The sequence below is a fragment of the Vibrio sp. 10N.239.312.D08 genome (genome assembly GCF_041466145.1).
In the GTDB taxonomy this organism is placed as follows: domain Bacteria; phylum Pseudomonadota; class Gammaproteobacteria; order Enterobacterales; family Vibrionaceae; genus Vibrio; species Vibrio crassostreae_C.
Map to the genome: position 1 here is coordinate 1 of NZ_JBFSSD010000035.1, position 55,335 is coordinate 55,335.

Consider the following 55,335-nt stretch of genomic DNA (forward strand, 5'->3'; position numbering starts at 1 on the left):
GAACCGCAATAACGCTTACCTTTCGCAAGTCCTTGCAGGGCAAGGGGCTTCGTAAGCTTGCCCTGACTCAAAAGGTCATTGAGTTCATCAACCGTCACACCTAGCTTCTCTGGATTCTGCTCCAAACGAATAATTGGCAGACCCAAAACCTGTGCGCCCTTAATCAACTTTCCACAGTTAGAAATAAGTGTCTCACTCTCATCAACAAGGCGTGCAAGCTTACCTTGCACGTCCACAACCACCAAACATGTATTTTATTTCATTAGCATGTGTATTCCTTGTTTTTGGCAGCCTAACTCACTAAGCAACCGGATGAGCATTTTATCTACTATGTAACGATTTAGCTTACAAAGCCATACAGTAATACGTATAAGACTACGGAATAATGCTCACCAACGGTCGAAAGGTCGCAAAACAAAAATAATTGATACTGGCATGACATTTAAGAGTGAGTAACAAAAATGAACAAGATAACAAAATCAGCATTAGCACTGGGTTTAATCAGCGCAGTTTCTCTTCCAGCTTTAGCTGCAGGTACTGACGGCGGTGCGTACATCGGTGGCGGCCTTGGTGTGTACCAAGATTCTGATACAGACGGTCAAGGCAACCTAGACTCAGACGGCATGGGTTACAACCTATATGGTGGCTACCAGTTCAACCGTATCGTTGGTGTTGAACTTGGCTACAACGATTACGCAGACTACAAAAAAGGTGCTGCAAAACTGTCGCCAACTTCTATTTCGTTATCAGCAAACCTAGGTTATACGTTCGACAACACGATTCGTCCATTCGTGCTTGCAGGTTTAAGCTCTGTTGACCTAAACGCAAATAACGCAGCTCTATATGATGACGATAGCGGTACCGGTTTCCACTTTGGTGTTGGTGTTGAATACACGCCAATCGAACATCTAACACTACGCCTAATCTCACAAGCAGACGCAGTGAGTGTTGAGAACGACTACGGCTTTAAGAAAGAAGACAAAACACTTGCCTTCAACAGCATTAGCTTCGGTGGTTCTTACAACTTCTAATGTGATTGAACCACATAGAATAAGCTGAACATACTAATTCACTTTGCTGTTCCACCTTGTCATGAAGGTCACTCAGTAAAGTAAATTTTTTGTATCTACACACCTTAGCGTCATTTCACTTTAGCCAGTTTATCGCTCAGCGCCTTCTATTTGAGCTTTATGCATTGATATTAGAGCTTTCTTGGTAGCGAGACTAAAATAAAGGGATAAGTGACACAGGAAGACAAGACCTATGAATCTACCACGCTTAAACATGTCGATAAACAAACTCCCTTTCGTTTTGGCAGTGTATTACCTGCTTGTCATTAACTTGCCTATCTCACGCGAACTGTTCAATATTCTTAGTGCCTCACAAGCCGAAAGCATTGGGTTTATCATCTCGATCCCATTTTTCTTTCTCGCCGCATTCAACTTTATCTTTCAAGTATTCAACTGGCCGATATTCGCCAAAGCTTTTTTTATCTTGTTACTACTTACTTCCTCTTTAGTCAGCTACAGCATGTTCAACTACGGCATTTTTGTAGACTATGGAATGATAGAAAACGTCTTCGAAACCAACAGCGGAGAGGCTGCTAGCTACCTAAGCAGCTATTCTATTTTATGGTTTGTTCTGATGGGAGGAGTCCCGTCACTGCTGCTTTTATTTACGGATCTTGAAAGAGAATCTTGGAAAGATTTTGCTATTGGGAAGGCGATTGGATTGCTCTCTTCGTTGATCGTCATTGCCATCATTGCCGGGTTGTTTTACAAAGATTATGTGTCGATTGGTCGTAATAACTCTCATCTTAAAAAGATGATCATTCCGACCGAATACGTCGCTTCAACCGCAAAATACATCAACAATACTTACATCAAAGAACCGATTCCTTACCAAGAAATCGGCTTAGATGCGCAGCTAAAACCAGAAGCTAAACAAGCTGAAAAACCAACCTTATTGGTGTTTGTTCTTGGTGAAACAGCACGTGTATATAACTACCAATATTATGGCTATGAGAAAGAAACCAATGCTCATACCAAACCCTATAATCCGATTTTTTTCTCTGATGTTCAGTCATGCGGAACAGCCACTGCGGTTTCTGTGCCGTGTATGTTTTCTAACATGAACCGAAGCAACTACGATCGCGACAAAGCCTACAACCAAGATAACGTGGTCGACATTATGAACCGCGCGGGCATTCACTCTATCTGGCGAGAGCACGATGGTGGAGACAAGGCGGTCGCACATCGAATCAAAGAGATGACTCTCGTCGCCAAAGACAGCGACCCGCTGTGTAATAAAGATGTGTGCTATGACACAGCCATGCTAGAGAACTTCGAACAAGATACTCAAGATCTTAAACAAGATAGCATCATTTTCTACCATATCTCAGGATCTCACGGCCCAACTTACTTTGAGCGATACCCAGAAGATCATAAGAAGTTTGTGCCAGACTGCCCACGTTCTGATATCGAAAACTGCACCAAAGAGCAAGTGGTCAACACCTACGACAACACCATCTTGTACACAGATTTCTTTCTATCACAGGCTATTCAGAAGCTAGAGAAACTGACCGATAAGTACAATGTTGCGCTGATGTACATTTCCGATCACGGAGAATCATTGGGAGAAAATGGCGTCTACTTACACGGCATGCCTTATTCATTGGCACCGAAAGAGCAAACCCATGTGCCTATGATAATGTGGATGTCTGATGGTTTCGCCGAGCAGAAAGGGATAAACCAGACCTGCTTAAGAAAGGCAGGCAAAGAACAGAGCTTCTCCCAAGATAATCTGTTCGACTCTTTACTCGGCCTAATGGATGTACAAACCAAAGAATATCGAGAGAACCAAGACATTTTTTCTGCGTGTCGGTAGTGCTTTTGCTTATGTAAACCATCGGAAAACTCGAGTTGCCTGAACAAGCTCTCCTCAACTTCTCCTAAAAAGAAAAGACCTCGGTCTTTTCTTTTTTTTCGTCGCTAACATGGAGCCAGAGTGCTAATTTATAACGATGAAACAATGAGCTACATTTAATAGAGACAATAATGGAAGAGTACGTCGTGCTCCAAAGACCAACCTGTCTTATTAGACTTTATCTCACTCACATCGATCATTGAACTTACCAAGATTAAGCTCAGTTCAATACCGCGCCTGAATGGCGCATAATATCAATGTTTACGTCATATCATTAAGGACAAATGAATGGACGCTTTCATAATTTCAAGCTGGCAATTTTCTGAGGGGGTGGCACATGAACACACCACCAGCCCAGCCTCATTCGAGCAATCAACTTGGTATCACTGCCAAAGAGATGCTGACGGTTTGAGAGAATGGCTCCACAGTAATACGGTTCCAAATGCCATCATCGATTCATTACTCACCGATGACACCCGCCCTCGGTTCGAACAATTTGGCCACGACTGTTTTTTGATGATTCTGCGAGGCATTAATCTAAACGAAGGTGCTAACCCTGACGACATGCTTAGCCTACGCATCTTATGGTACAAAGGCACTTTAATATCAACACGTAAAGTTCCTTCAAAAGCGGTCAGTAATCTGATATCTGATCTCAAACAAAACCAAGGCCCTACATCATTACCTGATGTGTTGTTGGGCATGATCCGTGGAATCAACCACAGTATTTCAACCTTCCTAGCACCCGTCGAACTATTAATTGACGAGTTAGAATCTACATCCAATATCGACATAAGATCCATTAACGCTCTACATTCAAGGCTACTCAGACTAAGGCGTTATTTGAAGCCACAGAAATACGTTTTTGAAGATTTAATGAGTGACCTACCTGCGCCATTGAGTAAGCACAACAGTCATATAAAGAACAGCCTTGATACCATCCTGAGAATTAACGAGTCTGTTGAGTTTTACATCGAACAAATTAATGTATTTTTAGCGAGCCTAAGTCAGCAACAAGCTGAAAAAATGAATAGAAATACGTACCTATTTTCTATCATTGCAGGTATTTTCCTCCCTGCTGGGTTTTTCACCGGTTTACTGGGTGTCAATATCGCTGGGATACCCGGAACAGATAACCCGATAGCATTTCCACTATTTTGCGTTGGGCTGCTCGTGGTCATAGCGGCAGAGGTCGTTATTTTGAAAAAATTGAGGTTTATTTAATGGTTGAGTTTTTGCAATCCAATATGTGGCTTAGACAAGTAGTTTTAGGTTTACTTCTTATCACTGTGTATTGGGTGATCAAACGCTTAGGTAAGAACTGGATAGAAACATTAGCGGAAAATAAACGTGTCGAATTGAAGCGAAAGCAGTTCGTGATTAAGTGTTTCAATATTGTTCTGTTTCTACTCTTCATCGCTGTGTTTACGATTGTTCTTAACTTGGGTTTTGGTGATATTTCTCTGTTCTTGTCTTCGATATTTGCGGTGCTGGGTGTCGCTTTATTCGCGCAATGGTCGATTCTAAGTAACCTCACAGCCAGCGTACTAATATTTTTCGTCTTCCCTTATCGCATTGGCGACAGAGTAAGAGTCGCGGAGAAAGACGAAGACATCAGCGGTGTGATCATCGATATCACCATGTTCCATGTTATTCTTCGACACAGTTCGGGCAACATCATCACCTACCCTAATAACCTGATCCTACAAAAAGGCGTGATCAAAGTTTTGGTTGAACCGGAAGCAAAAAGTGAAGCAGGTGATACTGAGCTAACCAAAACTGAAAATTCAGAATCATAAGATCTACTGGTGCCTTAGATATCGGCAAGTCAAACAGATAGACACAGCGAACTGATTCGTAAGATATTAAAAGAGCTTAGTTCGACATGGATTGCAAAACTTGGCGATAAAGGACATTAGAGAGAAGCTTCAATAAGGTAAAAAGTCTAACACCCAATACTTACGCCAAACAAGGCGGATTAACCATAGATGTGTATGGTGGAGTGAGATCTGACTAACCCACCTTTTCTCTATGACGAACGCACTGTTTATAACTTACACCTCTGCCTTTTGTGTCTCATTCGTAGCAAGTTTTATTGAGTTTAGAATTGCGACTAAATATACTGGGGACATCATCAGACGGAGGACAAAAATGAATAATAAAAACAAACATATAGTTTTAATTCATGGTCTATATATGCCTGCGTTGATCATGCAGTATCTGGATAGAAACTTCAAAAAACGCGGCTTTACAACGCACAAGTTTGCCTACAACTCGCTGCGTTTCCCTTCTGCAGCCAAACGCCTCAATCGCTTCGTGAATGCTCGCTTTAATGAATACGATGAGGTCTATTTCTTTGGTCACTCACTCGGTGGCTTACTCATTCGTCACTACTTTAAGTTTTATCAGCCCAATTTTGCCGACACCTGCATTATTACCGCAGGGACGCCGCACAATGGGGCAACTATCGCCAAAACACTGTCGAATCATGGGCTTGGTTTTATATTTGGTTCGAGCAAAATGATCTTAAGCGATGGCCTGGGTGATTATGATATTGATGTGCCGATTGGCGTGATTACAGGTACCTACGACGCCGGAGTCGGACGTATTGTTCTGGGAAGAAACCCGGGCGATGGCACAGTCACACTCGAAGACGCCAACCTGAGAGGAGCAACGGATACTTACGCCCTCAAACTCAACCACACGGCGCTCGTCTACTCCAAAGAAGTCGTAACACTGTCGGCTCAGTTCATCGAACACAGAGCTTTTAAGGATGCTTCATAGCTTATTTCCATTAGCTTTTGCGCGTTGACTCCTGTATCGAGCTCTGTTCTCTTATATGTGAAAGACAAAAACAAAAATACCACTCTGCGATAAGAGTGGTATTCAAAGATTCATTACTGAAAGTGAGTGCTTGTTATACTTTCTATACTTGTTACAAGCGATTAACTCGTGTTGGTAGGAACACCTCACCCAACATGCATCGCACCGAACCACCACCAATGTCTTCAATCGTTTTCACGTTAAATGGTAGCAGCTTGCCGTGTGTCGAAAGCTGAGCTAGTTGGGCTGGAGAAAACGCATCGTAAGCCGATTGAGACATCGCGATCACCTTGTCGCCATTCACGGTTTCCAATTGCAGAATATTACCGCAGAATCGGTTCATCTGATCAATTGAGATAGAGATAACCTGCTTATCTTTAGCAAGCGACTTCACCACAAAGCGGCGTTCAAACTCAGGAATCACTTCATCACAGATCACGCAGAAGTTATCGCCAATCGCCATCATCACATTGGTATGGTAAATCGGTTGGCCAGACGGTAATGCCGTTTGGAACGAGACCACGCGAGAATAACCAATGCGCTTCGCATAATCTTCTAACACTTCGCGGTCACAACGCTGAGAAAGCGCAGCGTAGATGGTCTTGTTGATATGGTCGATAACCATAACGCCCGTGCTCTCTAGATAAGAACCTTGCGCGATGTAAGACTCTAGAGACTCGATATGGTTAACAATGCGACCCGACGCTTCTAACGCTTCAATAAGAGCATTTGGCTTAACTTCATTCTGACGGTTTTCACAGGCCATAGGGAAAGTGAATAAACTTCCATCACTACAAGTACTGAACCAGTTGTTTGGGAAAACAGCATCCGGCGTTTCAACGCCCAATTCTGGGTAATCAAACTCTACAACTTGCACACCTTCTTTACGCAACGAAGCGACCATAGCCTTAAATTCGGCCATCGTTTCTACCTTCACCTCAGCTTCGGTCAGATTCACTCTGTGCTGAAATTCGTTATCACGTGCTGTTTCTTCGTTAAATTTAAACTCTTTTGGCGGCACCATAACAACGCAATTGGCGTTTTGAACATTAGTAATATGAAGTGATTTTTTGTGTAGGTTTAACATTTCAACCGTCCCTATCTTTTATTTACTTCAGAATTGTAAACAACTTGTTACGATAAGATTCACTGAAAAGAATATTGATTTGAATATTTATCCCAAACAATTACTGCAGATCTTAGATTAATCGGTAATTTTTACTGCAAGATAACAGCACATCAGAAAGAACCAACTGTATGCATATTCGTTAAGTCACTTTATGGATAAATATTCCGATTCCATTTTCTCGCCCATCACGAGTTTTGATTACAATTTAATCCATTTAGCGTTAGGATTATCACCGTTGCATAACAATCAATTACGTTTGAAATCAGCTTAACTTTTCCTGTCTAATTCAATCTAAAATAAGCGTCATGAAAGACACTCTTTGGACCTTTCCTGCATCGCTTAGACAAAGTTTTAGTGTTTTAAAGCCAAGTGCCTAAATAGGCGCTAGAACAAAATCCATCGAATGATTTAATACTGATAAGAACCCATGGGCGCTTATATAATTTCAAACTAAGACAGTTAAATTTCAAATCAAGACTATAAAAACAAAGCTGCACCAACGATGCAGTCGCTTATAGATGCACTAGCTTATAAAGGGAAATCTATGTACAAGAAATTTGAAGGCTTTACTGAAGCCTTTCCAAAGGGAGAGCCGATACAACCTCCTACTGGCATACTGGCATTCTGCCGCCATTACACTCGAGGTTTCGAAAAACCATTGATTTTGCTCGGGTTGATGAGCATGACCATCGCGATCATCGAAGTCGCGCTGTTCGGTTACATGGGGCAATTGGTCGACTGGCTATCAACAAGCAACCCAGACACTTTCTTAGCAGACAACGAATCGACATTGATGGGGCTCGGTATTCTGCTGTTGGTTGTGATGCCAATCTTGATCAGTGTTTACTCGCTATTGCTTCACCAAACTTTGCTGGGCAACTACCCAATGTCGATTCGTTGGTTAGCACACCGCTACCTTTTGAAGCAAAGCCTGTCCTTCTATCAAGATGACTTCGCCGGACGTGTCGCGACCAAAGTGATGCAAACCTCGCTTGCAGTGCGCGAAACTGTGACCAAGATGGTCGATGTGTTTGTCTACGTGACGGTTTACTTCACGGCGATGCTGTTCATGCTTGCTGAATCAGATTGGCGCTTGATGGCTCCGATGCTGATTTGGCTATTCGTTTACATCGGTATTCAACTGCACTTCGTGCCAAAGCTAAAAGACGTGTCTTCAGAGCAAGCGGATGCGCGATCGTTAATGACAGGTCGTATTGTCGATAGTTACACCAACATCGCGACGGTGAAATTGTTCTCACACAGTAAAAGAGAAACCGAATACGCCGAAGAAGGCATGGAAGGCTTCCTAGATACTGTGCACCGCCAAATGCGCTTGGTTACTGGCTTCAACATCTGCGTTGAATTCGCTAACTATCTATTGGTATTCAGCATTGCGGGTATCTCTATCTACCTATGGTTAGACAACGCGATCACCGTGGGTGCGATTGCGATAGCGGTCAGCTTGGCTCTGCGTATTAACGGCATGTCGAAATGGATCATGTGGGAAATCGGTGGTCTGTTTGAAAACCTAGGTACCGTGATTGACGGCATTAAAACTCTGTCTAAGCCTATCGCTATCGAAGACAAGAAAGACGCAAAGCCTTTGGACGTTCCACAAGGCGGTATCCACTTCGACAACGTGAGCTTTAACTACGGTGAGAATAAGGGGGTGATTAACAACCTAAACCTCAACATCAAACCGGGTGAAAAAGTGGGCTTGGTTGGCCGTTCAGGTGCAGGTAAATCGACCCTAGTTAACTTACTGCTGCGTTTCCACGATGTAGAAAGTGGCCGCATCCTGATTGATGACCAAGAGATCTCGAGCGTTACTCAAGATTCCCTGCGTAGCAACATTGGTATGGTGACCCAAGATACTTCACTGCTGCACCGTTCGATCAAAGACAACATTCTTTACGGTCGACCAGAGGCATCAGACGAAGAGGTATACGCGGCGACTAAACAAGCGCACGCTCATGAGTTTATCGAAACGCTAACCGACCCGTTTGGCAACGTTGGTTACGATGCTCAAGTGGGTGAACGTGGCGTTAAGCTTTCTGGTGGTCAGCGTCAACGTGTCGCTATCTCACGTGTTCTTCTGAAGAATGCTCCGCTATTGGTTCTGGATGAAGCAACTTCTGCACTCGATTCTGAGGTAGAGGCAGCGATTCAAGAGAGCTTGATTGAGCTAATGGAAGGCAAAACGGTGATCGCGATTGCACACCGCCTGTCGACCATCGCAGCGATGGATCGCCTAATCGTACTTGATGCCGGCAATATCGTAGAAGAAGGTACGCACCAAGAGCTGATTAACCAGAATGGTATTTATGCGCAGCTATGGAATCACCAGACCGGTGGCTTCATTGCTGATGATCTTGAGCAAGCCACGAGCGCTTAATTTTTGTTCTATTTTAAAAGTGCGGCGTGATTCACACCAATTTGTTTATTAGCGGTAAATTACACGTGGCAGAATGTTATGTCGTAATTATATAATGACATAAACACCAAAGACGCCTCGCTTGCGCGTTCTGGAATAAGGCTAGACTTCGGGGGGAGGCTAGCCTTTTTTATGCCTGCTATTTGGTGCTCTTTGTTACCTGTCCAATAAACTTCATCGATCCTTTTGTTTTTTTCTTGGCGTTTTTTTCTTAAAATGCGCGCAATATTCTTTCTAGAGATCAACCATGAACAAAAGTGTCTTAACTAACGTTATTGCGTTAGCACTGCTTGCTGGCGGCTATGCGACAGCAAACCAATACTTGCTTTATGCAGGCCTATTCGCCTTTTCTGGTGCCATCACCAACTGGCTTGCGATTCACATGTTGTTCGAGAAAGTACCCGGCCTATACGGTTCTGGCGTTATTCCAGCGCGCTTTGAAGAGTTCAAGGCAGCCATCAAGCAACTGATGATGGAGCAATTCTTTACAGAAAGTAACATCGATCGCTTCCTAAGCAGCGAGATGACAGGAAAGTCGCTCAATCTAGAGCCTGTGATTCAGAAGATCGACTTTAACCCTGCATTCGACTCACTGGTGCATGTTATCGAGAACTCTCAGTTTGGCGGTATGTTGGCAATGTTTGGTGGCACAGAAGCACTAGAGCCAATGAAAGCGCCGTTTGTTGAGAAGATGCAAGAATCAGTGATTGAAATCAGCAAGAGTGACTCTGTAAAAAATGCCATCAAAGACGAGCTAGAATCGCCTGCGATGATGGATGAAATTAAAGAGAACATTGAGGCGATCATCGATCAGCGCTTGAATGAACTAACACCTAAGCTGGTTAAAGAGATGGTTCAGACCATGATCAAGAAACACCTTGGCTGGCTTGTGGTTTGGGGCGGTGTCTTCGGTGGTGTGATTGGCTTAATCTCTGCGGCCATTACGCTGTAAGCCGAACACGTTTATCGGATTGCTCTTTATCTGACGCTCAACAAAAAATGGAAGCTTATTGCTTCCATTTTTTATATCTAAATCACGTTGGTAAGCGAAATTAGGCCACTATTTTAGAGTTGCCAACAACTCAGGGTTCACGCCGAAGCCCTTTTTATGCTCTTCAATCACCACTTCACTACGTGTCTGAATCACACCAGGCAAGGTGCCCAGCTTGGTGGCCATAAACGCTTGGTACGCCTTCATGTCTTTCACTCGAACCTTGATCATGGTGTCAAAGTCACCCGACAGTGAGTAGCACTCTTCCACCTCAGGCATCATTTCCACGGCTTGGGCAAATTTGTCGAAGATCGAAAAGCTAGTCTGATCGAGACGGATATGGATAAAGACTTGAACATCGAGTCCCAGCTTTTCTGAACAAAGCTCAGCATGATAGCCCGTGATGTAGCCCTCTTTCTCCAATCGCTTGAGTCTATCAGAGCAAGGTGACGTCGTAAGGTTGACCTGTTTTGCCAGTTCAACAACAGGTAAACGCCCTTTCATATGCAGAATTCTTAGTATCTCTTTATCGATACGATCGAGCTGATGCTGAGACATAACATTCCTTAAACATTCTAAATTCCGCTCAGTATATTCCATACCAAGTGCAATCGAAGAAAACCTCGCTCACACATTTAAAAACTAAATGCACGGATGACATTCACGCAAGATATAAACACATACAAATAGATAAGAACCCTTATAAATCAAACTCTGGTTATTAACAAATTATTATAGAAATGACCCGATTAACAAATAAGTTGAGCCGGAAACGAAAGAAAGGATATAGGCCAAAGTGAATAATATAATTATCAAAGAGAAAGGATGACTCTATTATGAAAACGCAAGAACTCGCATATAAACCTTACGGTATTGGTTCATGGACACACGTAACGGTATCAACAGATGTTGCTCAGGCACTAGCAAATGAATACTCAAACTATGGATGGGAAGTGAAGATTGATGGCAATGCCATTGAAGCTGAGCTTGCACTCAAGGCTGCTTAGAAACACAAAAACCTCCTAGCACGGAGGTTTTTTGAATCAAGTTAGTAAGCACTTACTATGAGTTAGGCTAGGCCAACTTGGGGAACAGCACTTCCAGTTTCGCAACGACAATTGCACGTGCGGCAGAAGTGCTGAGTTTCCATATCGTAGTACAGGTTTCCACTAAATAGTTTTGACGTCCATTGCATCATACGGCCAGAGGTTGTCTCAGGCTCTGATTCACAACGTTTCATTATAGACTTATGTAGTGTTGTTTTTTTACATCCTTTGCAATAGAGATCTGGCATACCTTTGTCCTATAGGTCTTTAGTGGTTACTGACAATTGACACATCATGTCCAATTCGGTTCCACAATTCACCGAGCTAATGACAAAAGTGAGCGCCAAGTTCAAAAAATAGCCATTTTTCTGTTTTATTTTTTGACATCACACGCCATTGAGTAAGTTGATCTTTCCCTTCTCACGCAAGATCCTACCGCTTCGATTTACATTGTAAACCCCCATTTCAATATCAGAAAACCTCGAATAAACTTAATTTGAAATAAGACAAAGGTCGTACTCACATAAAAAAATAGAGCCACCGAAGTGACTCTATTGTTCATGTCTTTTGCTAATTCATTGGTATTTTTACAATGTAAATTAGTCTAGCTCAACGAGGTTCTTCTCGAACTCAGCGTGTTGCTTCTTAACTTCGTCTTCAGGCTCGCCCGTAATTAGACTCACGATAACGATAGAAAGAGTCGATAGGATGATTCCCGGTACGATTTCGTACACATCGAACCAACCGCCCGTGAACTGTTTCCAAAGTACAATCGTCACACCACCAACCACGATACCCGCTAGAGCGCCGTTACGGTTCATACGAGACCAGTACAGGCTCAATACAATAGCTGGGCCGAATGCAGCACCAAAACCAGCCCATGCGTAAGACACAAGGCCAAGTACTGAACTGTCTGGCGTCATCGCTAGCACAAGTGCAATCAAAGAGATTAGGATAACCGCGAAGCGGCCTACACGAACAATCTCTTCAGACGTCGCATCTTTCTTAAGTACTTGCTTATACAGATCTTCTGCTAGTGCAGATGAAGATACAAGTAGCTGTGAATCCGCAGTACTCATGATTGCCGCTAGGATTGCAGCAAGTAAGATACCTGCGATTACTGGGTGGAACATCGCGTTCACAAGAAGCATGAAGATCTTCTCGCCATCGTCTAGCTTAGGCGCGCCAGAGTTAGTCACGTAGATTAGACCAACCAGACCTACTAGCATTGCACCAACCATAGACAGAGCAGACCATACCACCGCGATACGACGCGCTGTTGTTAGGTCTTTGTTGCTACGTGTTGCTTTGAAACGAGCAAGGATGTGTGGCTGACCGAAGTAACCTAGACCCCATGCCGCTAGCGAGATGATCGCGATAGCAGAAAGTGGCTCACCTTTCACATCATTCCATAGCGTGAGAAGCTCTGGGTTGATGTTGTGAAGATCAGTCGATAGCTGACCAAGACCACCGTTCATCGCTGCGATTGGTACAATCAATAGCGCAGCAGACATCAGCAGACCTTGAACCAAATCCGTCCAAGATACCGCAAGGAAACCACCAAATAGCGTGTAAGAAACCACACATACTGTACCGATGATTACCGCTGTTGTGTAATCTAGGCCGAATACTGTTTCAAACAATTTACCACCTGCTACCAAGCCAGAACTTGTGTAGAAAAGGAAGAATAAAAGGATAAAGAAAGCAGAAATTGTTTGGATCAGCTTAGAATTATCATTGAAACGACGAGATAGGAACTCAGGTAGCGTCAGTGACTCTGTTGTAATGCTGTAAGTACGCAGACGCTTAGCACTGATTAACCAGTTCGCCCAAGTACCAACTAGCAGGCCACCAGCAAGCCAGAATGCTTCAAAACCAGCAGCATAAGCGTAACCCGGTAGACCAAGTAGCAGCCAACCACTCATGTCTGATGCACCAGCAGAAAGTGCAGCAGGCCATGGGCCTAGCGAACGACCACCTAGGAAGTAGTCTGTCGAGCTAGAAGTACGTTTGTAAGCAATAACACCGATTGCCAGCATCATAATTAGATACGCAATGAACGTCGTCGTTATTGCAAAACTGTTTTCTATCATTTGATAGTCCTCATTTGTAAAAAGCCTTCCATACCTAATTCAATGCAAGACACTCACCGTAAAGGCAAGCGAGTGCATTGAGTTAGGTATTGAGGCTCCAAGGCACTATGAGTTAAATCCAAAGATGGTGAAACCAACAATGGAGAAAACAAAAGTGCTTAGAGCCAATGTTACTGAAGGTTAGTGAGCTTCGCTTCCAAGTTCGAGCAAGGTCGCGTTACCGCCCACGGCTGTTATATTTATAGTTCGCGTACGCTCGGTAATGAAACGCAGCGATAAGTGTGGATCGTGAGCAACATGCATTGCTGTCAGATCCGTTTCAGCTACTAAACTGACGATGGCACCGTCACGCTTAGCAAGTTGTAAATTGATAGCTTGAGCCGTTTGTGAGTTACCTACGTAACCTGCGCTACGTACATCGCAAGACAGCAGCTGTTGAGCCGCGTCGTACGAAGCAACCTGCACCAAGTTCGTCGGTAAATTCGCTTGTTTCGCTGCATCAGCGATCAAGGTGTTGAATTGCACGTCATCACTGCACAATTGCACGCTGTTACCCGCTAATAGTGCTGCGGTAATCATCGCGGTTGCTGTTTGCAGTGCTGGCTCTTTGTCTTGGCAATCATCAACAATCACCAAAGCCACACCACGTCCTGCAGCATACAGCTCATTGGTTTCGCCCGTAGGCCCCGCCATGAGGTGATGCTCAGAAAGCAGTGCAGACGCTTGCTCTAGATGATAAGTCGCCACCGCTGCCAGAGGCGCAGATTGGCTTTCGATCTCTGATTTAAATGAAAGTACCTGAGCACTCTTATGATCAAAGTCGGTAAGATTCCATTGTTCCCACGCTAACAAAGCATCAGAAAAACCTGTCACTTGATGAACCATGATACTGCTCCTTATGCCTTGTCTTGTGATTGAGAGAAATGAACATCAGTAAAGCGGTATAGGTAGTGAGGACCACCCGCTTTAGGGCCAGTACCAGACAAGCCTTGACCACCAAATGGTTGTACACCAACAACAGCGCCGACTTGGTCACGGTTGATGTAACAGTTACCCACACGAACGTGTTTTTCGATCCAACGGTAAGTTGTCTCGTTACGGCTGTGGATGCCCATGGTTAAGCCAAAACCGGTTTGGTTAATTTGGTCTACCACTTGCGCCAGTTCACTCGCTTTGAAGCGAACGATATGCAGCACAGGACCAAACTGCTCTTCTTTCAAACAGCTGATGTCATCGATTTCAAATGCACTTGGCGGAACGAAGTCACCATGCTCACAATCCGCTCCTAGAGAGAGTTGAGCCACTTTCTTCTGGGTCTTGGTCATGTTTTCTAAGTGCGTCATCAACTTCTGTTTCGCGTTTTGGTCGATAACTGGGCCCACATCCGTTTTATGAAGATGTGGAATACCAACGCTTAGCTCATCCATCGCACCGTGAATTAGTCCAATCACGCGATCTGCAATGTCTTCTTGAATGTAAAGCACACGCAGTGCAGAACAACGTTGACCTGCTGAAGCGAATGCAGAACGAATAACATCACGAACTACCTGTTCAGGCAGTGCGGTACTGTCGACGATCATCGCATTCTGACCACCGGTTTCCGCGATAAACGGAACAGGCTTAGCGTTACGACTTGCCAATGACACGTTGATACGTTGTGCTGTTGGTGTTGAACCCGTGAAGGCAACGCCAGCAATTGCATCATGACTGGTTAGCGCACTGCCGATCTCAGCGCCACGACCCGGTAGTAACTGAATCGTGCCAGCAGGGAAACCCGCTTCATTCATCAATTCCACTGCGCGAGCTGCTATTAAGCTTGTTTGCTCGGCAGGCTTAGCCACAACCGTGTTACCCGCAACCAAAGCTGCTGTAATTTGGCCAAGGAAGATCGCTAGAGGGAAGTTCCAAGGGCTAATACAAACGAACACACCACGACCTTGTCGAGAAGCGATTCGTGTTTGGCCATCAAAACCTTTTAGTTCGAAACCTTGTAGGTTATCCGCTTGTTTTGCGTAGTAACGACAGAAGTCGACCGCTTCACGTACTTCATCAACACTATCGTGAATAGTCTTACCCGCTTCTTGATGACAAATCGCCACCAGCTCAGCCAGGTTGTCTTCCATCAAGTCAGCTAACTTATCAAGTGCTGCCGCTTTGGTTTCAACCGAAGTCGCGTTCCAATCAGCGAATGCTGCGTCTGCACCAGTGATCGCTGCGGAAACATGATCAAGGTTAGCAAAAGCCACCTGACCCACATGAATACGACGATCATAAGGTGCAGTCACTTGTTCAACGTTCTGATCAGCCTTGATCATGCTTTCGGCAAGAGATTCACCGTTGATCACAGGGCCTGCTGTCCATTGATTGTTTAAGAAGCCTTTTACTTGCTCTTCAAACTGATGCGCTTCGCTTTCAATATCAATGTTCACACCGTATGAGTTTTTACGCTCAGGGAATACCGCTGGAGGCAGAGGAATCTTAGTGTTGTTCAATGTATCGAATGCCAGAAGCATATCGACAGGGTGTTGAGTCAGCTCTGCCACTGGGCAACGAGCGTCAACCAAACGGTGTACAAACGAGCTGTTTGCGCCGTTTTCTAGCAAGCGACGTACTAGGTATGGCAGTAAGTCTTTGTGGCTGCCAACTGGTGCGTAAATACGTACTGACTGTTGGTAAGCTTCCATCGCATGGTTGTAAAGAGAATCACCCATGCCGTGTAAGCGTTGGAATTCAAAGTCTTTATGGTCGGTCATGACGGCAATAGCGGAAACCGTGTGAGCATTGTGGCTCGCAAACTGCGGGAAGATATTGCCACGAACGCTTGGGCTCAGTAAGTAACGTGCACACGCAAGGTAAGCTACGTCTGTCGCTTCTTTACGCGTGTAAACTGGGTAATCAGTAAAGCCCGCTTGTTGCGACCATTTGATTTCGCTATCCCAGTACGCACCTTTCACCAAGCGAAGTGGGATCAAATCACCCTGCTCTTTCGCTAAGCGGTTTAGCCATACTAGAACCGGTAGTGCACGCTTTGAGTAAGCTTGAATAACCAGACCAAATTTCCCCCAACCTTTTACTAGGTCAGTGCGGTACAGTTTTTCGAATAATTTAAGAGAAAGCTCTAGGCGATCCGCTTCTTCCGCATCGATCGTAATTGCAACGTCTAGCTCTACTGCACGGCGCAATAACTGCTCTAACGTGTCGCAAAGTTCTGTCAATACGCGGTCTTCGTTCGCCACTTCATAACGTGGGTGAAGAGCAGAAAGCTTGATAGAAACAGACGGTGCTGGGCTAGATTTTGAAGAGACGTATGTGTCTCGACCTACGGCTTCAATCGCCATTAGGTAATCTTTGAAGTATTTGTTTGCGTCAGCAGTGGTCAATGCCGCTTCACCTAGCATGTCGTATGAGTAGGTAAAACCTTTATCACGCATAGACTTACCGTTCTTTTGCGCTTCAGCAATGCTGCGGCCAAGAACGAATTGGTGACCCATCACCTTCATTGCTTGGTGCATCGCTTTACGAATTACCGGCTCAGAAAGCTTGTTCACTAAACGGTTAACCGCTTGTCCTGCACTCTGCTCTTTAGATGAAAGCCCAACTACCTTACCCGTTAGCATTAATCCCCAAGTGGATGCGTTAACAAACACTGAGTCAGAATTCTTTAGGTGAGATTTCCAATCCGCAACGCTGAGTTTGTCGCGAATCAATGCATCAGCCGTTGCTGAATCAGGAATACGCATCAAGGCTTCCGCCAGACACATCAGCAAGATGCCCTCTTGAGTATCTAAGCTGTATTCAAGCAACAGTGCATCGATCATCTGGATAGAAGTCTTATCCGCACGGATAGCTTCGATCAATGAGGTCGTTTTCTCTGAAATTTGCTGCTTTTCTGACTCAGAAGGGGTAGCTAGCGGCAGAAGTTGCTCTAGCCATTGGGTTTCATCCACCATATATAATGGTGAGATAAGCGACCATAGATCAGTAAGCGACTGCTCATTGAATTCTGGCTTTAACACATCAGTAGCTGTAAACATGCGTTTTCCTTAATCTCACACCCGGAATTAGCCCGGGATCTCTACAATGGCTGCAGTGTATTTAGAGTATATAAGGATTACTTGTCAAAAACTCCGAGTTTTTTGCTAAAAACTCGCTTTATTAACAAAACAAACACAACGTCACATATGAAACTTTAAAATAATATGCCGTTTTGTTTCACTATTTAACAGAAATTTTCTTTTTGTATTGGGATGGAGACATGCCTTGAAGGCGTGAAAAGGTGTGAGTAAAGGAGGATTGACCGGAGAAACCAGCCAGTTCTGCGACCTGACCAAGGCTAAGGTTACCCTGTTCAATTAAACGGCGAGAACGGTCGATGCGCTTACCAAGAACATACTGGTGAGGGGTAATGCCCATTTGCTCTTTGAACAGCATATGGAACTGGCTTTCGCCCAAGAACACACTGCCTGCAAGTTGCGCGACTGAGATCTTATTAGCCAAGTGTTGCTCGATGTAGCGATCCAGTGCTTCAAGATCAAAACGCGAGTCTTTAATTGAGGTTTCAAATGCTGAGATGTGCCTTTGCATCAGAGCGATCACCGTGTCATTACAGGCACGGCTTAACAATAGATCATCCGGGCTCGCCTGCATTTCTTGCACCAACATATGGATAAGCTTTTGAATTTGCGCATCTAATTGGAAATAGACGTTCGAAGATTCAAGCTGGTTAATCTTCTCTAGCATCAGCGGGTCGTCGTCACTAGGCACGGGCATGTTAAGCACCAAAATATCGGACTGACCGACCACACCACCGAAAGCATGATCAGAGCTCGCCGTCACCACACAACCTTGTCCAGGGCCAACAAGATTCCCCTTACCGCTGACTTCAAATTCAGCCTGACCTTTTAAACCAATCACCACCTGAGAATAACTATGATCGTGACAATCCATATGCGATGGCAAAGTGATGATCTCAGCAGGTCTAGGGCCAGTAAGGCCTAGCGGAGAAAGGTCTAGGTTAGGAAAGGGTAAAGGTTTAGACATGACAGACAAATACTCGGGTCAACATACTAAGAATAATACTCTTAAATGCGCATAAGATGAATTTGTAAATGTTCTTGAGAGTTATTTGCTCGCGTGAACGAAAAGATCATTATCGCGATCATCATGATCATGCCTCCGGAAAGATGATCAAGAGTGTACAAACTACGGGCTATGTAAAACCAATCGTTCCGGCGAGTTTAGGGGCTTCACAAGCAATGACACGAACACGAAAAACATTTTACAGGCTTCTACGACATGGTGGGTAATGTATGGGAATGGACAACCGTTCAGAAAGGCCTAGCGAAAGGTGGCGCGTGGAGCTTCTCTCCTGAAGAAGCAAAAGTGTTTAACGAACTGTACGTACCGCCTTCAACGGCAGCGAACTATCTAGGATTCCGAGTAGTACGAGAGCTGTAGGCTCCCAGTCATAGGCTCAGAACCCCAAATATTTACTCTAGGTTCTCAATTATCACATTGAGCAACATTTATAGGGGAATTCCCCCCTTATGCATAAGCACTCCTAGGAGTAGATTCGTCGATAGAGTAGTAAGTCACTCTGGGTATCAAATTGATGCCTCAGTTTAATTTACCTGACCCTCGTAAATTAGACTGAAAATCTTCTACATGTCGACAAGGCATATCTTGTCTTTAGCCAGCCCCTCTTCAGGCTGGCCTTTTTTTGCCTGATTATCACCCTTTATGTCCATCGATTCTCCGTGATTGACACAGTTAGTCAGCAGTCCGTTTAACTGTCAGTCCCCCCTTATTTTTCGTACTCTAATTGCCATTGCAGCGCTATAAGAAACTGATATTATTGCAACATCGCAACACACGAGATAAAACCTTGCCAGATCCACTCAACTCCATACATCGTTCTTTATTCGAACAACTTCCAGGCTGCTGGGGCTGCAAAGATACTGACTCGGTCTTCGTGTACGCCAACCTTGCTTACAACCAATTGATTGGCTTAAAACCCAATGAGACTTGTACTGGCTTGACCGACTTCGACATGCCCAGTCAAACCACGGAGTGCGCACAAGATTTCAGGGCTCAAGATAAACATGTGATGGATACACGCAGTACCCTTAAGATTCTCGATATTCACCCCTATCCAGACGGACGCTGGCACGCCCATATCTTTACCAAAACCCCTTGGCTTGATGATGACGACAACGTCCAAGGCACCATCTTCTATGGCCAAGAGCTTACCGATACCGCGATCTTAGAGGTTGGTCATTGGGTTTGTCAGGCCACAGGGACAAAAGGCGATCAGGCATCGCTTGCGGGGTCAGAGCCGCGCGTGTCTAAGCTGCAAAAGCGGCTGACTTCGAGAGAATCAGAGGTACTGTTCTTACTGCTTTTCGGCAAGAAACCACAGTACATCGCGTCGACGTTAAACATTTCAATCAAAACGGTCGAAGGTCATGTCGCCAGATTGAAACAGAAGTTTGATGCACGCAGTAAAAGCCAATTGATTGAGTATGCGTTGGATTCAGGATTGGGCTCAGTGATCCCAGAAACTCTGCTCAAAAAACAGATCTCTGTTGTTCTTCACAGTGACTGATTGACTGTTCAGCTGAAAATGCAGACAAAAAAATGCCGTTGATTTGATCAGTCTAATCAACGGCATTTTTGGATCTGTTAAGCAGCTAAGCGATCAAGCAGCCTAAGGCGCTAGGCGATCAATATCCCAACTGTTGTCTTGGCGTGAGAACAAGAAACGGTCGTGCAAGCGGTGTTCACCACCCTGCCAGAACTCAATGCTATCTACACGTACACGGAAGCCACCCCAGAAAGAAGGCACAGGAATCTCTCCTTTGGCAAACTTCTGTTTAAGCTCTAGATACTTACCTTCTAAAATTCCACGCGCTGAGATGCGGCTACTCTGCTTACTTGCAATCGCGGCCAATTGGCTCTCTTTTGGACGTGACGAGAAGTACTTCATATTTTCCATAGCCGTCAGCTTTTCAGCCGTGCCCGTAATATGAACTTGTCGCTCAAGTGGATGCCAAGGAAAGTGCAAACTGATTTTGCTGTTGTGCTCAAGCTGGTGCGCTTTACGGCTACCTAGGTTGGTGTAAAAAACGAAACCGTCTTTATCCACATTCTTCAGCAGAACAATGCGTTGGAATGGCTGACCATTTTCATCAACCGTAGCAACTGTCATGGCAGTAGGGTCCGTCAACTTCGCTTCAATGGCTTGCTCTAGCCATAAATTGAATTGCTCAATCGGGTCTGCGGCCAAGTCTTTACGTCTCAATCCACCCTTAGCGTATTCGCGACGAATATCTGTCAGTTCCATTTGCTTGCTCCTTTAAATTTTTTTGTGATTTTGCGCCGTAATCCTTTGAAACACAAGTCTAAGCCATGGTTTTGTCTCACAGAAGGTGCTCTGTGTTAACAAGATCTCGGTACTCTCTCCATCATATTGATAATCTTTATACAAACCGATGACAAGCTGAGATCCGAGTGACCAAAATACTGCCTAACCTAATGACACCCTTTGTTTTATTCTCATTGTTATTGGGAGCTGCAGGGCTGACCGCAACCCACTTTATGGCAGTGCAATTCCAAGAAAAAATCGTCACTCAGCAACTCGATGAAGCAGCAAGTAAAGCCAATCTACAAATCGACTCTGAATTGGATAAATTCAAACAGATCCCGGATTTGCTCAGCCATGACCCTCGCTTGCTCTCTTATTTTGACTCAACACAACGAGCAGACAAGATTTCCGCTGCGCAGCTCAATCAATTGCTGTTTGAATGGTCGAATCAAAGCCAAGCCGACACCATCTATATTCATGACCCGAGTGGTACTGTGGTCGCTTCCAGTAATTACCAAAAGCCTCGTACCTTTGTCGGTGAGAACTTCTCGTTTCGTCCCTACTTTGCTTCTGCCATTCAAGGTAACAACACACAATATGTCGCGCTAGGCGCTCGCTCGAACGTACGAGGTTATTTTCTGTCTTCACCTCTGTATATCGACAAGGAAGTTGTTGGCGTTATCACCGTAAAAGTGAGCTTAGAAAATCTCGAAAACATCCTGACCAGCGACGATTTTGAGATCGTAGTACTCGACTCTAACCAAGTGGTCTTTCTATCAAGCCAAGCTCCGTGGCTTTACCATTCATTGTTGCCATTAACGCAGCAACAACAAACGGATATCGCACTTCAACGCCAATACGGTCAAAGCGAAATTTCGATCATCGAAGCCTTTCGTCCTTCAAGCTCTCAGTCAGAAGCGAGCAATACCAATCAATCTAGCAACCTTCAATCCAATGAAATCCGAAAAGAGCTCACCGCCAACCAGTTATTCAAGCTTGGTGCTTTTAATCTTTACCCTGCAACGGTCAGCAACAACCAGTACCAAGTTGTCGCACTAAAAGAGACCAGAGCTGAACTTATTAAAATCTTTCAGATCGATGTCATCTTCGTGGTGATTTATAGCTTGGTGATGCTCATCGCTTGGTCGTGGCGCCAGACTTATCTCGCGAAAGTGGCGTTGACCCGACTCAACCAAAACCTAGAGCAAACCGTTGATAAACGTACCCACTACTTGAAGCAATCCAATCAGCAGCTGCAACAAACCCTTTTTCAATACCAAGAGTCGCAGTCGAAGTTGAAACAGACAGAACAAGAGCTGACACAAACCGCGAAATTAGCGGTACTCGGTGAGCTGTCAGCCAGCATTAACCACGAAATCAACCAACCGCTTGCAGCACTGCGAACCTACAGTGAAAACAGCTTAAAGCTACTGGAAATGGAACGAACCGATTTAGTGAAAAGCAATCTTGAGAAAATGATTGGCCTCAACAACACCATTACCGACATCATCGCGCGACTCAAAGTCTTTACTCGCAAGGTCACCAAACAAGAACATCATGTGGCGAACCTGCATCAAGCGGTCAATAACGCCACTAGCATTCTCAGTGCGCTGATGATCAAGCAAGGCATTACGCTAAGGCTAAGCACGGTGCCAGATGACATCAATATTGCGATTCATCCAACCGAACTCGAACAAGTACTAGTGAACCTGATTCACAACGCGATTCAAGCGCTGCAACAACAAGTTCTTGAACAGAAAATCTTGCAGGAGCAACAAAACCTGGAAAGCGTTGACCAACAGGCTAGCCCACAGATAGGCATCGAATGGCAACTGCATCATGACGCTTGTCAGCTGATCATTTGGGATAACGGAATTGGCATGCCGAACGATAAGCTAGAACAGCTGTTCGACCCGTTTTTTACCACCAAACCGGAAGGCTTAGGGCTAGGGCTTTCAATATCGAAACGGATTATTGAAGCGTATCACGGCACGATCAGCGCGAACCGATTAGAGCCTTCAGGCATGGTATTCTCGCTAAGCATCCCGTTATATAACGATAAGGGCTAACACGCCGTTGTTATCGCTGATTAGAAAACGAATCTCACATACTGCTAATCTCACCTACTGCTAAGGAATCGGCTTTTGCACTCTATGCCTAAACTCTATTTTGTCGACGATGAACCCGCCATTCGAGACTCCGTAGAACAAGCCATGCTCATTGAAGGCATCGATATCGTCTGCTTTCCCAATGCTATTGAGGCATTAAAGAAAATAGATACCACGCAAGCCGGAATTGTCATCACCGATATTCACATGCCAGTGATGGATGGCATTCAATTAACGCAAAAATTACTGAGCCAAAACCCTCATTTTCAGGTCATCGTACTTACCGGACATGGTGACGTGCAAACCGCGGTATCCGCAATGAAAGCCGGCGCTTACGATTTTCTGGAAAAGCCATTTGTGGTCGATGCCCTACTCACTGCCGTTAAAAAAGCCGCAGATAAACTCGCACTGGTTGAAGAGAACAACCTATTGCGCAAAGAGTTGGCAATGCAAAATCAGGTTGGCCCAAAACTGATTGGTCAATCTCCATCAATGCAGGCATTGCGCCGAGAATTGATCACCCTAGATACCAAAACTAACCCACTTCTATTGTTTGTTGGTGATTTAGGGACGGGGAAAAGGGTCACTGCACAATACACCCATGATTTACACAGTCATCAAACCGCGGAGCTTTGCCCTGTCGCGGCGTTTAATTTGCCACGCAGTGACGAAGCGACATTCCATCAGTTTGTTTTGCAACTGTTCTTAAAGCATCAAGGTGGAACACTCTATATCCATGAAACAGAAGCGTTAACTTCGCAGCAATGGCTATGGTTAGCCGCTCTAAAACCCACTCTACTTCATGAAAACTCATGCAAGACCAATGCAACTTGTATCATTATCGCAACTACAGTAGTTCCTACTACAATTACAGGTGAACTGCGCCGGTTTAATTTACTACCCTTGGCGCAAAGAACGGAAGATATTGGCTCTTTATTCAAACACTTTGCTCGTGGTGCGGCCAGTCGCTATCAGCTGCCACCCCCCGTCATTACAGAAAAAGAGATTCAGCGACTCATTGCAACGCATTGGACGGAGAACATTCGTCAGCTTCGCCAACATGCCGAACTCAGAGTGCTGACTCAAATTAAGCAGCCGTCGCTCGACAGCGATACTGATGAGCAAAATGAACTCGATATGAGCATTGAAGAGCAACAACAGTCGTTGAACCAACGCACCGATAGCTTTGAACAAATTATCTTGATTGAGGCGCTACATCGCCATCAAGGTCGTTTAAAAGAGGTACAACAAGAGCTGCAGGTGTCGCGAAAAACACTGTATGACAAACTAAGAAAGCACCAACTCGATAAAACAGATTTCAAGAACCGATAAGTCTTAAAAAATATATAAATTCAAAGATTTAAAGGAGCAAAATCTTAACATTTATCAAAAGTAAGAATACACTCAATAGGCTTGCACTTTTATTTAGCGAACAAGGACTGTTATGAGTCAGAAAAATTTCAGCAAATTGAACGAGACCGAGCTTGAGTATGTCGATGATAAAACAGCGGCACTACTCCTCAATACGCCCACCAGTGCGCGAATTATGTTGTGGGTGATCGTTCTGTTTTTTATTGCTGCTATTGGGTGGTCTGCATGGGCAGAGATCGACAAAGTTACCGTTGGCCAAGGCAAAGTGATCCCCTCCTCTCAGATCCAAGTGGTACAAAACCTTGAAGGTGGCTTGGTTAAAGAGATCTTAGTTAAAGAAGGCCAACGCGTTCAAAAAGGTCAACAACTGCTGTTAATCGATGACACACGATTCCGTTCTGACTTCCGCGAACGTGAACAACAAGTCGCGAACTTGACCGCCAACGTGTTAATGCTTTCCGCTTCCCTGACCAGTGTTGTCATCAACGAAGAATTCTCTGAAAAAGAATGGAAGAAAAGTGTCACTCTCGATTATGGCAAGCTTGCGTTCCCACCTAAATTCTATGAACTTCAACCTCAACTGGTTAATCGTCAAAAAGCAGAATACCGTCAAGATCTCAATAATCTGAGAAACCAGCTTTCCGTTTTTGATCAACAAGTTGAACAGAAACAGCAAGACCTAGTTGAGATTAAAGCGCGTGTTCGAAACCTAAAACAGAGCTACCAGTTTGCTCGCCAAGAACTGGATATCACCAAACCTCTCGCCGATGAAGGGGTGGTACCACGAATTGAATTACTTAAACTGCAAAGACAAGTGAACGACACTCGCCGAGAAATGACTTCGAGCGAGCTAAAAATCCCTCTGCTACGCTCAGCAATCAAAGAAGCGATGCTCAGCCGTATTGATGCCGCACTGAACTTCCGCTCCGAACAACAAGAAAAACTCAATCAAGCCCAAGACAAGCTCTCAGCAATGACCGAATCGGCCGTTGGCCTTGAAGACAGAGTAAACCGTACCGTGGTGGTTTCTCCTGTAACAGGCACCGTTAAAACATTGGGTATTAATACTGTCGGCGGTGTTATCCAACCGGGTATGGACATCGTTGAGATTGTACCGACAGAAGACTCGCTATTGGTTGAAGCGAAAATCGCCCCGCAAGATATCGCGTTCCTACGCCCAGAACTGACAGCCATCGTTAAATTCAGTGCCTATGACTTCACTAAGTACGGTGGTCTAGAAGGCGTGTTAGAGCACATCAGTGCCGATACCACTCAAGATGAAGAAGGCAACAGCTTCTACATCGTGCGTGTACGCACCGAAAAACACAATTTTGGTAAAAACGAAGAACTGCCAATTATTCCGGGAATGACGGCCTCTGTCGACATCATCACGGGTAAAAGAACCGTGCTTGAGTACATGTTGAAGCCAATATTAAGCGCTCAAAACAATGCACTAAAAGAGTAAGGACGTTTGATGTTTGATAACGCCTTTCAATACACAGCAAATAAACAAGAGCAGAGGCTATGAAGTCTCGGATTTCGCTATTGCTGCTGGTTCTCACCTCTTTTACCTCTGTGGCGCTCAACAAGAGCGACCAACGGTGGATAGATGCGGTGACCAAAACCTACGGCGATAGAGCCGGAAAGCGAGTGGCAACATGGCGCTCAAATATGACGTCATACGACGGATTAAGTGAAAAAGAGAAGCTCAGGTCGGTGAACCAGTTCTTCAACCAGATGTACTTTGTCGATGACAACATACTGTGGGGAAAGAATGACTACTGGGCAACACCACTGGAATTTTTAGGCAGCAACGCCGGTGATTGTGAAGACTTCACTATCGCAAAATACTTCTCTTTGCTTGAACTGGGCGTCCCAGATAAAAAATTACGATTAGTGTACGTAAAAGCACTTGAGTTAAACCAGTTCCACATGGTGTTGGCGTACTACTCAACACCGAGTGCAGAGCCACTAATTTTGGACAACTTAAATCCTGAAATTAAACGCGGCTCCAAACGCCCAGATCTACGACCAATTTACAGTTTCAACGGTAAAAACCTTTGGTTGATCAAGTCGGCAGCAGGCAGCGGCAAGTTAGCAGGGAAATCTTCAAGATTGAGCTTATGGAACGACTTACGTTCACGTGAGCGCTCTCTAAAATTAAACAAACCCATTATCAATTACGATGAGTAGGTACAATGACTTTATATAAACAGCTTGTGGTCGGGATGGTTGCAGTGTTCATACTGCTGATGACGTCAGTTTTTATGATCGAATTCAATACCACCCGTGGATACTTAGAAGAGCAGCAACGCTCTGAGGTAAGTAATACCATTAATACTGTTGGACTGGCTCTCGCCCCTTACCTAGAAGAAAAGGACAAGGTGGCAGTGGAGTCTGTTATCAACGCCCTGTTTGATGGCAGTTCTTATTCCGTCGTTCGATTGATCTTTCTCGACAGCGGTGAAGACATTCTCCGCTCATACCCTGTAAAGCCAACCGGCGTACCAGAGTGGTTTACCAACCTAAACCTGTTCGAGCCAGTTCATGACCGTCGCGTAATCACCAGTGGCTGGATGCAATTGGCCGAAGTCGAGATCGTAAGTCATCCAGGTCCTGCCTACGATCAACTTTGGCAAGCATTCATCCGCTTACTGAGCATTTTTGGCACGATCTTCTTACTCGGTTTGGTGTCTATTTCTTGGATCCTTAAGCGCGCTTTACGCCCGCTCTCGTTGATCATTACGAAGATGGATCAGATCGCCAAGAATCAGTTTGGCGAACCACTGGCTCGTCCAAAGACAAAAGATCTGACCTTGGTTGTTGATGGTATCAACCACATGTCGACTCAAGTTGAACTGGCATTTAAAAACCAAGCGAAAGAAGCTCAGAAGTTACGTGAAAGAGCGTATATCGACCCGGTATCTCAGCTCGGTAACCGTGCTTACTACATGTCTCAGTTAACACAATGGTTAGAAGAGTCGAGCTTAGGTGGTTTAGCGGTACTTAAAGCGGAGTTTATTAGTGAAGAGTACGATGAAAAGGGCTATCAAGAAGGTGATGCCTTGGTTCATCAACTGGCTGAACAGCTGCAAGCTTCAATTTCATCACCAGACATCACCATCGCTCGTATTTCTAGTGACGAGTTTGGTTTCATCATGCCAAACATTGATGAGAGCGAACTGAAACTTGTCGCGAGCAGCATCGTAAACTGTATTCAGAGCCTAGGTTCAGACCCAACAGGCACTGCGAACCCACACATTGCTCTTGGTGTGACATACAGCAACACGCGTAAGACCAGTACTGAAATCATGTCGCTGGTGGATAACGCACTTTCAAGTGCCAAGGCGAATCGAGAACTTGCTTACGGCTACGTAACTGCAGACGATCACGGCGCTGTGATGGGCAAACAACAATGGCGCATGTTGGTTGAAGAAGCGATCATCAACGACCTCATTACCTTCCGTCTGCAAGCTGCAAACAATGCCTTTGGTAAAACGTATCACCAAGAAGTATTCTCTGCGATTGAAAAAGATGGTGTGCGTTATGGTGCCAATCAGTACTTATACGCGCTAGAACAGCTTGAAATGAGCCACATTCTCGACCAATACGTTATCGAGAAGATGATTGAAAAGCTCAATGAAAATGAAGTAACCAGCCCTGTCGCTATTAATATTTCACCAAGCAGTATTTCTCAACCAAGCTTCATCCGTTGGATAGGTAAGACGCTTGAACAGAATGCTTCAATCGCTCACCTGTTGCACTTTGAGATTCCAGAAAACTGCTTCATCAACGTTCCGCACTACACGGCACTATTATGTAACACCATTCGCAACGCTGAAGCGGTGTTTGGTGTCGATAACTACGGACGTAACTTCCAATCACTGGATTACATCAACGAATACCGTCCAAGCTATGTGAAGCTAGATTACCTGTTCACACATAACCTTGATGACGAAAAACAGAAGTTCACCTTAACGTCGATCTCTAGAACCGCTCACAACCTAGGTGTCACCACCATCGCGTCTCGAATAGAAACTCAGACTCAGCTAGATATCCTGTCTGATAACTACGTAGAAGTGTTCCAAGGCTTCATTGTTGATAAATAGTTGTAAGGGTTATATCACATGCAAGATCCACTATTGAACTCACTGATCTACGTTAGCCGGTATTACGGGTTAGCTAACTCGCCCGAAGCGTTGATCAATGGGCTACCACTATCCGATGGAAAGCTAACCCCTTTCCTATTCCCTCGTTCTGCTGAACGAGCAGGATTAGTGGCAAAAGAAAACCGCTCCGACTTAGAAAAGATTCCTCACCTGATACTGCCTGCTGTCTTACTGCTTAAACAAGGCGAGGCGTGCGTTCTCAACAGCATTGATTTAGAGAAGCAAGAAGCGGAAATCATTACAGCGGAAAGCGGAATGGTGCCAATCATCATTCCTGTCGAAGAGCTGAAAGAACAATTCATCGGCCGCTACTTCTTGGTAAAGAAACAGTTTCGCTATGATGAACGTTCACCAGAGGTTCTAAAAACACGTAAAGGGCATTGGTTTTGGAGCACGATTTGGGAATCTAAAAACATCTACCGAGATGTGTTGATCGCCTCCATTCTGATCAACATCTTCGCGATAGCCGCGCCCATGTTCACACGCTTGGTGTACGACAAAGTAGTTCCCAACCTTGCCTTTGAAACCTTGTGGGTGCTAGCGAGTGGTATCTTCGTCGTATTCCTATTCGATTTGCTGCTCAAATTGATGCGCAGCTACTTCATTGATGTTGCTGGTAAGAAATCCGATATTCTCATTTCCTCCAAGTTATTCAGTAAAGTACTGGGGATTCGTATGGAAGCGAAGCCTGCTTCTGTCGGTGCTTTCGCTAAAAACTTGCAAGAGTTCGAATCCATTCGAGAGTTCTTTACCTCTGCAACCATTGGCTCGTTAATCGACTTACCGTTCGCACTGATGTTCTTAGCGCTAATTTGGCTAATGGCTGGAAACCTTGTATTCGTTCCCGTTGCTGGCGTGGTCATTTTGATCGTCTATGCATTGCTAATCCAAGGCCCACTGCGCCGCACCATTGAAGAAGGCTCTCGTCTTGCTTCGCAGAAGTATGCAAACTTGATTGAAAGTTTGGCAGGGTTAGAAACGGTTAAGCTATTCAGCGCGCAAAGCCAATTCCAATTCCGTTGGGAAGAAGCCGTTGCTCACATGGCGAATTGGAATATCAAAAGCCGACGCATCACAGACAGCATCCAAAACACCGCCGGCTTTGTTCAGCAAAGTACTAACGTAGGTATGATCATATTTGGTGTGTACCTGATCGCGGAAGGTGAACTTACGATGGGTGGCTTGATTGCTGCAACCATGCTGAGCGGCCGAGCGATTGGCCCGCTTGTTCAGCTGTCTTTGCTTTCGACTCGTTACAACCAAGCGAAGTCATCAATGACTCTGATTGAGCAAGTAATGTCGATGCCGGATGAACAAGAAGAAGGTAAACGTTATATCCACCGTCCGATTATTCAGGGTCATATCGCGCTAGATAAAGTGACGTTCCACTACCCTGATTCACCAGTGGCTTCTATCAGAGACTTGACCCTCAATATTAGCCCAGGAGAGAAAGTAGCAATCATTGGTCGTATTGGTTCAGGTAAAACCACACTAGAACGTCTGATTATGGGCCTCTACAAGCCCACAGAAGGCCATGTACGCATTGATGACACCGATATGGAGCAACTGCATCATGTCGACGTACGACGCAATATAGGCTGTGTTCCGCAAGACAGTAACCTGTTCTACGGTTCAGTCAGAGACAACATTACTTTAGGTCGCCCTTTGGTGGATGACCGTGACGTGATGGATGCGGCAAACCGTGCAGGCGTAACCGCGTTTACTCAGCAAGATCCTGCAGGTTTAGAACGCCAGGTGGGTGAAGGTGGTGCTTTACTGTCTGGTGGTCAACGTCAGTCAATTGCCATTGCTAGAGCCTTCCTGGGCCGTCCGCCAGTGTTGTTGATGGATGAGCCGACCAGTGCTATGGATAACCGTTCTGAAATGCACATCAAGCACCAACTTAACCAATTGCTACCAAGCGAGACGTTGATTCTGATTACACACAAAACGTCGATGTTGGACATTGTCGATCGAGTGATCGTAATGGAGAAAGGCTGCATTATTGCCGATGGTCCGAAAGCGCAAGTTCTGTCAGACCTCAAACAAGGTAAAGTAAGAGCGGTGAGCTAGAGCGCTCAAGCCATCTAAATAAATCATTATCAGTAGAAACCAAAAGGGGAGCATCAGCTCCCCTTTTTCTATTTGTCGGTATCGTCACCTAAGCCATACGTCACTCGTGTTCAACACAAAGCCTACAAAGCAATGTCTTCTTGCTCCATCTTGAATGAACATTGGATCTCGTATTGGTTGAATGAGAAAACACTTCCGCCGTGGGTTCGCTTGGTTGTGACTGTCTCATCACCAAATTGAATCGTCACTCGGGTATACACTTTTTCGTGTACCTCTACCGTACATTCAGCAAGGTTGGTTTCAAACTCCGCTTCAAGTGTATCTAACTGCGACTTTGTGTTTTCAATTGCGAGGTTGTTCTTCTCACGTTGCTGCTCAATTTCTAGGGCTTGCTCTTCGCTTCTCTCTGCTTTCGGACGCTTCTTAAATTCTAACTCTTGGCGAATCACACCCATGGTTTGCTCTTGCGTATGTTTATAAGTTTCCTTCAGCTCGGCTATCTTTTGGCGGTAGCCATCGTAGCGTGCAAAACCATGTACCTTGGTTGCGGTGTCTCCCTCAACACCTAGGAAGACACATTCTACTTTTCCGCCGACTTTGGCTTCACCACCGCTGAGTGTGCCGTGTTTTTTCAAACTGTCCATCACGATAAGGTTGTTACCACAGCGAATGTCATTACTCATACTGTGCACACCAAGTCGAAGGTCGTTGGCCGTTTGTAGCTCGGCATTCTGTGCATAGCTTGCTGTGATAGAGCCTTTACTGAATACCTTACAACTTTTTGGCTCACCCTCTTTAGTCGTGTGGCCGATAATGCCTTTCGCGACTTTGATATCCCCCTGGGCTTGAACTTCGGCCGATTCGATAAAGCCACCCACCGTAACACTTCCGGTCGCCTTGACGATCATCCCCGGCTCGATGTTGCCAGAGACAAAGACATTACCTTTAAATTTAACGTGCCCAGTTGAGACATCGACGTTGCTGACACATAAGGCGTCATCCACTTCGATGGTTCGGTCTTTAATGATGGGCAATCCAGGGTGCGAGGCGAGTAGTAAATTGGGATCTTCAGGGGAGATGTAAGTGCCCTTTCCAGGCTTGATTAAACTGTCTTGTCCAGGAAGCGGTGGGATAATTCGGCCTTGAACGGTAAAGCCAGCGATACCTTTGGTAGCGGGGGTACGTTTCATTAAGTGATCATTTTGACCAACGGTAATGGTTTGTCCCAAGTCTCGCATATCAATCTTGCCTTCGTCTTTACTGCGAGGCTTTAAGACTTGGCGAGTAATATCTTCAACCAAGGCGGCAAACTTGGCGTCCTTACCTTTTACTGGTTGTGTCCCTTTAGCGACGGGCTGAGTAAACTTTTCCCCGGATTTAAGTTTGCTACTCATCATCAGAACTTTTCTGAGCGCTAACTTATTTATTCCTTTTGTTATTTGAGCTTGAGATAAACACTGAATGATGTCGCTGCCACGCAGTGGGTGTCCATTATAGGGACCAGTAACTACAAGACTCGCCAACATCTCATCATCAGACAGTTCGACCGCAACAGTGGCATTTCGAACTTCGGCAATCAAGATTCCTTCATAAGCTTCACCCTTACCTTCTTTAGCAAGAGTAACGAAACGCAACACCTCTTCTTCGAAAAGAAAATAGTTTGATGCATTCAAAGCTTCTAAGGTTGATGGCAGCGTCTTGTTATCAAAGCTTGCGTCAACCACAGTCCCGGTTGGCAGACATGCCATTACTTGTTGCTTGTCTTCCGACAATGTAACGATGTTATCCCACATTCGAATTGAGTATCCCTAATGACTCAGTTGTTATTCAGTCTATATAATTCATTCTGCGCTGAGTATCACATTATTAGAATAATCAGCGTCACATCACTTACTTTCGATTCTGCAAACATGACTCATAAATAAGACTTACACATTTTATGATCTGCTTCGCCTTTACAAATACATAGGGAAGTTTTTTCAATATATTTCGTGTGATTGAATGTTAATTCGATGTAGGGCTAGATAGTAAAGGCGAATAGCTTTAGAAGATTAAAGGCTGTCATGGAGAGATGAAACAGAAGTGATGTAACAGATAATCAGGGTAAAAACGGATTTGAATATGGAGCTTCAGTTTACAGTGTAAATCCAAAATTCTAATTTACACTGTAAATCTAATTTGTAGCGGTCAGTCTATTTAAATGATGGATAGCCTATTTACACTGTAAATTTGACAGCAGAGCATCGACATCTTTACGAAAGTGAATCTCTGCTTGTTTGCGACCAACAAGATTAAACTGTTCGACACAAGTACCCCACTCTTTCTGCTGAACAACCTTTGCGATGAGTAAGTCAGAAATACCTATGTTTCGGTCGTTACTGAGTAGAATCAAGTTCAGTACGCTAAAACTAATCGCATCATAACTGTTGCCACCGTTCACGTAATTTCTAACTAACTGAGTTTCAAACTCGCTAACAGTATCGACACTCTTTGGCAGCAGTTCGCGCACCATATCGGTTTCAAGTGAAACCAAAGAACCTGAAACAAGAAAACAGTAACTACGCTCGAAGTGATTTTGAACTTGATTTATCCAGCGTTGAGAGTTTGAGTTAAGCGCCTTAACCATCAGAACCGAGTGGCAGCCGCTGGCCTGATCTCGCTGGTGGCCGATGTGGACAGCTTCAAATTCACTACCACGCCAAAAAGAAATCAATTCGCTGGTCGCGCCAAAACTTGTCGCCAGATAATCTGCTTGGCTGGTTTGCTGTGATAACTGAGCCAACATCCAACGGCCAATACCCAAGCCTTGATGACGAGCTGAAACAGCAATGCGCATAACTCGAAGGCACCGACTGGTCGCCGCCGGAGTACAACCAAGTTGGTTTGCCAGTAATACAGGAGCAAGGTGACCTTGAGGCCTGCGTTTTCCAAGTTGAATTTGAGCAATCAACTCGCTGTCCAAACCACCCTCTTCCGTCACTAACATACAACCTAAACATTCATCCTGCTGCCAAGCGGCGTACAAACGGATTGCTGGGTTGTAGAGAAACTGCATTAAATCGTTCGGCGAGGTCTGATAGTGCGCATCCACAAGAAGAGAAAAACATTGTTGTAGCTGCTCAGGATTAGCCAAGCATTCTGCTTTTGATAACTCGACCAAGTTTAATTGGTTGATTGCCTCAGCAGAAAAGCCATCGATTTCATCAACCGCCGATTCACTGAGTGATGCGTCATTACCAAGTAGGAAGCAATCAAACAACCAAGCTTCTAGCGGATCGTTGTTATTCCAACGAATCGGTTGTTCGAGCTTAAAGCCTTTCCACCCCGGACGATGCTCAGAAAGCCAAGACTCAAACTTAATACCGAACCCTCGTCCACTGCCTTCGTAACCGTGTACCGTGGTTGAAAAGACCATACGGTGATAGATGTCGACCATGGATTTAAGCATCGGAATTGGAATTGCAGCTGCTTCATCAACCAATAACAGATCGCAATCAGGCTTAGATTTAAGTAATTCATCTGCTGCGACGAATCTTAAACTGCCACCTTGATGACGAATGTGAGTAGCGTTTACCACTTCGCAAGATTCTAACCCTTGGCTGGCATGAGAAAATACCGGCTCTACCGCTTTCACTGAAGGCGCGGTAACAATTATATTAAACCCGTGACGCTCAACTAACAGTTGCGCTGCGGCAATACCCAATGTCGAGCTTTTACCACGCCCTCTATCCGCAGTGAGAATCAAAGGACGTTTACGATGTCCAGACACCACTTTTTTGACTAATTCAACAGCCGTGTTTTGCTGTTCAAATTTATCCAATCCGTTTTGGGCGCTTTGCATCTGAGGAAGAGCGTGAGTTGCTTGAACTACATCGCCGGCTTCATTGTGTTGTGAAACAGAAATCAGTTTATCGAAATGACGTTTTAACCAACGTTGGCCAAAGCTTTCACTATCTTCAGAGGCATTAACTTTTGGCGGCAACACCAACAACAACCCACCACCAACTAACGAACCCAACGCGGCACTAAAACCATTCGCATCGAACTGCTCTCTAAAATCACAAACAAGAACTTGGCACTCACGACCAAGCAGTTGTTGGCCTTTTTTTACTGGAGCATGAATCACACCTTCAAATGGCGTACCGCCAACCTGGAAGATGCTCGGAGTGTTTGAATCTTGAAGGAAGGTAAAAACAGCAGAGTTTTGCCAATCAAAATCGCCATCAAAGACCACGCCGTAACGGTGATCGTTATGCTGAGCAATATTAGAAAGTGTATGTAGAAAAGTGTTGGTTGGGTTTGTCATAGTTAGCGTCCAGATTCATCTAAACACAGTTTATCACAGCCAAATAAAAAGCCGCATAAAGCGGCTTTAGAGGAGTAATGAAAAGTCGTCGACTTAGTCGAGCTTCGATTGTACGAAGGCGAGGATTTCTTCCATTGTTGAATCATCAACTTTCTTAAGGTTCAACGCCAAGTTTGAACCCTTGCGGCTGTATGATACGCGGCCCTTAATAAGCTCAACTTTTGGAGAAGCTTTCTTCGCTGGCGCTGGCGCCAATTCAAGAATCCAACCTTCCAATGTTTCGGTCACGTCTTTGGTTAGACGAGTTACGCCTTGAGCTTCGCTACGCTGCCATACAAAACCTTCAGAAGCATCACACTTAGTCAGCAGTGTTTGCTGCTGTTCACTCGTCAATCCACCAAACTGCTTGTGCAGTTTAACAATAGTTGGACGACCAAGGTCGCTCACATTTGGGTAAGCTTGTAGCAATTCAAGTGGTAGAGCAGCTGCTTTCAATGCACCACTCACTAAAGCTTCACTGCACTGGAACATTTTCGCCAGTGCTTTCTGATCTTCAGCTTCGCCTTTATCCAGCTTCGCTTGCATCTCTTTGCCCTTCTCGTAAAGAGAAAGCGGTTTATGAGCGTTAGCTACGTCTGATAGGAACTTAGCGTGTTCGCCGTTAATGTTTTCAGCAACATAGATTAGGAACTCTTTGTCAGCCAAAATACATGACATACGACGACGGCTACCATCAAGAACTTCAATCTTACCGTCTTTGTTCTTACGACCAACCGCTGGGTATTGCTGACCACGTTCTTTCAATGTTGTAAGAACATCAGAAAGCGCGTGCTCGTTTAAGAAAGATTGCTCACGAGCGTTCTCTTCAAAAACAACCGTTCGAGTAGCCACTTCAGCCGCAGGAATTCGAACCAATTCAAATGAAACCAAATCTTCGCCAGCAACAGAAAGCTCAATCACTTGAGCCTGCTCTTTTGCCGCTGTTTGCGCTTCTTGTGGTGTTGCTACGCGACGTTTGTTTGCTTTACCAAATAGCTTTGCATTTAAGTCAGATGTTTTAATTGCCATTGTTGTTATCCCTGATTAAGTGAAGGCCAGTTGCTATGTAATACGCGCTCTAATTCTAGAGCACTTTTTTGTACTGCGTCTTGAGCAACAGCTAGAGTTTTCTTACCGCCCTCAAAGTCGCTCACCGTTAGATCGAAAACCGTGCTGTAAGTGTCGGCACAGGTTTCAAAAGCACGGCTTCTTGGAATGGTTGCCATCATTACTTGGTCATTCAACAGGTAGTTCATTTCCGTCAGAACTGACACCTGTTTCTTGTTGTCGTCTTCAAACATGGTTGGCATTAGACGAACAAATTCGAGCCCTTTCCAGTCATCCGGGAACATTTCGTAAACCGTTGGTAAGTGCTGGAAGAAGTTAACCGTTGAAGCCCAATCCAAACGCTTAGCTGCACATGGAATCAGAAGTGCGTTCGACGCGTACATTGCATTCCATACTAGAGGGTCAACGTGCGGGCCGGTATCAATCATAATCACATCGAAGTCATCGGCGATTTTGTCGATAAGCTTCTCTTTTAACAGACGAACAATATCAAGTGACTGATCTTGTGAAAGGCTTTGCCACGCTTCAGCGTTAAACATCGCATCTTCTGGGAAAGCAGAAATTGTCTTCAGGTTTGGATACTGAGTTGGCAATAGTACGTTCTTACGAAGAAACTCTAGATCGACATCTTGGCCTTCAGGCACGTTGTCCAACATGATATCGACGGCAGAATAGATGCTGTCGTGCTCTGCCCCACTAATTTGTGGATTTAGGAACAGACGCAAAGAGCCCTGTGGGTCCAAGTCAATCAGACAGATACGGTAGCGCTTATCCAAATTCAGAGACAAACAAGCGGCTAAATGAACCGCTGTCATTGATTTACCCGTACCACCCTTCTGGTTTTGTACGTTGATAATCCATGGCTTATTGTCAGCGTGCTGCTTACGTTCATGGAACTTTGGCACTTCTGCCGCGTCCATCAACATGTGAGCTTCTGTCAATGAAATCGAGTAATGATTGGCGTTGTTCTTTGTAAACTGATGGCCATCAGCTTCAAGTTTAGTGATCGCTTCATCGAGTTTACGACGCGTTAAACCAGAACGAGTCTCCATCATAGCTTTAGACATTGGAGGGAAATGTTCATCACTTCGCTCTTCCAAAATAATCTCAATTCGGTCAGCCTGAACTTGTTGAGTTTGTTCGGCTAGCTGATAGAGCTTATCAATCGTTTGTTCTCTTTTCATTGCCAGTTTCCGTAATGATTAACTAAGTACAAATTGTACAGCGATTAACAACAAACACAACAAAAACATGAACATACATTTATGAGTAAAATCACATAAAATAGACCGCGTTTTTACAATTTGATGAAACATCGCCTTAGACAAACACAAAAATGACTGTTTCTATCATGTATAACCATGCTATTTCTAGTCTACATTTTAAATGTTACAGCATCACTTATTTACAATGTAAATGGAATTTCAACGAAAAACCTTCGGAACGATTGAAATACAACCGTAGATTACGGTTGGTGTGATTTGCATTCGAATTTATAGATTTTCAATCCAATAAAAATTAAAAAACACTCAATGACCAAAAAATTCAAAACAGAAGAGAAGATGGGGTGTCAAAAAACAACAGAGGATTGGAACTTAACCGGAAGAATGATCATGGAGCACATCCAGTGTAAGATAATTGATAACGCCAAATTATGAAGCATGATCAAGGCGTAAACTGAGCAATATTGATCCGAGCAACTGCAGATTGAAAATGATCAACCTCCGGAAAAATGATCAAGTAAACATAGTTACGGAAGCATGTAATTTATGAACTAAGTTACGGACAAATGCTTTTGGAATGGGGATTCAACGCCTATAAGGGCTCAATGATTGAAAATTCAATCGACACAGACCAAGAATACACAAACATGACAATTTCATGATCATGCTTCCTAGTTAAGACCCACCCGCTCTAAATACATCAAAGCAATCCATTTCCAGCGGATACAGACTAAATTTTGCACTCAATAGGGTAGGAACGATAAAAAAGTATGCTCTCTTGATCATTGTTCCGATAGATTGGCCACCACAAGTGTCCACTTAGACAAGTCAAAAGCTACTTAGAAACCGATGTTGAATTCCGATCTGTGGATAAGCTGTATAAGTATAATGATCATGCTTTCGAACCAATAATGATCATGCTTACAATGACTTAATGATCATCGTTCTGATGTTCTGTGATCATGCTTTCTTAAGTTTAATGATCATAGTTTCGGAACCTTTATGATCATGCTTTCCAAGGCGATTTATTTTAATGCTTTAAATTCAGCTACTTATAAGCAAAGTTACGTCCAGATCATTAGATCACTTAATCATTTAAGATCATATTAATCAAAAAGATCAGTTATTTAAAAGCCAATAAATTCTCTTTATTTATGATCATTCTTTCTTTATCATTCAGGAACTATAGTGAAATTACGGTTAGTGTGATACGGATCAAAAATGAAACCAGAAGAGAAATTGTTAATTAAGGCACGAAGCCACAAAGATGGTCATTTATTTGAGGTATCTGAAACAGCCGTTGAATGGATAGAACAATATCAACACTTCAAAGGTGTCACCAAAAGCATAGTTGAGCTTCTTAACCTAATTTCACTTCGTGGGTTTAGCAGTAAAGACGGGTACGTTTCCACCACTGAGATTATTGAATCAACCGATGGTCAAGTCACTCGCGCAGCCTTACAGCAAAGGCTGAGAGCTGCAGTTAATATCGGATTGTTCAAACAAATCCCCGTTCGCTTTGAAGAAGGCCTTGCTGGTAAAACCATGTTGCATCGCTTTGTGAACCCAAACCAATTGATATCGGTGCTGGGTGCCACCAGTTTAGTGACAGAAAGCGTGAAGCAAAATGAAAAGCAAAAGCGCTCTAAAGCCCTAGCTCAAACCAAAGTAAACAAGCGCTTACTGAATGAACATGGGTTGAATACCCCACCAACGATGAAAGATGAAGCGGATCAATTCATTGTTTCGCCAACCAATTGGGCGGGGATTATTGATCAAGCGTTAGCGCCACCTAGAACTCGTAAGAGCTACCAGAAATCCATGGTTTCGATCTCTGGCACTCGCGCTGTGATCGAGACACGATCTTCTAAAAATATCATGACCGTTGACGATCTGATGACGCTATTCGCGTTATTCACTCTCACCGTTCAATATCATGATCATCACCAAGATGATTACCATCTAGACGCGAAACACACGCCAAACAAAACACCACTCTACATCACTGATATTTTGTCTTTACGTGGCAAGAAAGACAGCGGCCCTGCACGTGATTCTATCCGCGACAGTATTGATCGTATCGAATTCACGGATTTCCAACTGCACGAGCTTACAGGCCGTTGGCTTAGTGAGAACATGCCAGAAGGCTTTAAGAGTGATCGTTTCCGATTCTTAGCTAGAACCATTACCGCATCGGAAGAAGCGCCTACAGAAGGCTCTGACGGCGAAATTCGCATTAAACCGAACCTATACATCCTGGTTTGGGAGCCTTCGTTCTACGAAGAGCTGCTGACGCGTGACTATTTCTTCCTATTTCCGCCAGAAATCCTGAAGCAACATACCTTGGTCTTCCAAATGTATTCGTACTTTAGAAGCCGCATGGCACGTCGTCATTCAGATAGCATGTTGCTCAGTGAGCTCAACCAGAAATTGGCGCGTAACATCGATTGGCGTCGTTTCTCGATGGATCTGATCCGCGAGCTCAGAAAGCTGGGTGAAGTCGGGGATCAAGAAGATACCTTCCTGGTTAATCTTTGGGGTTATCACTTGACGATCACCGCGTTGATCGAAAAAGGGAAAACGACCGATTATCAGGTAGATATCAAATGTAATGTGGAAGAGGTCTTACGTTACTCAAGAGCGCGTACCACTAACGCGGGTAAGCGTAATATGGCACCAACGCTGCCGAACCCACTTCGTAACGAAATGGTGTCTAAGCAGAAACTGGAAGAGCTGTCTGAGATTATCGACGGTGAGTTTGAGCCCATTCAGCGTAAAGCACCGTCGCCAAGAGGTAAATTGGGACGTCGAGTTAAGCAGCGTAAACACTCTGTTGAGATCAATGCTGACGAGATCATGATTACTCTCTCTAAATATACCTCTGCAGAGGCTCTAGAACGCAGCATAACGGCTTTATCTGCTATGACAGGGCACTCACATGCCTCAATCAAAGAAGAGTGCTCAGAGCTCATTGAGAAGCTTGATTGGTTGAGAGTAGGGGAGGACGTTATCCCATACGAAACACTGAGTCGCTTGATTGAGCTATATAACGACCGAGATAGCACCAGCAATCGACATCTGTCCATTGAACGTTTGATCTCTGGTTTAGCGGTGCGTCGTAAAGTGTGTAAACAAGTTCATGAAGGTCATTTAGACGAAAACGTGTTCCTTGCGCTCGATGAAATGGCGATTGGCCACTAGTCATTATCCTATCGCGATAAGCCTGTTTTACCGTCGCTGAATGGATAGTTTTGAACACATTAGGTGCTGATTAAAATCGCACCTAACGCTGACAAAGTGATGACAAAGTAGCGCATCTAGTTGATTATTATTTATCCCGAATAGACAACCTTTGTCCTTTCTTGTGATTAATAGATTGGCTCATATTTTGTTACATCATACTGAATAGATTTTTGCGAGTTCCCAAGGGACTCGCTTTTTTTTGCCTAAAATTCAGTCAATCATTAAAATTCAATAGCTTACAGAGTTAAACGCCGAAGCATGATCAAGGCTCGATCATGCTTTCTACGGATCTAGCTCTGGTGAGATTCTGATTTGATGCTTGATCGAGAAGGGCTTGATCAGTGGAGATGGCGTTGAATAATGCCTTGATCATCGTTTCGGGGATGGGTTGCCATAAAGCGTACATGCAACTCGATCAATTTTTCAGACTCTGCTTTCCAACGTGGTTCTTGCTGTTGGTTCGTAAACTCCAAAGCCAATACACACAAGTGTTGTAGCCGCTGTGTACACCACTCTTGCAATCCTGCTTCTGATTTTGGGTCACATGACACCGCTTGCAGCTTACTGTAGGCAAACATTAGGTATTGGTAGGCTTTATCTTGATGGCTTGAGCTGCTGGCCTCCTGCGAAGCCAACTCCGGATTCGATGAATCCGCGAGGTGGCGATAGAAAGTAAAGATTCTCAGGCATCCGTCTAGCCAACATGCGATACCTTTGCTCTGCTCATCTGTGATCAATGGCCCCCAGAGCGCATCTGGAGGCGTTAAGATCAAAGGTTCTAACCGGTCCACTTGATCATGCTTTCGGTCTTTGTACCAATCTCCGATCCGCTCTAACCAAGTGTCTAGTTCATTCATGCAACGTTATCCCACTGTTTTACAAAGTGATTATCAGAAACTTGTTTGATTTCATGCTGTATTTCACTGCTCTGCTCTCGAATACGATCAGCGTCTATTGAATAGTTTGGCTCATTTTTGACGAGTTCGCCAAATGGCAGATCGGGATCTGGTACGGCAGAGATCAACAACTTAGTGTACGGGTGTCGTGGATTGGTTAAGATCGACTGGGTTGATCCCCATTCGACGATCTGTCCTTTGTACATAACCGCTGTCTCTTCTGCGATGTAATGTGCTGTGGCAAGATCGTGGGTTATGTACAAAAAGCCAATCCCCAACTCTTGCTTCATTTTTTGAATCAGGTTCAACACGCCAAGTCGAATCGAAACGTCCAACATCGAGGTGGGTTCGTCAGCAAGAATAACCTCAGCGCCAACGGCCAGTGCTCTCGCTAGGTTAACCCTCTGTCTTTGGCCTCCACTGAGCTCGTGCGGGTATTTGGCGAGCGTTTCGATGGGTAACTCCACCAGCGTTAATAACTCTTTGAGGCGTTCTGTGAGAGCCTGTTTAGTGGCTACCTGTTTATGGATCTTAAGTGGGCGCGTTAAATGGTGCTCAATGGTGTGAGTGGGATTAAGTGAACCAAAGGGGTCTTGAAACACCATTTGCACACGGCTGCGATAATCCAAGATATCTTTACGGCTTTTCAGCGTAGAGATGTCTCTGCCTTTGAACAGTATCTCTCCCTCTGTCGCAGGGTAAACCTTGGTCATCAATCGTGCGCAGGTGCTTTTCCCGCAGCCTGATTCTCCGGCTAAGCCGAAAATCTCGCCTTAGCCTATGTGAAAGCTAACGGATTTGATTGCATTGAAAGAGGGGAAAATGAGAGTTGGATCAAACCACATTTCTTATGGGGAATCTTTTAAATATAATTGCAGAAAATGGCTTTGGCAAAGTTTAAATGAGGCATTTATTAATTAGCTTTGTGAAGCGTCGGAATCATCACACTTCAGTACAGAATTTCTTAACAAGCGAAAAAGCATTTGCTACAGATTACCTGTCCATTACATGGTGCTTTTCGGAGGAAAACATGTCCATTAATTCTATCAACCATGATGAAATGACAAATATTGCAAACAAGTGGGATGCTGAAGAAGAAGAAGTATCTTTCAAACCAGAAAAGAAAATGAAGTCTGCTGAAGCTCGTCGTCGTATCGAGACTCTAAGAGAAATTAGAGAAAGCGGTTTGAGTCTGGAAGAAGCGAGGGAGCTAGGTCTTATTCACTAATAATCCCCATTGCATTTAGAAGGGTGGCACAACGCCACCCTTTGATTTATAAGTGTTTTTTTCATGTTTCCTATCCAGATTTAATCAACTCCTTGATTCTTTGGCTCACTGTTCTGTTTAGCCTAACCCTTTTGATATTACGCTTTTCAGATGAAAAACACGCACATGGCATACTCTTGAGCTAAGTTGTTTGACAGTCATATTCAACGCCACTAATTTTAAAGTTAAAGCAAAAATATGCGATGTCGTTGGTAAGGAGAAGGCTATGTCTAATTCTGTGGCTCAAGCTAAAGAAGTGCTGTTTTACGAACCCGAAGATCCGAACGGATACCTGTCAAATTTTGCCGCTTGTCCTATCAAGGTAGGTGATCAAGTTTGGGCAACCAGCGAACATTATTATCAAGCGATGAAGTTTGCCTCCGAAGCGCTACGTAATACCATTTTGGAAGCCAGTACACCTGCTGAAGCGTTCTCTTTAAGTCGTGACTACGAAGACCAAGTTCGCGAAGATTGGTATGACATTCGTGTTGAAGTGATGCAGTTTATTGTGACGGAGAAGTTCAGACAGAATCCACAGTTTGCGCTGTTTCTTACCAATACCGGAGATTCGGTGATCAAAGAACATTCGCACAAAGACCACTTCTGGGGCGATGGCGGCGATGGAACCGGCGAGAACCATTTGGGTAAGATTCTGATGGCAGTGCGTCACCAGCTTCGCACTCAGCAACTGCATTTAATTGCTTCGCACTGATTCGTCGATTCAGATAGCGGCATGCTTATCATTACTCCTTAGACGCATTTAAAAGGCCGCCCTGCTATCTAGTATGAAGCAGGGCGGCCTTTTCGGTTTTAGAGAGTCAGGCATCAACGAGAGTTAACGTACGTGACTAAGCTATCCGTTGCTAAGTTCTAAGTTACGCTGGTGCTATAAGTAACTCTGTACGATGTCGTCAAGCTGTCCATCGTCTTTCATTTGGTCTAGGCGTTGGTTGATGAAGCTTTGCAGCTTAGGATCCATCTCAGGGTCAAACGCCAAATGGATAGGGTAGTTATTGATGACAGAACCAAACTCATGCATCTGGTAATCATCAATACTCAGTTTTTGCTCGTTTAGGTTGTATTTGATTCGTGATTCCATTTCCACAAACACGGTGTCGCCAGGTGCTCGGTTCAGGACACGAAACGCAGCAGTGTAATCTTTTACTCGAATCTCGTTGAGCTTGCCCTGTTGGATATAAGGTTCCAAGTTCGGATACTCAAATCCTTTCAGCAATACCACGGCTTTCCCATCGAGATCATCGATTGTATTGAACTCAAATGGCTTTTTACCGCTGCTGAGTAATACGTGTTTTACATTGTAAATCGGGTCTTCAGATAGGTTCGCAGATTGAATATTCCCCCAACTAGGGCTGCCATAGGTAACCCAGTTTGGATTCTCTCTCGCATCGAGCTTGTCGATCATTCGATTAAAAGGGTAGGTGTGGTAGTTGATCTCATATTGGCTGTCATCAAACACGGCTTCCACAATATCTGAAACAATTCCTCTGTGAGATGACCCGTCAGTTTCGATTTGAAAAGGTTGCGCTTGGCTCGCAATAATGTAGTAGTGAAGAGGTTCGCTTGCAGAAGCATAACTGCTTGAAAACAAACTGACTATGGATGCAACGATAAGATGTTTTTTCATAACCTTCCCTAGTTATTTGATGAATGACTACTATTATACTAGTTGAGTAATTGTAGTTTGCTAGGATAACAATAATGGTAATTTGTGTATGGTGACAAAAGGAAAACGCTACGTTGGACTCTCCCGACAGTTGATCGGGATGATAATAGCGATCAGTACCTTATTCACAGTTATAGTGACAGGTCTCGGGTTGTATGTAGAGTACCAAAGTCGAGTTTCTTTTATCAGCTCTCAGATCGAGCAGGTCAAGGCTGGCTACCTTTCTGGTTTAACGGCAAGTTTGTGGGTTGAAGATCGAGAGCAATTGTTTGTGCAAGCCGAAGGCATCTCTCGCCTCCCTTCGGTCAGTTACCTTCTTATCGAAAGTCCCGATGAAAAAATTCTAGAGTTAGGTCAAAAGACCGAAGGCCAATCTTATTCTCAGTCTTGGGAAATGGTGCACCAGATGGGCGGCACAGACTTCCCGTTGGCGACGCTCACGGTGCAATCAGACTTGAGCATGATCCTAGATGACTTTGAAGAACGAGTGTTATTGTTGCTCGCCTTCGAAGCCGTTAAAATCTTCTTGTTGTCTCTCGTATGTTTAACCATCGTCTATCGTCTTGTCGTAAAACGTTTGATGACTATGTCTTCCCAAATCAACCAACAACAGGTCGAAGACAACAAACCGCGCTTTATAACGCCAACTCACTCTACTTACAAAGATGAGATATCGACTCTAGAGAGTAGCTATAACCGATCGGTAGAACGTATTCGTCAACAATATCAAGAGCTGGAAAAAGCCAAAGACGTTGCTGAGGTGGCCAACCGCAATAAAAGTGAATTTCTTGCCAATATGAGTCACGAAATCCGTACACCAATGAATGGGATTATCGGGTTGTCGTCTTTGCTCTCTGAAATGGATATGCCGAAAGAGCAAAAAGAGTACATCAACATGCTCAACACCTCTTCGCTTACGTTGCTCGACTTAATCAACGACATTCTCGATTACTCGAAGATCGAAGCGGGGCGACTAGAGCTTCAGCAAGAGCCGATGAAAATGATGGGCATTGCGGCCGACGTTGAATCAACCTTTCGAGTGAAAGCCGAACAGAAAGGGCTTCGATTCCAATTAGCGATCGACCCTAAGATCCCAACCATGGTGATTGGCGACGGTACTCAACTAAGACAAGTCCTAAATAACTTAGTAGGCAACGCGATTAAATTTACCGAGCATGGCCACGTCACGCTCTCGCTTCGTTTGGAAGAGGTGGTTGAGCCTGAGCAAAAACTCAGAGTGAGGTTCGAGGTTGTCGACAGCGGTATCGGTATTGCAGAAGACAAACAGAAATCGGTGTTCGATAAGTTTCAACAAGCCGACGGCAGTACCACACGTATTTATGGAGGCACAGGGCTTGGTCTAACAATATGCGAGAAGATAGTGACATTGATGGGCAGCAAGCTTGAACTCACCAGTGTTGAAGGTAAAGGCAGTACCTTCTATTTTACGGCTGACTTTGACCCGTGTTTAGAAGCCGATGAAAGCAATATCGATTTCAATAAGGTTTCGGTTCTGCTTGTGGATGATAGCCAGCTGAACATGTGTATAACGTCTACACAGCTTCAATCCTTTGGCGTTAAGTCTGAGTGCTGTGAAACGGCAAACCAAGCGTTAGAGTTGGTTTCAGAGTCTGTGGCTAAGTCATCACCTTATGATCTCGTTCTGATAGACAAAGTAATGCCGTCCGTTGATGGCTTTCAACTGGCGAGAAGCTTAGTTGAACGCTTTGGTAGCGAGTGTCCCAAGTTAGTGATGATCTCTGCTGACCCTAGAAAGCAAGATGAAGCTCGTGCTAAACAAGTCGGTTTTGTTGCCTACATTGCGCGTCCTTACCAAGATAATCAGCTTAAATGGACCATCAGTGAGGTACTCGCGAGAGCGGCTGATACTTCAGTCTTTACCTATCCGAACAGAGGAGAGGTTGCGTTTAAAGACAATGAACCTGTGCCGTTAAGTAAACCTGCAGCGGTTGTTAAAGATGCTCCCATTGTCTCTGTAAACGCCACACCAGCCGATAAACAAGATCCAATTCAAGCAGAGTCAAAACCTGTCGCAGTTGCCGGAGAATTTAGTGGTACGGTTTTAGTTGTTGAAGACTCGCGAGTAAACCAACAAGTCGCCAAGATGATGCTCAAGAAGCTTGGCTTTGAGGTTGATATTGCCGACAACGGTGAAATTGGTGTCGAGAAATTCAAAGCCAACGAATACGAGATGATTTTTATGGATTGTCAGATGCCGGTTCTTGATGGCTTCGAAGCGACCAAGCAGATCCGAGCGCTCGAAGAAGGGGCTGCAAAGCATATTCCAATCATTGCGCTGACGGCCAACGTCGTGCAGCGAGACAAGCATTTGTGCTTCGATGTAGGCATGGATGAGTTTTTACCTAAACCGGTTAACCAAGGCAAACTGAGAGAGATCGTAGCGAGTTTCTTGTCGAAAGAGACGGAATCAAACAAAGAACATGAGCAGCAAATTGTTTAGTTGAGTATCTCTAATCTTACTTTCATTAAAAGAGTAATGAGGCGAATTAGACATAGTCTTTTATGCCGTTGGTTATATTTGAAGTATCGTGTGAAAGAAATGATAAAGGTGGCCTGAAAGACCACCTTTTTTGTATGTGTCGGTTTGAACTTAATCTCTATCGATTGCGAACGCAGACCATGCTTGACGTGTCGGCATCACTTCGACTCGGTTAATGTTGATGTGATCTGGCAAGGTTGCGATATAAAACATCTGCTCGGCAATATCCTCTGCTGACAACGGTGTAGTGCCTTGGTAAAGGTTGTCTGAAGCCGTCTGGTTACCTTTAGTTCTTACAAGAGTAAATTCCGTTTCTGCAATACCAGGGGAGAGGTCAGTCACTCGTACCCCTGTGCCTTGTAAGTCACAACGTAGGTTGTAACTGAACTGCTTTACGAACGCTTTGCTGGCACCATACACATGGCTTCCTGGGTAAGGCCACTGTCCGGCGATTGACCCAACATTGATGATTGAGCTTCCTGCGCCTTTTTTAATTAACGTAGGCAACAGCGCATGAGTAACATTAACCAAGCCTGTGACATTGGTATCGATCATAGTGTGCCAGTCTTTCAAGTCCACATCAGGCGCGCCTTCTGGTGCCAAAGCTAACCCAGCATTATTGACCAATGCGGTAATCGATGAAAATTCAGCGGGTAATGAATCAATGGCTTGTTTTACGGCGTCTGCGTCTCGAACGTCGAGTTGAATTACATGCACAGGCACCGTTAATTCTTCCTTTAGGTCGAGTAGCCTTTCGATTCGACGACCAGACAGCACTAACGACCAGTTATCTTCTGCGAAACGTTTTGCTGCCGCTTTGCCGAAACCAGAGGTTGCCCCTGTAATGAACGCTATCTTATCCATAAATACATCCTTCTAATTTGAAATTAACATAAGTAGTGCCATGCCGATCAAAATCGGCGCGGTCGTTGTTTTTGCAGACAAGTTCGGTACTGATAGATACAGTTTTTGCCCCAGTACATTGCCAATCAAAGCTGCCGGTAATAGCCATAAACCTGTGATGAACGATTCTTGGTTAAATGCGCCAATCCATATGAAGCCGATCAGTGAAATCGCTGAACTCAGCAGAAAAAACACAATCGCGGTGGCTCTCTGTTCACTGGTTTTAATGGTCAGGTTCATCAAATACGTCACTAATGGCGGACCTCCTGAAGAAGCGGTGGTCATGCTAAACCCCGAAATGGCTCCCGCCCAAAACGCGTGTCGTTGGTGCAACCAAGTGAGGCGTAAGTCCAAAATAATCAGCGTGCCAGCGACCAAAGACATCATCGCGATAAAGGCCTTCAAGCCTGATTCCGATATCGTGCTAATGAAATACAGCGAGAAAGGCACCGCAACCAACATGCCAATACACAGCGGCGCAATAAGCCGGATATTGATGGTGGTTTTACTTCGCTTGAGCAGAGGAAAGGCACTTAAAAAGTCCAACAAGATAGCGATGGTTACCGCTTGCAATGGTGGAACAATAAAGCTGAGGGAAAGCGCTACGATAATCGCAAACCCAAATCCTGAATAGCCTCGAACTACTCCTGCAAACAGAATCAATGTCATCGCTAATCCTAATTCCACTCTTGCTCACCTCTTTGCTTTTGATATTGCTGCTGCGTTAATTAGCGTTCGATGAGACCTGTCTCGTCTGCCTTTCAATCTATTCACACCTAAGAGTTTTGAATAGAGCCAGATCGACGATTGGATTGGGTCAGGCAGTTTGTTGGATCGGGGATGAGACTTGGGCTGATGTACTGGCCCAATGTTTTGTTGAAACTGACACTATGACCTCCGCCCTGTTTGGGATGAAGATTATTCCATCCGATAGCGCAGCCTTTTCAATGTCGTGTTTTGTGTCTTTCATTCTCGAAGACGAGCCAAGCACGAGCGGCTGTGAATCTAGTGTTGTTAATGGAGACGATGAAATGGAAGTATCAACAGAACAGCTTGTGAACCAAGATATTATCGACCTCGACAAGAGCGTATTTCATTCTTGGTCGATTCAAGAAGCAGCGGAGCCTATCGCCATTGCGGGTGGGCAAGGATGCAAAATGTGGGACTACGAAGGTAAAGAATACCTTGATTTTAGTAGCCAACTGGTTAACACCAACATTGGTCATCAGCATCCACAAGTGATCAAAGCGATTAAAGATCAGGCTGATTCATTAGTGACCGTTGCCCCTGCGACCGCCAACCTCACTCGTGGTTTGGCGGCTAAGCGTATCTTGTCGAAAGCGCCAAGCTCGTTTAAGAAGGTGTTCTTTACCAATGCAGGGGCAGATGCCAACGAAAATGCGATTCGCATGGCGCGACAATTCACAGGGCGCGACAAGGTGCTATCTGCTTACCGTTCTTACCATGGCAATACAGGTACTGCTATTGCTGCGACGGGGGATTTTCGTCGAATTCCAAACGAGTATAGCCGTGGGCACGTTCACTTCTTCAATCCATTTCTCTATCGAAGCGAATTCAACGCGGCGACTGAGGCAGAAGAGAGTGAGCGTGCCCTGCAGCATTTAGAGCGAGTGATTGAATGCGAAGGACCAACGGCGATTGCGGCGATTATCCTAGAGACGATTCCGGGAACGGCTGGTTTTCTCATTCCGCCCAAAGATTACCTTATCGGCGTGCGTGAGCTGGCAACCAAACATGGCATTCAGTTGATATTCGATGAAGTCATGGTCGGCTTTGGTCGCACGGGTAAGTGGTTTGCGTTTGAGCACTTTAATGTCGTGCCAGATCTGATTACTTTCGCGAAAGGGGTGAACTCGGGTTATGTGCCGGCTGGTGGCGTGGTGGTCAGCGAACCGATCGTTGAGCACTTTAAGTCAAACTTCTTTATGGGCGGCTTAACGTACTCTGGTCACCCTTTGGCGATGGCTTCTATCGTTGCAACGCTCGATGTGATGGAGCAAGAGGGCATTGTCACACACGCTGATAACGTCGGTAACAGCGTTTTAGGGCCGCTTCTACTGAGCCTTCAAGAGTTGCACCCTATGATTGGTGATGTGCGCGGCAAAGGGATGTTCTGGGCTGTAGAGCTGGTGGAAGATCGTGAAAGCAAGACGCCTTTAAGCAATGAAAAAATGGGGCAATTGAAAGCACAATTGACCAAGCGAGGCCTGTTGACCTTCATTGTGAACAACCGCATTCACGTTGCGCCACCTTTGGTTATTCAGCCAAGCGAGATAAAGAAAGGCGTTAAGATCATTGATGAAGTGTTGTTTGAACTCGCTTCTTAATTCTTCAATAAGATAGCCAGCACAGCAACCAAGGCACTTTGACAAAGAATTCCCCGTTCTTTTCAACGTGCCAAACCTAACCTTCAGAAACGACAAAAGAGCATCGATTGATGCTCTTTTTACGTTTATTCACTAAATCACTTTGCTCAAACCGCTCTTAAGTGATGCTAGATCTTCATCGCCTCAGACAGCTCTTTGATACCGGGTGCGATCAGATCTTTGTCGATGGCGTGAAAGCCCAATCGAAAATAGGAATTGGGGTCATATTCTGACAATGCTTCACAACCCGATTCCGTTTCGGTATTCGTCATAAAGTGTGAATAGCCTGTCTCAATCAATATGCCCTTTTGGGCGGCTCGTGAAGCTAAACGCTGGCTATTGATGTGGCTGGGCGTTTGTAGCCACAGAGAGTTGGCCTGCTCGCTTTGAGCCAGTCGCTTGCAGTCAGGTAAGTACTTCAAGACAGCATCGTTGATCAGCTTCCAGCGCTGGCGAGTGTTTTCTCTAAAGCGCCTCACAAAGCTGTCGTAGTAGCCTTGTTCAATAAAGTGCGCTACTTCCATCTGAACACGGCTTGGCGCATGTCGGTACATCAAGCGACGCAGTATTCTAAGGTCGTAGATTAACTCTTCAGGTGCCACGATGTAGCCTAACCTCAAGCCGGGTGCCAGTAGCTTAGAGAAGCTGCTGACGTAGATGACTCTCCCTTCCTTGTCATTGGCTTTTAGCGCGGGTTTAGGATTCCACTCCACGTTGCACTCGGCGTCATAGTCATCTTCGATAATTACCGCGTCATTGGCTTTGGCCATTTCAAGTAACTGAGTTCGACGCTCATCACTCATGGTGACGCCGGTTGGAGCTTGATGGCTAGGCGTGACATAGAAGTGATCACACAGTGAAGAGTGCTCATTGAATCTCAATCCTTGTTCATCCACTTGATGCGGGTGTAACTGCGCGCCAGAGAGATTGAAGATGTGATTCGCTTCTTTGTAGCCGGGGTTCTCGACTCCGACTCGACTCTGATGGTTCATGAGCAAAGTCGAAATCAAATACAGCGCATTCTGCGAACCTAAGGTTATGAGGATCTCATCACTTTGGGCATGAATACCGCGCTGTGGGAGCACCCTTGTGCGTATCTGTTCGACCAGCATGTCGACGTCTTTATCGACCTTGTCGCAAAGCCAGCGGTGATCATGTGGGTCTGAGGTGACCTTTCTTGTCGCTTCTCGCCATTGAGCTAATGGGAAGTCATTGATAGAGGGTTGGCCAAAAATAAATGGGTATTGGTAACAACTCCAATGCGAGGGTTTGACGATGCGTGGGTATTGGCCCAATTGCAGCTTAACGCGTTTGCTCCAATCCGGTGCATTGTCGCTGTCGGCTGATTCAAAATGATCCAAACTCGCGTCGATAGTATCACTCGGGTTTTCATACTTTTCTGAAAGGTAATAACCACTGCGAGGCTTACTGATGAGGTAGCCATCGTCGAGCAAACTGTCGTACACCAAGGAGACAGTATTGCGTGAAACACCCAATTGGCTAGACAGCTTACGACAAGACGGAAGCGCTTGTTCAGCCGGAAAAATACCATTCAATATCGCCGTCACCAAATAGCTACGTACTTGTTCTTGCAGGCTTCTTTTGGAATCAAACTCGATGAAACAATTGTGATTTATTGCCATGAGATACAGTCCTTATTCTCAGTGAACCTCAGTCCAATTTGTATAAAAGAGCAAGAAATGCGCCAGAGTTCATATTGATGTTTTAAGAGTGTGTTTTGCTCTCTCTCAACCCCGAAAATTACGTTGTCCCAAACTAGAAAATCGTTCTGTCCCAACCTGAAAATTAAATTGGCTCTACGTCTCCGATGCATTCCGTTCATAAAGTAAAGGCAGGCAAATAATCTCGATAAGGAAAGCGTATGAAACAGGGAATGACGATGAAGGCATGGGTTTCAACAGCGGCAGCGACAGTTGTACTGGGTTGTTTTGGAGTCGCACAAGCATCGGAGCTTGCAGCCATCGAAAAGCAAGGCTTCATGAAAGTGGCGACAGAAGATAACTACTCTCCATTCAACTATATCGACCGCGGTAAGCCTGCGGGGATTAACAAAGATTTGCTTGATGAGTTACGTGAATATTCGAAGTTCGATATCGAACAAGAGATCTTACCTTGGACAGGACTACTCGCTTCGGTATCTGCGGGTCAATATGATGTGGCGTTAACTGGCGCGATCATTACCGATGCTCGCTTGAAGGCCTTTGATTTCACTCCACCTATCGCTTCAGCGCAGCATTACTTCTTAACCAGAGCTGACGCGGAAGATATTAATACGGTAGCCGATTTAGATGGAAAAACAGTGGGCTTACAAGCGGGCAGTGCTTTGCTAGAAAGGCTTCCAGAGCTCGAAGTGATGCTCGAAGCACAAGGCAAATCTTTGGGTAAAGTGGTGCAGTATCAATCCTACCCAGAAGCGTATTCCGACTTGGCAATCGGCCGAATAGACTACGTGATCAACAGTGTGGTTTCTGTTAACGAGGTAGTGAAATCCAAAGCGAAGGTGTTCAAAAAAGGCGAGGCGGTGTCTGGCCCAGGTTTCGTGAGCTGGCCTGTTCCTAAAGAGAACCCTGAGCTTTTGGCTTATTTAACGGAATTTTTCCTGCACCTAGAGCAAACAGGAAAAATGGCGGAGTTGCAGAAGAAGTGGTTCGGTGAGTCGTTCGACCAACTGCCTTCAGAGGCCATCACTTCCGTTGAGCAGTATCACAAGCTAACAGCAGTCCAATAGATGGATAAGCATGCGCTGACACAAACAGTTAACGGCTGTTTGTGTCCATGCCAATGGGTTCAAAGCGGTTTAACCCATGAGTCATTTGCGCAAAACCTATCGAAAGAAGTCGCTTATCAAAGAGGTCGTTTATGGATTATTACGCTTGGGAACAGTTGCTACAGGGCGCGTGGGCTACGGCATGGATATCGGCAGTCTCGATTGTATTAGGTGTCGTCATCGGGCTAGTCATTGCTTTAATTCGAATGATGAAAATCCCGTTTGTGGATCAAATGCTGGGTATCTATGTCAGCTGGGCACGAGCAACGCCTTTGGTGACACTGGCTCTGTTTATTTTCCTTTCTTTTCCGTCATTTGGCATCAATTTAGATAAACACGTTTCTGCTATTTTAGCTCTCACACTCAATACATCGGCATTCAATGCAGAGATTTGGCGCAATGCCTTTCTTAACTTTTCAAAAGGACAAATGGAAGCGGCAGAAGCCATTGGTATGAGACGTATCACTTATTTTCGCCGCATCATGTTCCCGCAAATGGTGATCATGAGCCTACCAGCGCTAGTCAATGAGATGTCGTTCTTAATCAAAGGCAGCCCAGCGATTGCGGTGATCGGCATCGTCGACCTAACTCGTGTCACCAATCGAATCTCTGCGGTTACCTATGAACCACTTGGGCCGATTCTATGTGCCGGTGCCATTTACATGTTGATTATTGGCGTGTTGGTGAAGTTGCAAGCGGTGGCTGAAAACCGAGCTACTTATCTGCAGCAATAAGTGCATACATCTGTTTACAGTAGCAGCAACAGTTTGGCCGTCATCACTACTTGGTCAGCTACACCATTTACCTGCTTGTGAAGCGTCATTGAGTGGGTAAATTTAAGGAGTAAATATGGAAGAATGGAATATTATCTGGCAACAAAAAGAGCTGTTTGCTTCTGGTTTTGTGACCACGTTTTATCTTTTTGTTTCGTCTTCAATCTTGAGTTTCGTCATAGGCATTGGTTTGTTGTACTGTCTCGAAAACTCGAGACTCGGTGTTAAGTACACCATCAACAGTTTGATAGGCATGATGCGCACCTTACCGTTTCTGATTTTAGCCTATCTGCTCTATTACGGTTTGCCTCAGGTTGGCATTCGACTAGATGCAGTGACTGCGGGAATCATCGCACTCAGCCTCTATCACGGTACGTATTTCTGTGAGATTTTCCGAGGTGTTCGTAAGGGGTTAGAGCCTGGTTACATCGAAGCGGCGCACGCTTATGGCTTTTCTAAACTCAAAACCTTCACACGAGTCATCACACCCAACGTGTTGTGTAAGTCGGTTCCTCTGATCACTAACCAACTCATCATCTGCTTAAAAGACACTGCGTTTCTTAGCATCATCACCGTCGCAGAAATTACCGCGGCCGCCAACAGCATTCAATCGACCTACTTCATCCCATTGAATGCGTTCATCATTGCTATCGCGCTCTACTGGGTTGTGAGTATTGCACTTGAAAGCATCACCAAACGAATCCAAACCAAAGTTGAACTTAGAGGACTTAGCCATGCTTAAACAATCAGAGATTATTGAAACGGAAGCACCGATTAACCCTTCTTTGGGCGTGAATTTGGAAGTGATTGAGTGCGAGCCACTATTGGAAGAACGAGAGACGATCATCAAGGTTGAAAACCTGTCGAAACAGTTTGATGGCATCGAAGTACTGCGAGACATCAACCTCAACATCAACAAAGGCGATGTGGTGAGTATTCTCGGCTCGTCAGGTTCGGGGAAATCGACGCTACTGCGTTGCATGAACTGGTTAGAGCAGCCAGAGCGCGGCACGATTTTTATGGGTGATGAGCGTATTGGTATCAACTCTGAAACGGGTAAGCCACTCAAATACAAAGAGTTGGCGAAACTTCGAGAGCGTCTTGGAATGGTTTTCCAAAGCTTCAACTTATGGCCGCATCTCACCGTGTTGCAAAACGTCATGGAAGCGCTGGTTCATGTTAAGAAGATAGCGAGATCAGACGCCGAGGAGATGGCTCGTAAGCAACTCGACAAGGTTGGGATGTCACACAAACTAGAGAGTTACCCAAGCATGTTATCGGGTGGGCAAAAGCAACGTGTCGCGATTGCCAGAGCTCTCGCGATGGAGCCGGATGTATTGCTGTTTGATGAGCCAACCTCCGCGCTCGACCCTGAATTGGTCGAAGAGGTGTTACTGGTAATGAAGAAGCTATCGCAAGAGGGTTACACCATGGTGGTGGTGACTCATGAGATGGAATTCGCGCGTCAGGTGTCGGATCAGGTGGTATTCCTTGAGAAGGGCATCTTGATTGAGAAATCCAACCCTGAGAAGTTCTTCACTAACCCAGATTCAACAAGGGTAAGGAAGTTCCTCAAGCTTGATTCATGAGCTAGATGATTCGCGCACCTTAATGTTTGATTGTTAAAAAACTCCGACTGAATCAGTCGGAGTTTTTGTATTGTGCGCCGAGCATGGCGTTGATCTAGGAGGTGAAAGTCCTCTACGGGCTCA

40 protein-coding genes and 4 pseudogenes are annotated in these 55,335 nt (G+C 44.9%); 26 read left to right on the forward strand and 18 right to left on the reverse strand.

Annotation, left to right across the window (positions count from 1 at the left end):
• A pseudogene (locus AB6D58_RS17235) lies at window positions 1-236 on the reverse strand (hypothetical protein); the annotation flags it as partial.
• A gap of 225 nt (window positions 237-461) precedes the next feature.
• Between AB6D58_RS17235 and AB6D58_RS17240 the strand changes: the two are divergent.
• The 6 genes and pseudogenes from AB6D58_RS17240 (at window position 462) to AB6D58_RS17265 (ending at window position 5,709) form a co-directional block, all read left to right on the forward strand.
• Window positions 462-1,031 (forward strand): porin family protein, encoded by a 570-nt coding sequence (locus tag AB6D58_RS17240; protein ID WP_372122800.1) that lies wholly within the window; start codon window positions 462-464, stop codon window positions 1,029-1,031.
• A 232-nt stretch (window positions 1,032-1,263) separates the two neighbouring features.
• The gene (locus tag AB6D58_RS17245) at window positions 1,264-2,886 is read left to right on the forward strand and encodes a phosphoethanolamine transferase (protein WP_229647594.1); all 1,623 of its coding nucleotides are present in this window, start codon (window positions 1,264-1,266) and stop codon (window positions 2,884-2,886) included.
• A gap of 327 nt (window positions 2,887-3,213) precedes the next feature.
• Window positions 3,214-4,149 (forward strand): CorA family divalent cation transporter, encoded by a 936-nt coding sequence (locus tag AB6D58_RS17250; RefSeq protein ID WP_017062015.1) that lies wholly within the window; start codon window positions 3,214-3,216, stop codon window positions 4,147-4,149.
• Entirely contained in the window at window positions 4,149-4,724 is a 576-nt protein-coding gene (locus tag AB6D58_RS17255) for a mechanosensitive ion channel family protein (RefSeq protein WP_017070158.1), read from the forward strand. Before AB6D58_RS17250 ends, AB6D58_RS17255 begins: the two co-directional genes overlap by 1 nt.
• Before the next feature lie 18 nt (window positions 4,725-4,742).
• Window positions 4,743-4,942: pseudogene (locus AB6D58_RS17260) on the forward strand (AraC family transcriptional regulator); the annotation flags it as partial.
• 134 nt (window positions 4,943-5,076) lie between these two features.
• Complete coding sequence (locus AB6D58_RS17265) at window positions 5,077-5,709, forward strand: triacylglycerol lipase (RefSeq protein WP_050647609.1); 633 nt, start codon at window positions 5,077-5,079, stop codon at window positions 5,707-5,709.
• 151 nt (window positions 5,710-5,860) lie between these two features.
• Here the strand turns inward: AB6D58_RS17265 and AB6D58_RS17270 are convergent, their stop codons facing one another.
• Window positions 5,861-6,835 (reverse strand): arginine deiminase-related protein, encoded by a 975-nt coding sequence (locus tag AB6D58_RS17270; protein WP_372102671.1) that lies wholly within the window; start codon window positions 6,833-6,835, stop codon window positions 5,861-5,863.
• A 586-nt stretch (window positions 6,836-7,421) separates the two neighbouring features.
• Between AB6D58_RS17270 and AB6D58_RS17275 the strand changes: the two genes are divergently transcribed.
• Window positions 7,422-9,272, forward strand: a complete 1,851-nt coding sequence (locus AB6D58_RS17275; RefSeq protein WP_048614233.1) for an ABC transporter ATP-binding protein — start codon at window positions 7,422-7,424, stop codon at window positions 9,270-9,272.
• 286 nt (window positions 9,273-9,558) lie between these two features.
• Complete coding sequence (locus AB6D58_RS17280) at window positions 9,559-10,263, forward strand: hypothetical protein (RefSeq protein ID WP_017065155.1); 705 nt, start codon at window positions 9,559-9,561, stop codon at window positions 10,261-10,263.
• A gap of 108 nt (window positions 10,264-10,371) precedes the next feature.
• Here AB6D58_RS17280 and AB6D58_RS17285 read toward each other — a convergent pair whose 3' ends face one another.
• Window positions 10,372-10,860, reverse strand: a complete 489-nt coding sequence (locus tag AB6D58_RS17285; protein WP_004732526.1) for an Lrp/AsnC family transcriptional regulator — start codon at window positions 10,858-10,860, stop codon at window positions 10,372-10,374.
• A gap of 278 nt (window positions 10,861-11,138) precedes the next feature.
• Here AB6D58_RS17285 and AB6D58_RS17290 point away from each other — a divergent pair, with 278 nt between their 5' ends.
• Window positions 11,139-11,309, forward strand: coding sequence for a hypothetical protein (locus AB6D58_RS17290; RefSeq protein ID WP_372103088.1), 171 nt, complete (start codon window positions 11,139-11,141; stop codon window positions 11,307-11,309).
• Between the two features lie 638 nt (window positions 11,310-11,947).
• On the opposite strand, the gene putP is transcribed toward AB6D58_RS17290, so the two are convergent.
• The 4 genes from putP to AB6D58_RS17310 all read right to left on the reverse strand — a co-directional run bounded on the left by putP (window position 11,948) and on the right by AB6D58_RS17310 (window position 18,481).
• Window positions 11,948-13,438, reverse strand: coding sequence for a sodium/proline symporter PutP (gene putP / locus AB6D58_RS17295; RefSeq protein ID WP_029235685.1), 1,491 nt, complete (start codon window positions 13,436-13,438; stop codon window positions 11,948-11,950).
• Window positions 13,439-13,621: 183 nt separating this feature from the next.
• Window positions 13,622-14,326, reverse strand: a complete 705-nt coding sequence (locus tag AB6D58_RS17300) for a 1-pyrroline-5-carboxylate dehydrogenase (protein WP_229647591.1) — start codon at window positions 14,324-14,326, stop codon at window positions 13,622-13,624.
• Between the two features lie 11 nt (window positions 14,327-14,337).
• Window positions 14,338-17,475 (reverse strand): bifunctional proline dehydrogenase/L-glutamate gamma-semialdehyde dehydrogenase PutA, encoded by a 3,138-nt coding sequence (gene putA, locus AB6D58_RS17305; protein ID WP_372157871.1) that lies wholly within the window; start codon window positions 17,473-17,475, stop codon window positions 14,338-14,340.
• Between the two features lie 181 nt (window positions 17,476-17,656).
• On the reverse strand, window positions 17,657-18,481 hold the full coding sequence (locus AB6D58_RS17310) for an AraC family transcriptional regulator (protein WP_372130910.1): 825 nt from the start codon (window positions 18,479-18,481) through the stop codon (window positions 17,657-17,659).
• Window positions 18,482-18,721: 240 nt separating this feature from the next.
• On the opposite strand from AB6D58_RS17310, the pseudogene AB6D58_RS17315 reads away from it, so the two are divergent.
• Both AB6D58_RS17315 and AB6D58_RS17320 read left to right on the forward strand, forming a co-directional pair.
• Window positions 18,722-18,898: pseudogene (locus tag AB6D58_RS17315) on the forward strand (SUMF1/EgtB/PvdO family nonheme iron enzyme); the annotation flags it as partial.
• A 364-nt stretch (window positions 18,899-19,262) separates the two neighbouring features.
• Complete coding sequence (locus AB6D58_RS17320; protein WP_032546410.1) at window positions 19,263-20,045, forward strand: helix-turn-helix transcriptional regulator; 783 nt, start codon at window positions 19,263-19,265, stop codon at window positions 20,043-20,045.
• A 102-nt stretch (window positions 20,046-20,147) separates the two neighbouring features.
• Here AB6D58_RS17320 and pdxH read toward each other — a convergent pair whose 3' ends face one another.
• Window positions 20,148-20,783 (reverse strand): pyridoxamine 5'-phosphate oxidase, encoded by a 636-nt coding sequence (gene pdxH, locus AB6D58_RS17325; protein WP_017061203.1) that lies wholly within the window; start codon window positions 20,781-20,783, stop codon window positions 20,148-20,150.
• A gap of 167 nt (window positions 20,784-20,950) precedes the next feature.
• On the opposite strand from pdxH, the gene AB6D58_RS17330 reads away from it, so the two are divergent.
• The 6 genes from AB6D58_RS17330 to AB6D58_RS17355 all read left to right on the forward strand — a co-directional run bounded on the left by AB6D58_RS17330 (window position 20,951) and on the right by AB6D58_RS17355 (window position 30,525).
• On the forward strand, window positions 20,951-22,873 hold the full coding sequence (locus tag AB6D58_RS17330; protein ID WP_372157873.1) for an ATP-binding protein: 1,923 nt from the start codon (window positions 20,951-20,953) through the stop codon (window positions 22,871-22,873).
• A gap of 84 nt (window positions 22,874-22,957) precedes the next feature.
• Window positions 22,958-24,244, forward strand: a complete 1,287-nt coding sequence (locus tag AB6D58_RS17335) for a sigma-54 dependent transcriptional regulator (RefSeq protein ID WP_017061205.1) — start codon at window positions 22,958-22,960, stop codon at window positions 24,242-24,244.
• Between the two features lie 112 nt (window positions 24,245-24,356).
• Window positions 24,357-25,748 carry an HlyD family type I secretion periplasmic adaptor subunit gene (locus tag AB6D58_RS17340; RefSeq protein WP_372136771.1) on the forward strand — a complete coding sequence of 464 codons (1,392 nt, stop codon included), beginning with the start codon at window positions 24,357-24,359 and terminating at the stop codon, window positions 25,746-25,748.
• 59 nt (window positions 25,749-25,807) lie between these two features.
• The gene (locus tag AB6D58_RS17345) at window positions 25,808-26,476 is read left to right on the forward strand and encodes a transglutaminase-like cysteine peptidase (protein ID WP_019823329.1); all 669 of its coding nucleotides are present in this window, start codon (window positions 25,808-25,810) and stop codon (window positions 26,474-26,476) included.
• A gap of 5 nt (window positions 26,477-26,481) precedes the next feature.
• Window positions 26,482-28,392 (forward strand): LapD/MoxY N-terminal periplasmic domain-containing protein, encoded by a 1,911-nt coding sequence (locus tag AB6D58_RS17350; RefSeq protein ID WP_248401679.1) that lies wholly within the window; start codon window positions 26,482-26,484, stop codon window positions 28,390-28,392.
• Between the two features lie 18 nt (window positions 28,393-28,410).
• Window positions 28,411-30,525: a type I secretion system permease/ATPase gene (locus AB6D58_RS17355; RefSeq protein ID WP_372141200.1), complete on the forward strand. Its 2,115-nt coding sequence runs from the start codon at window positions 28,411-28,413 to the stop codon at window positions 30,523-30,525.
• 122 nt (window positions 30,526-30,647) lie between these two features.
• Here AB6D58_RS17355 and AB6D58_RS17360 read toward each other — a convergent pair whose 3' ends face one another.
• From AB6D58_RS17360 to AB6D58_RS17375, 4 genes are all read right to left on the reverse strand, one after another.
• The gene (locus AB6D58_RS17360) at window positions 30,648-32,318 is read right to left on the reverse strand and encodes a FapA family protein (protein WP_372112009.1); all 1,671 of its coding nucleotides are present in this window, start codon (window positions 32,316-32,318) and stop codon (window positions 30,648-30,650) included.
• A gap of 419 nt (window positions 32,319-32,737) precedes the next feature.
• Entirely contained in the window at window positions 32,738-34,831 is a 2,094-nt protein-coding gene (locus AB6D58_RS17365; RefSeq protein WP_372157877.1) for a GNAT family N-acetyltransferase, read from the reverse strand.
• Window positions 34,832-34,924: 93 nt separating this feature from the next.
• Window positions 34,925-35,899, reverse strand: coding sequence for a ParB/RepB/Spo0J family partition protein (locus AB6D58_RS17370; RefSeq protein WP_372112013.1), 975 nt, complete (start codon window positions 35,897-35,899; stop codon window positions 34,925-34,927).
• A gap of 5 nt (window positions 35,900-35,904) precedes the next feature.
• Complete coding sequence (locus tag AB6D58_RS17375; protein WP_017061213.1) at window positions 35,905-37,122, reverse strand: ParA family protein; 1,218 nt, start codon at window positions 37,120-37,122, stop codon at window positions 35,905-35,907.
• 1,260 nt (window positions 37,123-38,382) lie between these two features.
• Between AB6D58_RS17375 and AB6D58_RS17380 the strand changes: the two genes are divergently transcribed.
• A complete protein-coding gene (locus tag AB6D58_RS17380) occupies window positions 38,383-40,362 on the forward strand; it encodes a replication initiator protein RctB domain-containing protein (protein WP_017071247.1) in 1,980 nt (659 codons plus the stop codon).
• Between the two features lie 380 nt (window positions 40,363-40,742).
• On the opposite strand, the gene AB6D58_RS17385 is transcribed toward AB6D58_RS17380, so the two are convergent.
• Together AB6D58_RS17385 and AB6D58_RS17390 are read right to left on the reverse strand one after the other, a co-directional pair.
• Complete coding sequence (locus tag AB6D58_RS17385; RefSeq protein WP_372157881.1) at window positions 40,743-41,261, reverse strand: transcriptional regulator; 519 nt, start codon at window positions 41,259-41,261, stop codon at window positions 40,743-40,745.
• Window positions 41,258-42,145: pseudogene (locus AB6D58_RS17390) on the reverse strand (ABC transporter ATP-binding protein). The gene AB6D58_RS17385 and the pseudogene AB6D58_RS17390 overlap by 4 nt, the downstream one beginning before the upstream one ends.
• Window positions 42,146-42,330: 185 nt before the next feature.
• Here AB6D58_RS17390 and AB6D58_RS17395 point away from each other — a divergent pair.
• Together AB6D58_RS17395 and AB6D58_RS17400 are read left to right on the forward strand one after the other, a co-directional pair.
• Window positions 42,331-42,528: a hypothetical protein gene (locus tag AB6D58_RS17395; RefSeq protein ID WP_017070170.1), complete on the forward strand. Its 198-nt coding sequence runs from the start codon at window positions 42,331-42,333 to the stop codon at window positions 42,526-42,528.
• Window positions 42,529-42,718: 190 nt separating this feature from the next.
• The gene (locus AB6D58_RS17400) at window positions 42,719-43,279 is read left to right on the forward strand and encodes an NADAR family protein (RefSeq protein ID WP_050643559.1); all 561 of its coding nucleotides are present in this window, start codon (window positions 42,719-42,721) and stop codon (window positions 43,277-43,279) included.
• Between the two features lie 174 nt (window positions 43,280-43,453).
• On the opposite strand, the gene AB6D58_RS17405 is transcribed toward AB6D58_RS17400, so the two are convergent.
• Window positions 43,454-44,212, reverse strand: a complete 759-nt coding sequence (locus AB6D58_RS17405; RefSeq protein ID WP_136974558.1) for an ABC transporter substrate-binding protein — start codon at window positions 44,210-44,212, stop codon at window positions 43,454-43,456.
• Between the two features lie 88 nt (window positions 44,213-44,300).
• Between AB6D58_RS17405 and AB6D58_RS17410 the strand changes: the two genes are divergently transcribed.
• Window positions 44,301-46,733 (forward strand): response regulator, encoded by a 2,433-nt coding sequence (locus AB6D58_RS17410; RefSeq protein WP_372157884.1) that lies wholly within the window; start codon window positions 44,301-44,303, stop codon window positions 46,731-46,733.
• A 150-nt stretch (window positions 46,734-46,883) separates the two neighbouring features.
• On the opposite strand, the gene AB6D58_RS17415 is transcribed toward AB6D58_RS17410, so the two are convergent.
• Both AB6D58_RS17415 and AB6D58_RS17420 read right to left on the reverse strand, forming a co-directional pair.
• Window positions 46,884-47,636, reverse strand: coding sequence for an SDR family NAD(P)-dependent oxidoreductase (locus AB6D58_RS17415; RefSeq protein ID WP_017061222.1), 753 nt, complete (start codon window positions 47,634-47,636; stop codon window positions 46,884-46,886).
• A gap of 12 nt (window positions 47,637-47,648) precedes the next feature.
• Complete coding sequence (locus AB6D58_RS17420) at window positions 47,649-48,344, reverse strand: sulfite exporter TauE/SafE family protein (protein ID WP_017061223.1); 696 nt, start codon at window positions 48,342-48,344, stop codon at window positions 47,649-47,651.
• Window positions 48,345-48,706: 362 nt separating this feature from the next.
• On the opposite strand from AB6D58_RS17420, the gene AB6D58_RS17425 reads away from it, so the two are divergent.
• Window positions 48,707-50,023 (forward strand): aspartate aminotransferase family protein, encoded by a 1,317-nt coding sequence (locus AB6D58_RS17425; RefSeq protein WP_069595314.1) that lies wholly within the window; start codon window positions 48,707-48,709, stop codon window positions 50,021-50,023.
• Between the two features lie 167 nt (window positions 50,024-50,190).
• Here AB6D58_RS17425 and AB6D58_RS17430 read toward each other — a convergent pair whose 3' ends face one another.
• On the reverse strand, window positions 50,191-51,705 hold the full coding sequence (locus AB6D58_RS17430; RefSeq protein WP_372083241.1) for a PLP-dependent aminotransferase family protein: 1,515 nt from the start codon (window positions 51,703-51,705) through the stop codon (window positions 50,191-50,193).
• A gap of 239 nt (window positions 51,706-51,944) precedes the next feature.
• On the opposite strand from AB6D58_RS17430, the gene AB6D58_RS17435 reads away from it, so the two are divergent.
• From AB6D58_RS17435 to AB6D58_RS17450, 4 genes are all read left to right on the forward strand, one after another.
• Entirely contained in the window at window positions 51,945-52,811 is an 867-nt protein-coding gene (locus AB6D58_RS17435) for a transporter substrate-binding domain-containing protein (RefSeq protein ID WP_102332332.1), read from the forward strand.
• Between the two features lie 131 nt (window positions 52,812-52,942).
• Window positions 52,943-53,584 carry an amino acid ABC transporter permease gene (locus AB6D58_RS17440; RefSeq protein WP_372157887.1) on the forward strand — a complete coding sequence of 214 codons (642 nt, stop codon included), beginning with the start codon at window positions 52,943-52,945 and terminating at the stop codon, window positions 53,582-53,584.
• 115 nt (window positions 53,585-53,699) lie between these two features.
• The gene (locus tag AB6D58_RS17445) at window positions 53,700-54,365 is read left to right on the forward strand and encodes an amino acid ABC transporter permease (RefSeq protein WP_017071256.1); all 666 of its coding nucleotides are present in this window, start codon (window positions 53,700-53,702) and stop codon (window positions 54,363-54,365) included.
• Window positions 54,358-55,212, forward strand: a complete 855-nt coding sequence (locus AB6D58_RS17450; RefSeq protein WP_372157890.1) for an amino acid ABC transporter ATP-binding protein — start codon at window positions 54,358-54,360, stop codon at window positions 55,210-55,212. Before AB6D58_RS17445 ends, AB6D58_RS17450 begins: the two co-directional genes overlap by 8 nt.
• Window positions 55,213-55,335: the final 123 nt, after the last annotated feature.

Excerpts from the sequence above, each read along its gene's own strand:
- AB6D58_RS17240 (WP_372122800.1), top strand. The coding sequence starts at position 462 with ATGAACAAGATAACAAAATCAGCATTAGCACTGGGTTTAATCAGCGCA.
- AB6D58_RS17245 (WP_229647594.1), top strand. The coding sequence starts at position 1,264 with ATGAATCTACCACGCTTAAACATGTCGATAAACAAACTCCCTTTCGTT.
- AB6D58_RS17250 (WP_017062015.1), top strand. The coding sequence starts at position 3,214 with ATGGACGCTTTCATAATTTCAAGCTGGCAATTTTCTGAGGGGGTGGCA.
- AB6D58_RS17255 (WP_017070158.1), top strand. The coding sequence starts at position 4,149 with ATGGTTGAGTTTTTGCAATCCAATATGTGGCTTAGACAAGTAGTTTTA.
- AB6D58_RS17265 (WP_050647609.1), top strand. The coding sequence starts at position 5,077 with ATGAATAATAAAAACAAACATATAGTTTTAATTCATGGTCTATATATG.
- AB6D58_RS17270 (WP_372102671.1), bottom strand. The coding sequence starts at position 6,835 with ATGTTAAACCTACACAAAAAATCACTTCATATTACTAATGTTCAAAAC.
- AB6D58_RS17275 (WP_048614233.1), top strand. The coding sequence starts at position 7,422 with ATGTACAAGAAATTTGAAGGCTTTACTGAAGCCTTTCCAAAGGGAGAG.
- AB6D58_RS17280 (WP_017065155.1), top strand. The coding sequence starts at position 9,559 with ATGAACAAAAGTGTCTTAACTAACGTTATTGCGTTAGCACTGCTTGCT.
- AB6D58_RS17285 (WP_004732526.1), bottom strand. The coding sequence starts at position 10,860 with ATGTCTCAGCATCAGCTCGATCGTATCGATAAAGAGATACTAAGAATT.
- AB6D58_RS17290 (WP_372103088.1), top strand. The coding sequence starts at position 11,139 with ATGAAAACGCAAGAACTCGCATATAAACCTTACGGTATTGGTTCATGG.
- AB6D58_RS17300 (WP_229647591.1), bottom strand. The coding sequence starts at position 14,326 with ATGGTTCATCAAGTGACAGGTTTTTCTGATGCTTTGTTAGCGTGGGAA.
- putA (WP_372157871.1), bottom strand. The coding sequence starts at position 17,475 with ATGTTTACAGCTACTGATGTGTTAAAGCCAGAATTCAATGAGCAGTCG.
- AB6D58_RS17310 (WP_372130910.1), bottom strand. The coding sequence starts at position 18,481 with ATGTCTAAACCTTTACCCTTTCCTAACCTAGACCTTTCTCCGCTAGGC.
- pdxH (WP_017061203.1), bottom strand. The coding sequence starts at position 20,783 with ATGGAACTGACAGATATTCGTCGCGAATACGCTAAGGGTGGATTGAGA.
- AB6D58_RS17335 (WP_017061205.1), top strand. The coding sequence starts at position 22,958 with ATGCCTAAACTCTATTTTGTCGACGATGAACCCGCCATTCGAGACTCC.
- AB6D58_RS17340 (WP_372136771.1), top strand. The coding sequence starts at position 24,357 with ATGAGTCAGAAAAATTTCAGCAAATTGAACGAGACCGAGCTTGAGTAT.
- AB6D58_RS17345 (WP_019823329.1), top strand. The coding sequence starts at position 25,808 with ATGAAGTCTCGGATTTCGCTATTGCTGCTGGTTCTCACCTCTTTTACC.
- AB6D58_RS17350 (WP_248401679.1), top strand. The coding sequence starts at position 26,482 with ATGACTTTATATAAACAGCTTGTGGTCGGGATGGTTGCAGTGTTCATA.
- AB6D58_RS17355 (WP_372141200.1), top strand. The coding sequence starts at position 28,411 with ATGCAAGATCCACTATTGAACTCACTGATCTACGTTAGCCGGTATTAC.
- AB6D58_RS17360 (WP_372112009.1), bottom strand. The coding sequence starts at position 32,318 with ATGTGGGATAACATCGTTACATTGTCGGAAGACAAGCAACAAGTAATG.
- AB6D58_RS17365 (WP_372157877.1), bottom strand. The coding sequence starts at position 34,831 with ATGACAAACCCAACCAACACTTTTCTACATACACTTTCTAATATTGCT.
- AB6D58_RS17370 (WP_372112013.1), bottom strand. The coding sequence starts at position 35,899 with ATGGCAATTAAAACATCTGACTTAAATGCAAAGCTATTTGGTAAAGCA.
- AB6D58_RS17375 (WP_017061213.1), bottom strand. The coding sequence starts at position 37,122 with ATGAAAAGAGAACAAACGATTGATAAGCTCTATCAGCTAGCCGAACAA.
- AB6D58_RS17380 (WP_017071247.1), top strand. The coding sequence starts at position 38,383 with ATGAAACCAGAAGAGAAATTGTTAATTAAGGCACGAAGCCACAAAGAT.
- AB6D58_RS17385 (WP_372157881.1), bottom strand. The coding sequence starts at position 41,261 with ATGAATGAACTAGACACTTGGTTAGAGCGGATCGGAGATTGGTACAAA.
- AB6D58_RS17395 (WP_017070170.1), top strand. The coding sequence starts at position 42,331 with ATGTCCATTAATTCTATCAACCATGATGAAATGACAAATATTGCAAAC.
- AB6D58_RS17405 (WP_136974558.1), bottom strand. The coding sequence starts at position 44,212 with ATGAAAAAACATCTTATCGTTGCATCCATAGTCAGTTTGTTTTCAAGC.
- AB6D58_RS17410 (WP_372157884.1), top strand. The coding sequence starts at position 44,301 with ATGGTGACAAAAGGAAAACGCTACGTTGGACTCTCCCGACAGTTGATC.
- AB6D58_RS17415 (WP_017061222.1), bottom strand. The coding sequence starts at position 47,636 with ATGGATAAGATAGCGTTCATTACAGGGGCAACCTCTGGTTTCGGCAAA.
- AB6D58_RS17420 (WP_017061223.1), bottom strand. The coding sequence starts at position 48,344 with ATGACATTGATTCTGTTTGCAGGAGTAGTTCGAGGCTATTCAGGATTT.
- AB6D58_RS17425 (WP_069595314.1), top strand. The coding sequence starts at position 48,707 with ATGGAAGTATCAACAGAACAGCTTGTGAACCAAGATATTATCGACCTC.
- AB6D58_RS17430 (WP_372083241.1), bottom strand. The coding sequence starts at position 51,705 with ATGGCAATAAATCACAATTGTTTCATCGAGTTTGATTCCAAAAGAAGC.
- AB6D58_RS17435 (WP_102332332.1), top strand. The coding sequence starts at position 51,945 with ATGAAACAGGGAATGACGATGAAGGCATGGGTTTCAACAGCGGCAGCG.
- AB6D58_RS17440 (WP_372157887.1), top strand. The coding sequence starts at position 52,943 with ATGGATTATTACGCTTGGGAACAGTTGCTACAGGGCGCGTGGGCTACG.
- AB6D58_RS17445 (WP_017071256.1), top strand. The coding sequence starts at position 53,700 with ATGGAAGAATGGAATATTATCTGGCAACAAAAAGAGCTGTTTGCTTCT.
- AB6D58_RS17450 (WP_372157890.1), top strand. The coding sequence starts at position 54,358 with ATGCTTAAACAATCAGAGATTATTGAAACGGAAGCACCGATTAACCCT.